Below are 53597 nucleotides of genomic sequence, written 5' to 3'. Positions count from 1 at the left end.
CGGCACGTAGAGTCGATCAGATTCAAGATATTGTATCAGGAAATGAAGAGAACACGCTTGCGTTGCCATTGGATGTGACTAATGATGAACAAATTAGAAGTGCGGTCAAGCAGACCATTGACAAGTTCGGGCACATAGACGTTCTAGTGAACAATGCTGGAATTGGATACTTTAGTTCAGTGGAAGAAAGTCTAGAACAAGAGACACGACGAATGTTCGAAATTAACTTCTGGGGGCTTATGCAAATGACTAATGCTGTTCTCCCGCATATGAGAGCTCAAAAATCCGGTCATATCATTAATTTCTCCTCTATTGGTGGTTTGACTTCATTTCCAACACTCGGTTACTATCACGCAACCAAATATGCAGTTGAAGGCATTTCAGAAAGCCTGGCAAAAGAACTGACGCCTTTTAACATTGCAGTAACTTTAATTGAACCAAGCGGCTTCCGTACGGATTGGGGCGGCAGATCGTCCGTTAAAACGGATACTCAAATCCCTGAATTGAAGGAATCAGTGGTCGGACAGATGTTGCAAGGTGTTCAGCAAAACAGTGGAGAAGAGTCAGGTGATCCAGTTAAAGCAGCAGCAGCTGTAATCAAGGTAGTTGAGACATCCAACCCACCTCTTCGGTTGCTTCTTGGTAAAGCTGCATATCAAGCAGCGACACATAAATTCTCAAGTATGCTATCAGACATAGAAGAATGGAAAGAAATCACGCTCAATGCCGATTTTGAATAATAACCAAAAAACCGTCCCTCACCCAAAAGGGACGGTTTTTCCTTTGAACAGTACTGTTACTTCTTGTGGATATTAATCCAAAGTTCATTTATAAATTATAAAGGAATCAACCAATAATATACTCTTAACTGACATTTTGAGTATTAAGCTAACGGGAAACGTTAGTTCAATGACAACAGCGGCAGTCTAAGACTTTATTTTTCAAGTCTTGGTATGCCGCTGCTTCTTTTAATGGATCTGTCTAAAACTTATTTTCTAATAGCTGACGATTCTTCTCTTTAAAGCCTACGGTAATTCAACGACTCCAGTCTAACACTTTATTTTCACCAAACAAATGATCGGCTGCTAATTTGCTCTCATTGTGGTTTCGTGTCTTTTCGTATCCCTTTTGTTAAACATCGTGCAATTGAACATTATCATTTCCAGCCGAATTCCTGCTTGCGGTACCCGGTGATGTATACCTCTGCATATGTCCAGTTGATGATCTTTTGTCAGGCATTACTACTGCGTCCAATCTCGTATACGCTGTTTTTACGCTTTGCAACAAACCCCTTCCATTCCACGGGCTTCAATCTGCCGAAATAGAGCCTCGCCAGCGCCTTTCACATGTGGCACTATATAGTCGTACCGTTCCGGCTTGAGTTGCATATATAAGACGATGTCCGTCGATCTTAGGTTAAATTCACTGTTGCTAAACCGCCCCGGCGCTGTCTGCAGCAGCATGGGGTTTATAAACATGACTTCACCTCATAATAATTATAATGCTTAGTGACATACGTTAGCTGAGGTAAGTATTGGGACAAGATACACTATATTCTGATTGCTTAAAAATTCCTGATGGGGTTATAATACAAACAAATGTTCCTGTTTTAGAGAGCGATTATCATGAAAACGTGTATCGGCCAGATTATCGAAATCATATACCAAGACAAAGTGGGCGAGATTATGCAGCGGCAGATTGAGATCGTTGGTATCAGTGACGGTTGGATTCGGGCAACATGTCTGACTATCGTAAGGGGGCAGCGATTTGTCTAAGGAGCGGATTGTTTTGCTTTCTGATTGCCAGTCCTTCTACGCAAGTGTCGAGAAGGCGGCTCACCCCGAATATAAAGACAAACCTGTCGCAGTAGGCGATCCAGCACGCATGAATGGTATTGTGTTAGCCGCCTGCCCGATTGCAAAAGCGCATGGAGTGACGACAGCTTCCCGTGTAGGTGAAGCGAAGGCAAAATGTCCAGAACTCGTCGTTATTCGCCCACGAATGGGGACTTATATTAAAGTCTCGTTGCTCATTTCGGAGATATATCGCAACTATACGGATCTTGTGGAACCGTACAGCATTGATGAGCAGTTTTTGGACGTGACGGGATCACTCGCTTATTTCGGCGGCAGTCTTGGGAAGATGATAAATAGCATCCAGCAGCATGTGCTACTTTCTACAGGTGTTTGGACCAGGGTGGGGATAGGGCCGACAAAAATCCTCGCGAAGATGGCTAATAACTTCGCCAAGAAGCAGAAGGGAGGTATCTTCTGTCTTGATCACGGAAACATAGACAGGGAACTCTGGCCGCTGCCCATCCATGAAATGTTCATGGTGGCTAACCGTATGGCGAGTAACTTTTATCGCATGGGAATTACTACAATCGGGGATATCGCACGCATGGATCTGGGTGAATTTAAGCAGAAAATGCGCACGACGATGGGCAGACAAAGCGATATTCAGGCAGAGTATTATTGGCAGACTGCACGTGGCATCGATCCCAGCCCGGTCGTAACCGGCATACGGCATCAAATCAAATCGGTCGGACATGGAAAAGCATTGCGTTGGAATTTATATACACGGTTGACGGAGATTGAAGTGGTGCTGCTGGAGTTGGTGATCGAGGTGTGCCAGCGGGCGCGACGTTACCGGTACATGGGATCGGTGGTATCCATTGCGGTATCGGAGACTGATGGCAACAAATCCAAATCATATACCCGGCAAATGACTTTGCCGGAACCATCGGCCTTGACTCATGAGGTGGCGGCCGCAGCTTTTCGGCTATTCATTGATAATTGGACAGGAATGCCTTTGAGCCGCCTGGCCATATCCATATCACAGTTGACGGATGACAGTGTTATGCAACTGACCCTTTTTGACGATCGGGTCCGAACGTACAACAGAGAGCAGGCCATTGATCAGATCAAGACCCGGTACGGTAACCGGGCACTCATACGCGCGTCCTCGTTATTGGAATCCGGGGTTGCTCTGGAGCGGGCCGAACAGATCGGAGGACATTATAAATGAGCAAATTGAGTGGTAATGAGCGCTGGAAGACCAAAATGTTGCTGTCGGAACATGTAGAGCAGTACGAGCAGCAAGATCAGAAAGAGGAGAATAGTGGAAACATGCTCACCAACGCAGAGCGCCTCATGATCCGGGACCTAATATTGCTACCTTACATAGATACGATGGTAAGCAAAAGTATGGTGGAAATCGAGCGATCGGGTAACTTACTAATGAAGATGTATATTATGGCCGGTAGATATATTCAAAATCGAATCATGCGGGATACATGGGAGCTGCAAAAGGAATTAAAGCAGCGCAATGTCCGATTCGTGGCTGATGAGCAAGACGAGTTTATTTCCTACTACAAAATCTTCTTCAGGGGCTACCAAGAGCAGTTCGGGCTTACACGCGATGTGATGCGTTCGGAGATCAGCCTACGACTGACCCGTTATACAGCAGAGTTGGGAAAACTGTTGAAAGAACATTTAAAATGAGTTAACTCCGCCGGGCTGATCTGGTGGGGAATTGTTCTATATGATCGGTGGATAAGAACATAGTGATGAATATCCATAGCGTGCCCGTCACCCTGCGGCTCTGGGACCCGTTTGCTGATCGAATTGCAAGGGGCTATGTGTTGGACGTAAATCGGCAGCTCCGACGGATCAAACTGCGCTGGTCTGCCCAGCGGCTCTTATATCGTAGTCATTCATCTACCGTTTCATCTACCATCCTACAGCACCTTATAGGGACTTACAGAACCTTATGAGCTTGTTATAGTGCATTTTCCTTCTTGCAGAACCTAATAAATACTTATAAAACCTTACAAAACGCACTCGTAATGCGTAGGCCGGGGGTCAAATCCCTTCACTTAGTGTCCTTAAGAAACCATACACAATGCGAAAAAGAGCCGCTGCAGGATTGACCTGAAGTGGCTCTCTTGTTGTTTTTCGTTACCCACACTTTACCCACAGAATACCTTGTAGATTAATGTTTTTGGGTGTAGGTTGTACTCTGTGAGAAATCACGGAAACCCTGATTCCTTATAGGTTTATCTCGACTCTACTCGCAAGGTGTAGGTGTCGAAATCTATATGTTCTATATTTGATGGCATTAGCTGTCCAGGCTGTACGAAGTGCCCGGTTCGAGATCATCTACGATTTCGAACCGGGTGCTTTTTTGTTATGGTGGGGATTCTTTGGCGGGATGAATGCCTCCTACTACCTATCTGGCATCTGTTGTCGGGGCTTCGGCTACATCGCCGGATGGCGGGTGCAAATGATTTAGCCCTGTCGAGTGCGTAAATCCCACTTTTTCAAATATTGACAGCTCGCATTCGGATCACAAATAATGGAAAGTGAATTGAACTGTATGCGGATGAAATCTCAGAGAATTTCAAAGAATCTCGGGCCAAGGGGTCTTTATGCGATACGAAATGTCTTCAAGTTCCGGCACATCAACCATAAAGGAAAGGCTCTGGGGTCCGTAAGCTTCGATGACCGGGTGTTATTCCCGAAATAAGGACCTGGAGTCCGCAGAATCCATCTAAGAAATGGGTGGCCTATTTGACGCAGATTATTGTCATGCAAGTCCCGGGAGAGATAACTGGCCGGGAATACGATTGCTTAAAGTCCCAGGTGTCAGGCATGAGGCGGGAGCAGGTCGGGCGGTTTGTCCGCAAGGAGGATGCCTACCGTTCCCTGCTTGGCGAGTGTCTGGTCCGCAAGGCGGCGCGAAGCCAGCTTGGTCTTGCCAATAAAGATATCACTTTTGTGAAGAACAAATACGGAAAGCCAAGCCTGCACGGTGTGGATTCCTTCTTCTTCAACGTGTCCCATTCCGGGGACTGGGTAGTTCTCTTTTGGGGGCGGGGAGAGGTTGGGGTAGACGTCGAACAGGTCAAGACTATCGATTTGGGCATTGCGGAGCGTTTTTTTTCGCCGGTTGAATATGCGGATTTGCTTGATAGAAGCGTAGAGGAGCGTTCAGCCTATTTTTTTGACTTATGGACACTGAAGGAAAGCTATATCAAAACGGTCGGAACAGGGCTGTCTACGCCGCTGGATTCTTTTTCGATTCGGGTGCTCCCAGGCGGAGAAATCTCGGTAACACCAAATGAGAAGGGATTCCGGTTCAAACAATACGAGTTATCCCCGTGTTACAAAATGTCGGCCTGCACATGCGGAACTGAATTTCCTGAGACCGTTATTCAATTGGACGTGGCTGATTTATTATAAAACCTTGCGAATGGAGAGGGCTTAAGAATCCGATCATAGCAGACTTCATCCACCTATACGAATTCAAATGATAGATCATATGCTAACTCAGAAACGTACAAGGGAGTGGAAGAGCTATGCACCTGAAGGAGCTGCGAAGAAACTATGATGCTGTGTTCAGCCTGGGTTGTACTTGTGTAACTGCAACTCAGCTTAAACGTGCCGGGCTTCGAAAGGAGAGCGGTCCGTTTGACTGGATGTATAGCTATGGACTATCCCATATCAACAAGGCTTTGCGTAACGAGTTCAACGGTTATATGCAGCATGAGAATCTGGTCACTGAAGGTTTGGATTACCATAGTGTCAACTACCTGGTCCGGGACGATGAATACGGATTAGTGTCAGCGCATGACTTCAGTATTCAGCTTAATACACCAACGAATCTTGTCTCTTATCCTGAATTCAGGGAAAGAACCAACCGGAGGACTGAGCGGCTGCTGGAGCGTATGCAGACAAGCGAATCCATTCTCTTCGTCAGGGTTGGCGGCGAGCCGGAAGAAATTATCGAGCTGGAACAAATACTTCAGGACAAGGTAAAGGGCGATTTCGCCCTGCTTGTTGTCAACTATGCGAAGGAAGCGCGGTTATGGTATGACGATTACAACCTGCCTCATACCTGTGTGGTACAATTTCCGGCAGCCAATGAGGTATGGAAAGGAAATAATTTCTACTGGGACACGGTCTTCTACCAAATGAAGCTTGTGTAATCCGATTTGGTTGGCTATTCAATAACAGCGTCAGAGCAGTTCGCCGGGATCAGCCGGGACAACGGTCGTACAGGCTTTCCTTTCATGTATCCGCCACTGTCCCCATCCTTAGCATACTCACTACTAGTGCCGTGCCCCTGACAACTGGCTTGTCATACGATGTAGCAAAAAGGAAGGTGAGGACGGTGGAAGACAGAACAGCTGAACGTCTGCTGGAAGCCGCGTCCCGGCTGATTACCGATGCGCAGTGGCAGGCAGACTATTTGAAGCTCATTACATCACCTGCGAATTCCGGCGCGTCTGGCGCCGCCCGCACGCTGCTCAATCGTCTGTACGAGCTGCAGAAAAAAGGGCTGCTGACCGGACAGCACGAATATTTGGAGGCTCCGTACACGTACGCGGAGAGTCTCAAGCAGAAGACAGGCATCTATCCATCAGTCAAAGGGGTCGAATTCGGCGGGATTACGGGGCAGACCCCGGAGCAATTGGCGGCCCAGCGGCAAAATGTTGTCAACGCCTGCCTCGACTGGCATAAGAATGGAGGCGTTGTCACCGCGACTTACCATGCGGCTTATCCGGGTGCAGCCCAGACATGGAATATGGTCCAGCGTCCGACAACGGAGGATGAGTTCGTTCAGATTATTACGCCAGGTACAGCGATGAACACAGCTCTGCTGGCCGATATCGACTCGGTGGCCCAGTACCTCAAGCAGCTTCGGGACGCTGATGTGCCGGTGCTGTGGCGGCCGTATCATGAGATGAACGGCGGCTGGTTCTGGTGGGGACAGAAATCGCGCTACGGGGAGCTCTGGGAGATCATGTACAACCGGTACGTGAACGTTCACGGCCTGGATAACCTTCTCTGGGTGTGGAGCCCGAATGCCAACAACCCGGCGTCGGACGCCGCGGCTTATTATGTCGGACATGATCGTGCAGACGTACTCGGCAAAGATATTTACGGCGGCGATTATAAGCTGGATCATTATTTCGAATTGCAGCAAATCGGACAAGGCAAGCTGATGGCCATTACGGAATGCGATGTTTTGCCGGATATGACCCGGATACGGACTCGTCAGCCGCTCTACGCCTGGTTTATGGACTGGGGCAAGCTGCTCGCGCAGAAGAACACCGATGCCGTGATCAAGAAAGTTTATGCCGATCCTTACGCCGTGAGCCGGGGTCAGGATGCCAATCCCGAGGTGGCCCAGTTGAACGCGGCGGACACTTCCACCGGAGACGGTCTTCTCGGCCAATATTATTTGGACCGGAATTTCGGCACGCTGAAGCTGACCAAGGTTGTCCCGAAGGTCGATTACGATTGGAAAAAGAGCACGCCTACCGGAAAATGGGAAATGTCCGTCCGCTGGAGCGGGTATCTCCGTCCGCCGTTTGCCGAAACATATACGTTGTATACGAATGCTTCGGACGGCGTTCGGCTGTGGGTGGACGGCAAGCTGCTGATCGATGATTGGACGGAACACAGTCCGGCGGAGCAGACAGCTGTCGTTTCGCTCGAAGCCGGTAAATACTACTCGCTCCGCCTGGATTACTATAATGAAGGAGATTCCGCCGACGCGACGGTCCGCCTCTCCTGGTCCAGTTCCAGTGTTCCGAAAGATGTTATACCCGTGGCGTATCTGTACTCGAATTGAACCTATTAAAAAAATTGTGAAAAACCAAATTTTTGACGAACAATTATGAAGCAAATATGTTAAAATAACGGAGCGGTTATTCAGCGGCTGCCCGCTTTGCAGCGGCGCCGTACATATCAATAGCGACATGTACAGACCGGGAGACGTCAAAGGGGAATGACGCGCTTGCCGGTCTTCATACTCATACAAGGACAGTGAAGAAGAAATGAAACCGATCTATTTGGACCACGCCGCCTCTACGCCGGTGCATCCGGAGGTGGCCGCGGTCATGTTGAGCATTATGACGGAGCAGTTCGGCAACGCTTCGAGCGTCCATGCGTTCGGGCGGGCCGCCAAGAAGACCGTGAACGGGGCGCGCGATTCCATCGCCGCCTTTTTGGGCTGTGCGTCCGATGAGTGGATTTTTACCGGCGGAGGGACGGAGAGCGACAATCTGGCGCTGTTCGGCGCCATCTCGGGGCGAGAGGGAGGCCACATCATTACGACGGCCATCGAGCATCACGCCGTGCTTCATGCCTGCGAGGAGCTTGAGAAGATGGGCTTCCCGGTTACCTATGTGCCTGTGGACGAGACAGGACGGGTGTCGGCGGAAGACATTGCATCGGCTATACGCGATAATACGGTATTGATCAGCGTAATGATGGCCAATAATGAAGTAGGAGCGATTCAGCCGATCGAGGAAATCGGTGCGATCGCCAGAGAGCGCGGTGTGCTCTTTCACGTGGATGCCGTACAGGCACTTGGCTCGGTTCCGATGAAGCTATCCGAGCTGCCGGTGGACTATATGAGCTTCACCGCGCATAAAATCAACGGACCCCAAGGCATCGGCGGCCTGTACGTCCGCCGCGGCGCACCGCTGCGTCCCCGGCTGTTCGGAGGTCTGCAGGAACGCGGCCGCCGGGCCGGAACGGAGAGCCTGGCCGGAGCAGCCGGCTTCGCCAAAGCCGTGGAGCTTGCGGTTCGCGGTCTGGATGAACGTCAAGCAGCGGGGCTGAAGCTCCGTACAGCTCTGCTGGATGGACTGAATGCAGGAATCGGGAAGGATGCGTATCATCTGAACGGAAATCCCGATCACGGGCTCGCTCATATCGTGAACATCAGCTTTCCGGGAGTGCGGACGGACGTCATGCTGATGAATCTCGATATGGAGGGGATCGCAGCTTCCAGCGGCTCGGCCTGCACCTCCGGATCGCTAGAAATCTCCCATGTACTGAAAGCAATGGCGCTTCCGGATAAATATTTGGATTCCGCGATTCGATTTAGCAGCGGTTTGGGTAATACTACTGAAGAAATGGAACTTGTTTCCCGAAAAATTGAAACCATCATGAAACGGCTGCGTACTAAAGACTAGAGTCTTTTGTCGCCGGGAGCTCACTTGCTCCTTTCATTTACTATAGAAGGTTGCTCCTTTCTGGACTCCATCTTTTAAGGCGAGGAGATTTGACACCATGAGAATCCAGGAGTTTATCGGACTGAATGTGATTGGAGTCGATGAAGGTAAGGATGTAGGCAAAATTGTCGATTGCGTTGTCGATTCAACATGGAAAATTACGGGTATTGAACTGGAAAGCAAATCATTCTTCAGCAGTCATGTGAAAGTTGTGGCATGGGAAGACATCGTCGCTTATGGCGAGGATGCCGTGATGATACAGAACGAGGAATCCATCCGCAAGGTGGATGCAGACAGCATCCCCCATACCTTTCTTGAGGGAAAGAACAGACTGAAGGACCTTGAAGTCGTGACGGAAGCCGGAACGATACTCGGAAAGGTGTCGGATGTTTATTTTGACCAAAAGATGGGAAACACAATAATAGCCTTCGAAATTAGCGACGGGCTGGTGACTGACTTGATGGAAGGCCGAAGATGGCTGCCTTGTGTGCCGGAAATGTCCGCCAGAGCGGATAATCTTCTGGTTCCCGCATTAAGTGAAGAACAACTGGAAAAGAATATTAATATCGTTAACGGATAGGTGGAATGTATATGAAGTGTCCAAATTGCGGTTCCAAGGATATCGGCAAAATCGGTTCCCATCAATTTTACTGCTGGGGCTGCTTTATTGAACTGACGGTAAATGGCGAAAAAATGTCGGTCTATCAAGTTGAAGAAGACGGCACTCTGAGCTCGCTTGACGATTTGTTCTGCGGCGATGATATGGCACAGGAAATGACACATTTGCATGCATCTTCCTAAGGCGGGCATAACGCCTGCTTTAGGACGGTTACATAGAAAGAACCTTCAAACCCGCTGCGGAGTTGAAGGTTCTTTTTCGTTCTGCCATTTTCTTTGATTTTATTTCACTTGTATCGAGAAGACGACCATGGTATCGCCCAGTGAGGTGATCCCGTCCCCCGAGCCCCAAAATGCCGAGACGCTGTAGGCGTACACGCCCGGCTCGTCCGGCGCCAGAAAAGTTCCATCGGACAACGGAATCTCCGCGATTTTCCCGTCTTGATGCTGCACCAGCCTCACAGTCGACGGAGCCGGATCGTAAGGGAACCGGACCTCAACGATGGCACCGGCAGGAATAACGTTCGGCGTCTTCCCTTTTAGCTGATCCTCCGCTCCGACATAATCGGCGCAAACCGTGCCCCAGCAATAGGTGCTCTGATACATCGAAAGATCCGTCTCTCCCGACCGGATGAGCGGAAGCGGCGGTTTCTCTTTATCCAGCGGCCTGATATTCGCTGCTTCTGCTGTTGCGGAAGGGCTGACGGATGGAGCGGCCTCATCTGAAGGAAGTGGCGCGACTCCTTCCGACACAGGCTTGGATGACCCGGGCAGGCCACTCGGGCCTTGGGATACAGTCTCCGATGAGCCGGCACACCCCGCAAGAAGGATCGTCAATACGGATAGGATCAGGAAGGACATCCCTTTTTTACTCAATACCTCCACCTCCATCCTCACAGACGGATAAGAAGAGAGAATGGTTACAGGGCTTGACCGATTATTTTCCCGCGGACAAACATATACTGACATTGCAGGTCTTTTCCAGTTTGACCGCAGGAGGTAACGCTAGTGGAACAATGGTACGGCAACAAAACGTTTCGGTGGATGGTCGGCGTGCTGCTCGGTCTGATTATCCTGTATTTTATTTGGCAGCTTCGTCCGATGCTGATGAGTATTTATACTTTTCTCAAAGCGGTGCTGGCTCCGTTTCTGGCCGCTATGATCATCTCATATGTGCTGAATCCCGTCGTCAGTCTTCTGGCCCGGCGAAAAATGCCGAGGGGCGCAGCCGTGCTGCTCATATATGCGGTCTTTCTCACGGTGCTGGCCGTTATTGCCATCAACCTCATCCCGATGCTGATCGAACAGCTGGAGGAGCTGAACGAGCATCTGCCGGAAATGACGCTTCGCGCTCAGGGGCTCATGCACAGCATGGATACCCGGCTGATTCCGCAGGGGGTGGAAACGGGGATGAACAATTGGTTCTTTCAATGGGAGAACCGTCTGGCAAAGGGGATTTCGAATTTCCTGGATCATATCGGAACGACGATCGGCGTGGTGTTCGACGCCTTTATCATACCGTTCCTGGTGTTCTATATCCTGAAGGATTTTGATGTCTTCGAGCGTCTGGTTATTTCCTGCCTGCCACGCTCCCGCCGGAAATCGATCGTGAAGATGCTGCGAGACATCGATATCGCACTCGGCAATTACATTCGCGGCCAGTTCATCGTCGGCGTCATGATCGGCATTCTCGCCTATATCGGATATGCGTTGATTGGCATCCCTTATGCGCTGCTGTTCGCCTGCTTTGTCGCGATATTCGATATCGTGCCGTATCTCGGCCCTTTTCTCGGAGCCGCTCCGGCTCTCGTCATGGCTTCGACGGTCTCGATCCGCCTCGTTCTCCTCGTGATTGTCGTCAATACGCTCTGCCAGATGCTGGAGAGCAATGTGATATCTCCGCAGGTCGTTGGCCGTACACTGCATTTGCATCCGCTGCTGATTATATTCGCGCTGCTGGTCGGAGGCGAGCTGGCCGGGATCATCGGTCTAATTCTGGCGGTTCCCGTTTTTGCCGCCGGTAAAGTGGTGCTGCAGCATATAGTGGCGTACTATGTCCGGCGGAAGCCTGCTTAAGGGACAGGGACGGATTGACGCCGGAACACTCTTTTGTATATAATGTTGGGGAATATTCAGAATTTCAGAGCATTCAAGGATGAGGAGCAGTAATTTCGGATGCGTCACGCAGAGAGCCGGTGCTTCAGGTGCGAGCCGGTTGACGATAATGAAATGAACTCACCTCGGAGAAACGGCGCTGAACGGACATTTCTGTCCATCTATTAAGCACCGTCGGTCCGCCACCGTTATCCGGCGCTAAAGTGAGCAGGGGAAGAGACCGGCAAGGTCATCCTGCTAATTAGGGTGGTACCACGGGAATTCAGCCTCTCGTCCCTAGCGTTGTACGCTACGGATGGGAGGCTTTTTGGATTGCAGAAGTCCGCTTAGCATTCAAGGAGGAGTAACAATGAGCGACATTAAGGAGAATCAGGCACCGCAGGGCTACCGCGCCCAGACGCTGGAGCCGAAATGGCAGCGGTATTGGGAAGAGAATCATACGTTCAAGACCGGGGAAGAATCGGGGAAACCGAAGTTCTATGCGCTGGATATGTTCCCGTATCCTTCGGGAGCCGGTCTGCATGTCGGACACCCGGAAGGTTATACAGCTACGGATATTGTATCCCGCTACAAACGCATGCGCGGCTACAATGTGCTGCATCCGATGGGCTGGGACGCTTTCGGACTGCCGGCCGAGCAGCACGCGCTCGATACGGGACAGCATCCGCGTGACATTACGGTCAAGAATATCGACAATTTCCGTCGTCAGATCAAATCGCTGGGCTTCTCGTATGACTGGGACCGCGAGATCAGCACGACTGACCCGGGCTATTACAAATGGACACAGTGGATCTTCATCCAGCTGTACAAACGCGGGCTTGCCTATGTAGCCGAGGTTCCGGTGAACTGGTGTCCGGCGCTCGGCACAGTGCTGGCGAATGAAGAAGTCATTGACGGGAAAAGCGAACGCGGCGGCCATCCTGTCATCCGCCGGCCGATGCGCCAGTGGATTCTGCGCATTACCGAGTACGCGGAACGCCTGCTGGAGGATCTGGAGGAACTTGACTGGTCCGAGAGCATCAAGGATATGCAGCGCAACTGGATCGGCAAGTCGAAGGGGGCCGAGGTGGTCTTCGCCATCGACGGACATGACAGCAGCCTGACGGTGTTCACGACCCGTCCGGACACCCTGTTCGGCGCAAGCTACTGCGTACTCGCTCCGGAGCATGAGCTGGTAGCGGCGATTACGACGGACGCCCAGCGCGCCGAAGTTGAAGCATACAAGGAACGGGCTGCGCGCAAGAGCGATCTGGAGCGTACCGACCTGGCCAAGGAGAAGACAGGCGTATTCACAGGCGCCTATGCGGTTAATCCGGTTAATGGAGCGCAGCTGCCGATCTGGATCGCCGATTATGTCCTGGCCGGTTACGGAACGGGCGCAATCATGGCCGTTCCGGGACATGATACCCGTGACTGGGAATTCGCGAAGCAGTTCAGCCTGCCGATCGTCGAGGTTGTCCAGGGCGGCAACGTGGAAGAAGAAGCGTATTCGGGCGACGGTCCTCACGTGAATTCCGACTTCCTGAACGGCCTGGAGAATGCGCCGGCCATCTCGGCGATGATTTCGTGGCTGGAGGAGAAGGGCTTCGGCAAGGGCAAAGTAACCTACCGTCTGCGCGACTGGCTCTTCAGCCGCCAGCGGTATTGGGGCGAGCCGATTCCGATTCTGCATCTGGAAGACGGCACGATGAAGACAGTGCCGGAGGATCAGCTGCCACTGATGCTGCCGGATGTCGACGCCATCAAGCCGTCGGGCACGGGCGAGAGCCCGCTGGCGAACGTGACGGATTGGGTCGAGACGGTCGATCCGGAGACCGGCATGAGGGCGCGGCGCGAGACGAACACGATGCCGCAATGGGCCGGCAGCTGCTGGTACTATCTGCGCTACATCGATCCGCACAACGACAAGGAGCTGTGCTCCCCGGAGAAGCAGAAGGAATGGCTGCCGGTCGATCTCTACATCGGCGGCGCCGAGCATGCGGTGCTCCACCTGCTGTATGCCCGCTTCTGGCATAAGGTGCTCTATGATCTCGGCGTTGTCGATACGAAGGAACCGTTCTACAAGCTGGTCAATCAGGGTATGATTCTCGGAACGAACAACGAGAAGATGAGCAAATCCCGCGGCAATGTCATCAATCCGGATGAAATTGTCTCCGAATTCGGTGCCGATACGCTCCGCGTCTACGAAATGTTCATGGGTCCGCTGGAAGCGACCAAGCCTTGGAGCGCGAACGGCGTGGAAGGGATTCACCGCTTCCTGTCCCGCGTATGGCGTCTCTTCGCCAGCGAGGACGGCTCCCTGAGCGCCAAGATCACGGAGAACGGCGGCACGGAGGAGTTCAAACGCACCTGGCACAAGACGATCAAGAAGGTGACGGACGATTTCGAGAATCTGCGCTTCAATACGGCGATCAGCCAGCTGATGATCTTCATCAACGACGCCTACAAGCAGGAGACGCTGCCTACCGAGGCGATGGAGAACTTCGTGCAGATGCTGTCGCCCCTCGCGCCGCATCTTGCCGAAGAACTGTGGCAGCTGCTCGGCCATGAAGGCACGATATCTTATGTGGCCTGGCCTTCGTACGACGAGGCCATGACGGTGGATGCCGAAGTGGAAATCGTTGTTCAGGTGAACGGCAAAATCATCCAGCGGGCCAAGATCGCACAGGACATGAGCCAGGATGACATGCAGGCGCACGCGATGGGTCTTCCGAGTGTGAGCGCGGCCATCGAGGGCAAAACCGTCCGCAAGGTTATCGCGGTTCCGGGCAAGCTGGTCAATATTGTAGTGGGTTAGCGAAGCACGCAAAAACCCCGTGGCAGGAGAAATCCGCCGCGGGGTTTTTGCGTTATTCAGAAGCCGGGCCATCCTTGCCGAACAGCGCGTCCAGCTTGGCCAGATCTTCGTCGTACTTCCGGTGGGTCGTATCGATGAGCCGCTCGAATACGCCGTCCAGACTGCACCCTAGAAGGCTGAGCGCTTCGGCGGTAATGCCGCCGGGCACCGCCACCCGTTCCTGAAGCTCGCCTGGCGTGAACCCGCCTTCGGTCAGCAGCCGGCCGGTACCGAGCAGCATTTCGGCCGCGAGTACGCCGGCGAGACTTCGGTCGATGCCGGTGGCGGCTGCTGCGGCTTCAATCCAGCGCTCCAGAAACAAGCTTAGAAAAGCCGGGCCGCAGCTTGAGAAATCAGAGGAAATGCGGGTGTGGGATTCGGATATTCCAACCGGATTTCCGATATGGGACATTAACCCAAGCAGCAATTCACGGTCATGATCGTCCAGCCTGCTGCCCAGCACGCAGAGCGAGGTGCCGCTGAAGACGCTATGGGTGATGCTCGGAACGATTTTGGCTATTTTGGATGGGAGAACACGCTCCAGATGATGGATCTGCACCGGGCTCGTAATGGAGACAACAATTTGTTCGCTCCCTAGACAATCGCTAATCTCATCGGTCAGCGCTTTGAATTCCAGCGGCTTGACGCACAGAAATAATATATCGCTGCCGGCGGCCGTCTCACGGTTGTTCCCCGCCAGCGTAATTCCGGGATGAAGCTGCGCGAGCCGGTCCAGCTTCTGGCGGCTGCGGTTGCTCGCGATCACATCGCCCGCCAGAAGCCCCCCGGAGGAAAGGAAGGCGTCGATCAACAGGCCGCCCATGCTGCCCGTTCCGATAAAACCTACTTTCATCCTGTGATTCCCTCCTTTCGCGCTTTACTCTTTGCCAGTAACGTTCTTCGATATATGTATGCGCGGGTGGCTTGACTAATGCCAATGATATGGAAATTGTAAGGGGTAAATAAGAAGATCGGGCGACTGTCCGGATAACGAAGGAGTGACGTGATATGATACGTATGCACAAAATAGGAGCCGCAGTCCTGGCTGTGGCGGGCGGCATTGTGATCTGGGCCGCAGGCGGCGGTGAGGACCGGGACATGGCCGGCTGGCAGCCGCTGGGCAGCGCTATGTCGGAGGCGCTGGGCATCGGCGGCGAGGCAGCAGGGACGGCCGGGGAGGCGGCCGCAGGCAGAATGGGCGGCGGCGGTATCAGCGCCGCTGGAGGCGGAACCGGCGAAGGCACAGCCGGTACCGTCGGAACGGCAGGCCCCGCTGCGGCAGGCAGCGGCGGGGCCATGGCGGAGGCGGCCGCAGGCGTCCCGGCCGCCCCCGCAGGCGCAGCCGCCGGGGGAACCGGCGGCGAAGGCCAGGCGGCTTCCGGCACAGCCGAAGCCGCGTCCGGCGCGGCGGCGGATGCTGCCGCCGCGGGCAGCCAGCCGGCCGCAGCCGCCGGCATGGTGAACGTCAATACGGCGAGTGCCGCCGAATTGACTGCACTGCCCGGGATCGGCGAGAAGAAGGCGCAGGCGATCGTCGATTACCGCAGCCAGCATGGTCCCTTCAAGAGCGCGTCCGATCTGGAGAAGGTCAAGGGGATCGGACCGAAGATGCTGGAGAAGATGAAGCCCTACGTTGTTTATTAAGCAACGGTTCTGGGACGGATGTGCTGCGTGTTCTCATAGGAACGGGTTGACGGGATATGCTACAATAAGTAACAACGATTTTTGAAGAAAATGGGGAAATCAGATGACCATCGCATACCGCAAGGACTGGGATACCTATTTCATGGATATTGCTTTTATGGTTTCGACCCGCTCTCGTTGCCCGCGCCGCCACGTCGGCGCCGTGCTTGTTCAGGGCAAGAAGCTGCTCGGCACCGCGTATAACGGAGCGCCCATGGGCGTGCCGGACTGCTCGGAAGCAGGCTGCATGGTATCCGAGCAGTACGAACTGGAGATCGTCGACGGCAAAGAGACTATGATCAAGAAGCAGCGCTGCATCCGGACCATTCATGCGGAGCAGAATCTGCTGCTGTTCACGGACCGGATTGACCGGGAGGGCAGCACTGTGTACGTGACAGACGAGCCGTGCTGGACCTGCGCCAACATGCTTGCCAACAGCGGGGTGGTCGAAATCGTCTATACCCGCGAATACCCGAAGGACACGGAGAAGGTCAAGCAGATGATGGGCACCAAGGGTATTCTGTTTCGCAGACTGGAAGGCTACGAGCCTCCCCGGGAAACGGTGCTGGGCGTAACGGACTAACGCAGGCGATTAAGATACGCAATTTCATAACGGGCCGCAAGTCGGCAATGAGGAAGGACCTCTGTTCACGCGTGATGCGCGTAACAGGGGTTCTTTTTGTTTCCGGTTGAAAAAATATCGCTCACGGTACAGTCCCTATGACGCTTTCGGAAGAGGGGATTGTAAGGTGCTGCTTACGGGTTAAGAAAATTGCCTGCGATGGAGAACTTTAAGGCATGCAGAGCTATAGCCTCCCGGGCCGGGTAGTTCGGAGTGAATGAAAGGATGAGAAAGATGACAAAGAGGCCATTAGTTTATGCGGCTGTCTGTTGGACCGCTGGAAATGCCGCCGCCTATTTGCTGATCATAAATCGCTTGCTGTGGGTATGGGCCGGTATTACGCTGCTGACGGCGGCGGTAGCTCTGCTGAGACGCGGTCAAGGGGTCAAGCTGCTGATCTTTCTATGGTTCATACTTACCCTTGGAGGAGCTTATTTCGAGTGGAATGACCACCGGAACACAACGGCGCTTCCGGCTGCTCTCGGACAGTCCGCATCGGGGCTGGAAGAGGCGCCGGTACATATGGAAGGGATTGTGTCCTCCACAGTTGAACGCGACGGAGACCGGGTGGATTTTGTTATGGTGATTCATGATGCCGCCTTACTGTCTGTCGAGGGCGCCGTCAACGATGAAGAAGACACCGGTTCTACCGAAGCGGGGAGTGAAGAAGCTGGCGGAGCCGCAGCCGCCGCCCAAGGAGAAAAAATTGCGGTTCAGGTCAAGCTGCAGGCCGAAGAAGAAATTTCGGAAGCGGCGAAGTGGAAACGTGGTGACCGGGTCAGGGTGGACGGGGCGCTGGAGCTTCCGGCCACAGCCCGGAATTTCGACGGGTTTGATTATAGAGAGTACCTGCGAAGCCGCCATATTCATTGGCTGTTGAAGGCGTCCGGAACAGCCAGTGTGACGGTGGAAGCTCCCGCGGGCTTTGGCTTCAGGTCGGTGCTCAGATGGAGCGATTCCGTCCGAAGCGGTATCGGAGGCGAGCTGGAGCGGCTGTTCCCTGCGAGGGACGCAGGCTATTTGAAAGGGCTGATTATCGGGATGCAGGATGAGCTCGACCCGGACACCTATAAGCAGTTCTCACGGCTTGGGCTAACCCATATTCTGGCTATCTCCGGCATGCATGTTGCCGTCTACGCGGGCGTGCTGCTGTATGTGCTGACCCGGATACGGCTGACGAGGGAGACAGCGCTGACGCTGACCATGCTGTTCCTTCCGGTGTACGTACTGCTTGCGGGCGCCGGTCCGTCCGTCATTCGAGCGGGTCTCATGAGCATGATCGCGCTGTACGCCGCCCGTGTAGGAATATTGAAGGACGGACTTCATGTCCTCTGTCTCGCCGGGTGGCTGATGCTGCTCTGGGAGCCGTACTATTTGCTGAACGTCAGCTTTCAGCTGTCTTTTCTGGTGACGGCGGGACTGATCGTCTTCGTTCCGCTGGCGGCTCCGCTTCTGGCTCGTCTCCCCAGGCGGCCTGGAAGCGCGGTGGCTGTCACGCTGACAGCACAGCTGGTATCTTTTCCGCTAACCATCTATTATTTCAATCAGTTCGCGATGCTGTCGTTCGCTGCCAATTTCATTCTCGTTCCGTTCATTACATTCGGCGTGCTGCCTTTAGGAACGGCTTCGCTTCTGCTGTCCAGACTGTGGCCGTATCTGGCGGAGCAGATTGCCTGGCTGGTCAGACTGCTGAATACGGCCACCTTCGCCGTTGTGGACGGCATCGGGCGTTATGCGGGAATGACGATTTGGCGGTCGCCGTCTCTGATCTGGATTGTTGTGTACTATGGACTGCTGTATGCGCTGCTGCTTATGCTGAAGCTCGCGGCCGAGGCCCGGAAGGTTCCCGGTTACATCGCCGGGGAGACCGTTCCGCTGGAAGGGGATGGGCATTGTGATGCACGGGATTCTTCCCCGTCTCCCGCTGGCATAATGGGCACGGCTGCCGTCCGGCGTTACCGAATCACGGCTGTATTAATTACCGCCGGACTGTCGCTGCTGCTCTATTGGGGCTACAAGCCGGAAATGCCGTCCCCGGAGGGTGAAGTCAGCTTTCTTGATGTGGGGCAAGGAGACAGCATTCTGATTTCGGCGCCCGGCGGCGTTCACATTCTGGTGGATGGAGGCGGAACCTTGAGCTTTGGCAGCAAGGAGGAATGGCGGGTACGCCGCAGTCCGTATGAGGTGGGAGCCAAGACGGTGGTGCCGCTGCTCAGAAAAAGGGGCGTCCACCATCTGGATGCCGTTATTTTGACTCATGGCGATCAGGATCATATGGGCGGGCTTCAGGCCGTTCTGGAAGAGATTCCGGTTAACGCCCTCCTGTTCAACGGGACGCTTGCCGAACACGACAATTACACCAAGCTGATGAGCACGGCGGTCCAGAAGGGAATTAGGCTGTACGCCGTTCATCAAGGTATGCAGTGGTCGCCGTCCGGGTCCGAAGGGACGAGGCTGTCCTTTCTGTGGCCGAAGCTCGGGAGCGCGGGGGAGCCGGTTCTTCCAGTTGTAGAGGAGCAGAACAATTCCTCCGTTGTCTTCCGGCTGGAGATGAGCGGGCGCAGCTTCCTGTTCACGGGCGATATTGAAAAAGCCGCCGAAACTGAAGTGATCGCCGCGCAACAATCAGCCTGCATCCCTGCCGGAACGGCTTGCGCCCAGACGGCGGCTGGGCAAGTGGATGTGCTGAAAGCAGCCCATCACGGCAGCAAAACGTCCAGCAGCGAAGCCTGGCTCCAATACTGGAAGCCCTCGACTGCGGTCATTTCTGTGGGAGAGAACAATACCTACGGCCACCCAGGCAAGGAGGTGCTGGAGCGTTATCTTGCAGCCGGAATGGACATCTTCCGTACGGATGAGCAGGGCGAAGTCCAGATCAAGGTTAAGGACGGTTCTTTGTCGGTGAGACATAAGCTGATCTCTGCGGACACAAGTCCCTGACTGAGAAACCCGGAGAGGGGGCTTGAAGTTAGGAATACAGCAGAGCTGGGCTGATTCTGACCAACTGTTCCGATTATCCATTGGACTGTCCCCGAAACATTAGAATGAAACCTTGTTGTCAGATAGGAGAGATAATCTAGGAAGTGCTTTGGCATGGCAACCAAAGGGGGTACCCGGCAGAAATAAAGAGAAAAGCTATAGAAATGAGGTTGGTAGGGGTTGCGCTTAAAGAGGTCATAGAGCAGAGCAACTGAGAATACGGAATTAGGTATTGGCAAAAAAATTGATGAGATGGAATCGAAAAGGTGAAGTGCAGCGTTTGGAACAGTTTGTACCGGATTAAGGGAATATCCTGATTAATCGACGGAATGCAGAGCATGCGAAGGCGTTATTTCGCGTGCTTTTTTGTCTTTTTCCTATAATCTATTGTGAATAGGGAGGTTTTTCCTCCATAATTTAATAGAGTGCACCTAGAACCAGGGGAGGGGGCCGTAGCGTCATAGAGATAGAATCATTTTTTATACCAAAAGACATAGCAATTGGGGGAATATACATTGAAGAAAATACTTAATCTGTGGGTCATCATAGCTCTGGTCTCGCTGACATTCGGCGCTTCCGCTTCTGCGGACCAGTCGGTTAAAGCCAGTGTGACGGAGAGCCGTACATATTTTGACGGGGAAGAAGCCGATCTTACCGGTTTCAACATTCAAGGGAGCAACTATTTCAAACTGCGGGACATTGCGGAGCATTTCTCGGGCACTTCCAGCCAGTTCAATGTTTCCTGGAATATCAAGAGCCAGGCGGTCGAGGTCAGCACCGGACAAGCCTATGTTCCCGATGGGAGCGGGGAAGACCAATATTACAGCGAAAGCAGCACCTATCCGGCCATTCCGCAAAATCTGAAGCTTCTCATAGACGGGACGCTTCAGACGGTCAAGGCTTACAACATCGACGGCAGCAATTATGTTCAACTGCGGGACCTGGCCGCCAGAATTCCCTATGATGTGGAATATGAAGCGACTGCCAACAAGGTCTCGCTATTTTCCAGAACGCCTGATCATGCCTACCGGGTGAAGTCATCCGCCGCCGGAACCAGCAATGCCGAATCGTCCTCTTTTCCAAGATGGAAGAGCCCGGTGGAATCATATCTCGTGAAGAACCAGGACGGAACGGTAACCGCCATTCGGGCTGACGGCCAGGTGGAGATGGAGACTTATGACAGCAGCTTCCAGCTTATGTCCAAAAACAGCCTTGCTTATGAGCTTCCGATATTCGGCGGTTTTTATAGCGGTGAGACTTACAATTATATCGCCTTCGGCCAGAACAACACGGAAGAGAATGACGACAAAGAAGTTATCCGGATTGTCCGGTACGACAAGAACTTCAACCGGATTGACAGCGTATCGGTCAAAGGCGGGCCGAGCTACACAGTCAAGCCTTTTGACGCAGGCTCCGGCCGGATGGCCGAGTCCGGCAGCACGCTTGTCTTCCATACTGCGCGGGAACGCTACACAACACCCGACGGCTTCAATCACCAATCCCAGCTGACTCTGGTCGTTAACACATCCAGCATGACGGTAACAAATGATCTGGGCCGATTCCAGAGCAATCATGTCAGCCACTCCTTCGACCAGTATGTCCGGTTCGACGGGGCTAATCATGTTCTGATCGATCACGGCGACGCTTACCCCCGCTCCATTGTCCTGAACAAAGGCGACGGACGGAAGTATACGGAGGTGGATCTTTTCCAAATTCCGGGGGCGATCGGCGCGAATCAGACGGGTGTATCTCTCGGCGGATTTGAAGTATCCTCCAGCAGCTATATCGTGGCGATGAATACGATCGACCATTCCCAGGTTACCGAATACAACTCTTACGATCTGGTTGGGCTCAAAAGGGATCAGCGCGACATCATCCTCAGCGTGCTGCCCAAGAACAGTCTGGACAAATCAGCCGTTAAGCAAATTACACTGGGCAAATATGTCGGCAGCAGCCGAATCGCGTCCATTCCGAAATTGGTCAAGATAACCGACGACAAGCTGATGGTGCTGTGGCAGGAATTCGATTTTGAAGGTCAACCCGGTGATCTGAAGTATGTCTATATCGACCAGGATGGCAACCCGGCTGGCTCCGTCCATACTCTTGCCTATTTTGGATTGTCGGAATGCGATCCGGTTGTCAGCGGCAATCAAGTGTTCTGGTATACCGACCGCAACGGTTATCGGATCTTCTACTCGATTCCGCTAGAATAAGAGGCTTCAGCTCCGGCGTTCGAATGAAGCCGACTCATTTCAGGAGAAAGTCTACTGCATCAGCATTTTGCATAATTCGATTACACTGCAAAATGCTCACATGGATAATTTACTAAATTTCAGATATACTTTTTTAATAGACAGTTGACACAGTAGAAGCCGTTTCTCTTGTATGAATTCCCGGGGTGACAGGACCCCTAAGCAACCGGAGTGAAAGTTTATGAAAAAGATGACTATTGATGATGTGGCCAAGAAGGCGGGCGTGTCCAAAAGCACAGTCTCGCAGTTTCTGAATAAACGGTATAAATATATGAGCGAAGAGACGCGGAATAAAATCGCGGCTGTGATCGAAGAGCTGAACTATCGGCCAAACGGCCTGGCCCGGGGGCTTAAACAGAACCGGACATACACGGTCGGGGTCATCGTGGCGGACATCAATTATTCCCTGTCCATTCAGTGCATCCGTGCAATCGAGAACGAGCTTCAGCTAAGGGACATTCAGGTCATTATCTGCAATGCCGACGAGAACCCGGACAAGGAGAGCAGATATATCGAGACGCTGCTGGCCCGGCAGGTGGACGGGCTGATTGTGTTCCCGACGGGAGACGACGTCACCCGGTACGTTCCCCTGACGGAGAGCCGGTATCCGCTCGTCTTTATGGACAGGCTGATCGACGGCATCTCGACCCAGAGCCTTCTGCTTGATAATGAACTGGCGATCAAGGCAGCGGTTCGGGAGTTCGCCGAGGCGGGCCATACGCGGGTGGCATTGCTGACCCTGCCGCTCGGACCCTATGCCGTTACTCCCCGGAGGGAGCGGATCGCGGGCTTCCGGAGAGCCGCGGGAGAAGCCGGCCTCCAATGGAACGATGCCTATATCTGCAGCGCAGCCAGAGAAGATATGGGAGCAGCGCTTGATTCGCTGCTCTCCATGGAGGAGCCGCCAACTGCGCTTCTGGCGGCGAATGACATCGCCCTTGGCGAGGCGCTGAAATACGCCAATCGTAAGGGACTTAAGATTCCGGATGATCTGTCGGTGATCGGCATCGATGGGGCCGAGATCGCCGCCGTCTACAATCCGGAAATCACGACCATTCGCCAGCCCGCCTATGAAATGGGCATGCAGGCCGCCAAGATCATTCTGGGCGGCATCGAAGAGGGCGGATCGCCGGTTCCGATCACGTACCGCTTCTCGCCGGCGCTTCAGCCGGGGCATTCCGTTCGGCAGTTAACTTAATAACGTACACTACCCAAGCGTAGCAACAGTAACAAGGACATCTTTTCCGCTGACCCGGAAGAGATGTCCTTGTTTGCTTCGATGGCAATTTATATGAATGAGAGGGTGAATCCTAAGAAGTGAACCGCATGAGGCGATTTCTTACCGGTTCATGAAACGCGCCAGTTCCTCCCTTGTCGGCAGTCCGTCCATATCACCACGCGACATGACGGCCAAAGCGCCGATCGCATTCCCCCGCCTGACCGCTTCCCGTGCCGGAAGCTTCTCCAGCAGCCCGCTGACGACGCCGGTTGCGAAGCCGTCCCCGGCGCCTACCGTGTCGACAACCTTCTCTACTTTGAAACCCTCGACCTTTCCCTCGCTGCCGTCCGCCGATTTGAAATATGCGCCTTCCGGCCCCAGCTTGATGACGACAAGGGAAACGCCAAGCTCCAGATAGCAGGCAGCGATTTCCTCCGGTGTGTCGAGGCCCGTCAGAATGCGGCCTTCGCCGAGGCCCGGCAGGAACCAGTCGCAGCGCGTGGCCAGGCCGTTGATCGTATCAATCATCTTCTGCCGGTCCGGCCACAGAGAAGGGCGAAGATTCGGATCGAGCGATACCGTCTTGCCCTGAGCCCGCATAAAGTCCATGGCATGCTCGGAGAAGCTGAGGCATTCCGGCGACAAGGCGGCGGAGATGCCGGTTACATGCAGATGCCCAGCGGAAGAGAAGTAGGCTTCGTCCAATTCCTCAGGGCTGAGTGTGGAGGCTGCCGAGCCTTTGCGGAAGTATTCTACCTGGGGATCGCCGCTCTCAACCTTCGATTTGACCAGCATCCCGGTCCGGAGCCGCCCTGTAAACGTAATGCGCGAGGTGTCGATCCCCTCGTTGTTCAAGGCTTTCATAATAAAAGTGCCGAAGCTGTCCTGGCCGAGCTTGGTTACATAGCCGACCCGGTGTTCCAGACGCGACAACCCGGCAGCCACATTGCTCTCTGCGCCCGCCAGAGCCTTGGAGAAGGCGGTGACTTCATCAAGCGGTCCGGTTTCATTCGCATAAAACATCGCCATAGGCTCACCAAATGTGACGACGTCCAAATGTTTATCCATTGATTAGTTCCTCCTAAGGAAAAAAGGGGGTTCTTCTGGCAGAAGTGTATTATGAATTGAAAATAGCACATAAATCGGTTTTGTACAAGAAGGAGATCCGGATTTCCTCTGAAGTATCTGAATTCATAAAGAAAGAAAAAATGAAAATTCCTTGATTAATCAATGTTTATTCCCGAATACAATAAGTTTTGACCTGTGAATTGCGCAAAAGGCATTGACTACCGAAACAATTATCATTACTATTTGATTAGCTGGGATATTCATTATATTACTAAACGTTTATAAATAAAATTAGTTTATTTGTTTATCAAAAGTTTATCTGGAGGCGTATGATCCATGAAAAAGCTTAAGGTGCTGCAAAATCTTCTGTCCACCGGTGTCGTCGCCGTCATCCGCGCAGACAATGCCGAGGACGCCTACCGCATGTCCGAAGCCTGTATCGAAGGCGGACTGAACAATATCGAGGTGACTTTCACGACCCCGGGCGCTGATGCCGTCATCAAGAAGCTGGTTGCAGCTTACGGAGACAGGGCGGTCATCGGTGCGGGGACGGTGCTGGACCCCATTACAGCCCGCATTGCGATCCTCGCCGGCGCCGAATTTGTTGTCAGCCCCTCCTTTGAGGAAGAGACGGCCAAAATCTGCAACCTGTACGGTGTTTCCTACATGCCGGGAACGCTGACGCTGGCTGAAATGAAGGAAGCCCTTAAGCTTGGTGCGGACATTCTGAAGCTGTTCCCGGGCAGCGCCTTCGGACCGGACTTCGTCAAGTCGGTCAATGGACCGATGCCGCATGTGAATATTATGCCTACCGGCGGCGTTGACCTTGAGAATATGGAGAAATGGATCAAGGGCGGCTGCGTAGCCGTCGGCATCGGCGGCAATTTGACGGCGCCGGCCAAGGAGGGCCGTTACGACCAGATCACCGAGCTGGCCTCCAAATATGTAGCGAAATTTAAAGAAATCAAGGCAGCCTCCGTCAAGTAACAGCCATTCTCTTCTTATATATAGAAGCCTTTCGAACACCGGGATCTCCGGACTGAAATCTTCAGTCAACCTTCGTCCTTCCTAGCAGGGGGCGGAGGTTTTTTGTTTAATGATAAGAGTAGATCGGATCACGCATCCATTCGGCCTTACTTCCCGGTGGGGGCTAGTGCTTTTTTGGATAAGCTGCTGTTCCCTATGGATTTGGGTAAAAATGGCATATCCCCTGTGCTTGTGAACTTAGCGGAACTAATCCGGCCCGTGGATGCTTGTCAGGTTTTTTTGTCCACGGCAAGGTGTCAATTTTGTAATGGAATTGAGCTGGGAATGAGTTTGATTGGCCCGTTGATTCCTTGTATGCTTAAAAAAGTGCGTCTGTCAGAGCGGCAATCGTCATTTTCATGCGTTTTCAATAATTTGGCACATTGTTCGGGCTTACGGCATGCAACAAAACAGCAGTCTCTCACGTCTGTGAGATTGCATAGAGAGGGGGAACCTTCGTGGTGGAGCAGGGACTCATCAGAGCCGCTCAATCGGGCGATCGCGACGCTCTAATCACCCTATTGCGAGAAATTGAAGGCCATGTGTACAAAACAGCCTTTTACATTTTGCATAATGAACAGGATGCGCTGGACGCCTCGCAGGAAGCGTTGATCCGGATTTATACCAAAATCGGCTCCTACGAGGAAAAGGCTCAGTTCAAGACATGGGTTCAGCGGATCGTGACCAATATATGCATCGATAAATTCAGGAAGACCAAACCGACGGTCTCCATCGATGAGCATGAAATGGTGTTCAAGGATAAGCAGAACGTAGAACGGGAGGTTCTCTCGGGCTATTTGGCGCAGGACATTCGGGAGGCGATCGATCAGCTGCCGGAGCATCACAAGACGGTGATCGTCCTGCGGTACCTTCAGGATTTTTCATACAACGAAATAGCGGACTGCCTGGATTTGCCGCTGAATACGGTGAAATCTTACCTGTTCAGGGCAAGGCAGCAGCTTCAAAACAGACTTCAGGAGTATCAGAAAGGTGGTGTATCGGGATGAACTGCGCGGAGGTGATAGAATGGATGAACCGTTATCTGGATCATGATCTGAGCAGGGACGAGGCGCTTGAAATGTTTCGCCATATCGATGACTGCCCTTCCTGCGCGGAGATGTTCGAACGGCTCAGCGCGCTTTCGAGCGAGCTGGAGAGCCTTCCCGATGTGAGTCCGCCTTTCAGTCTGGTGGATTCCATTCTGCCGAAGCTGGATGAAATCGACCGGACAACGGCAGAAGAAGTTATATCCCCGGCGCAGGAGCCGAAGATTCAGGAGATGAGCCGCCGCGCTTCGCGCAAGCCGAGAAGCTCCTCATTGTCTGCACGCTTCGGGATCGGCGCGGCAGCGGCTGCTCTGCTGCTCGGGATCGCGGTGCTGAACATGCCGAAACAAATGCCCGATGCGCAGGTTGAGGATATGATGAAGGGCGAAGCCTCTTCCGCCCAGAGATATGACTATGACGGCAACGGAATAGCATCAAACAGCGTTGCCGGGAACAGCAATAGCGCTCTGCCGGCCGGATCGGCAGAACTCCAGCAGTCTTTCGGCGAGTCAGTCCAGGAGACGTCACCGGCGGAAGCCTACTCCTTAACCTCTCCCGTCAGCCCTGCCGCGGAAGATTCATCTGATCAAGCTCCGACCCCCAAGGCCCAGCCGTCGGCAAAGGCTGACCGCAAGGGAAGCGGCGACGCGGCGGGCGGAACAAGTGCGGAAGCAAGAAAGAGCGTAGTCTCCAAGAAGACGGCGCCGACTTCTCCGGCGAAGACCCCTGAGGCCTCGCAGGAAGCGGGCACTATGACCAGTGATGCCGCGGAAGATCGTGTCTCAGAGAAGAATGCCGCCGGCGAGCAGCTGCACAGCAGCGAGGAGCCCGGCCTGAGCGCTGATATGGGAATAATGGCGATAGCTCCTTCACAGGTGCAGGATTCGAACGCATGGACTTCTCCAGATGGCCGTTATTCGGCTGTACTGGAGGGGCAGAACCTGATCATCTACAGACTGAATGGCGGGGATGCGGGGAGCAGACAGGCTATCTCGACGATTCCCTTCCAGGGAGCCTGGGTGTCGGGACAATGGTCCGATGACGGCAAGCAATTCGACTTCGTGACGAATACGGACGGCAATGAGAAGCGTTCATCGTATATTTTATCGGAAGAAACACCGGTTCCGACCGGTTCCGGCACGGCTTCACCGGAGCAGACGGCTTCTCCCTCTCCTTCGGCATCAACAAAATAAACAACCGAAGTGTCACATTCGGAAGACGTTCTGAATAGAATAAGGCATAAGGACAGGAATTGCTTCGGGAAGAGCGGCAGTTCCTAGGCAAGGCATCGTATGACCGGCAGCACAGAGGTTTCTAGAGCCTCGCGTGCTGTCGTTTATATAGATGAGCCGCGTAAAGGCGGAGAAGCAACGGCGAGAAGATATGGCCGGGCTTCTCCGCTTTTGCTTCTTCTGTATGGGAGGCGAATTCACGCTATGGCCGCAAGCCCTCCGACTTATGCTACAATAATGAAACGAAGAATGGACGGTGCGCGGCAGCCGCATCAGGGAAGGAGCAGCCTGCGGATGGATGCCAAAACGGCGGCAAAGGAAATCAAACAGGGGAAATTCGCCCCGGTCTATTGTTTATATGGAAGTGAAAAATTCAGAATGAACGAGTTTGTAGCCTTGATTGAAAAGGAACTGATCTCGGAGGAGGAGCGTGATTTTGCGGTTATTCCGTTCGATCTGTCCGAGACGCCCATTCAGGCGGTGGTCGAGGAGGCCGAGACGGTGCCCTTTATGGTGCCACGCAAGCTGCTCATCGTCAAGGACGCCGCGCTGTTCACGGCGGGAAGAGATAATGCGAAGCTCGACCACCGGGTCGAGGCGCTTCAGGATTACCTCACGAGTCCCGCGGACTTCAGCGTGATCGTGTTTCTGGTGAATGGCGACAAGCTCGATGAACGCAAAAAAATCGTCAAGACGCTGAAGACGGCCGGAACTGTGCTGGCCTTTAGTCCCCTTGGAGCGGACGAGCTGCTCAAGTGGGTGGAGAAGGGGATACGGGAGCGGGGCTGCAGCCCCGCTCCGGGAATGCCCGAGGCGCTGATCGCCAGCGCCGGTACAGGTTTGCAGACTTTGACGGGGGAGATGGACAAGCTGTGCCTGTTCGCGGGCAGCGGCGGAACCGTCACTCCGGCGGATGTGGAGAACCTGGTCCCGCGCGGAACGGAGCAGAATGTCTTCACGCTTGTGGAGGATATTGCGAACCTGCGGCTGGACAAGGCGATCGGGACGCTTCATGAGCTGCTGAAGCAGCGGGAGGAGCCTATCAAGATCGCGGCGCTGATCACCCGGCAGTTCCGGATCATCCTGCAGGTCAAGGAGTTGTCCGAACAGAGCTATGCTCAGGGACAGATCGCTTCGCGGATCGGGCTCCATCCGTATGCCGTCAAGCTGGCGGCTGAGCAGGCGCGCAAGTTCAGCGGGGTTCAGCTCAAGGAAATCCTGAGCCGTCTGGCCGATCTCGATTACCAGATGAAGACCGGTGGAATCGACAAGGTGCTCGGGCTGGAGCTGTTCATGCTGCGGCTCGGAGCGGGAAGAACGGCTTAAGGCTTATCTTCCCTGGTTCTCATAGTAAGCCTGTTCGGCGTGCTTCTGGTCGGTTCCCCTCAGATAAGCCAGGACCAGCCGGGGATGTCTGCACAAATACCAGTCTCCCCACGGTCGAATTTCCGGCAGGAGGTAATCATCCAGGCTTTAATCAGCATGCCGTATTTCAGGCCGGAGCGCTTGCCCCAACGTTTGAGCCTTCAGGCAAAATCGGCATCCTCAGCCATCAGCAGCTTCTCGTCGAAGCTGTAGGTGGAGAATTTCCGTGGTTAATACCTTAGTTCAGTCCCCGCAGCACAAAAAAACCTGATCGCTTCGGAGCGGTCAGGTTCTTCACAGTACATTATAGAAGCTCTTAGCCTTGAGCGGACAGAGCGTTCAGTTTCTTCGCCAAGCGGGACTTCTTGCGGGCAGCCGCATTTTTATGAACCAGACCTTTGGTAACGGCCTTGTCCAGCTTCTTGGAAGCAGCAAGGAAAGCAGCTTGAGCGGTTTGTACTTCCGTACCTTCCAGCGCTACGTCAGCAGCCTTAACGGCTGTACGAAGAGCGGATTTCTGAGAAATGTTCAGCGCGCGGCGCTTTTCCGTCGTCTTAACGCGTTTTACCGCGGATTTAATGTTTGGCATTGCATTCACCTCCTGTAAGGCATTCGGAAATCATCAAATGATTCACAACTTAAAATAGTTTAGCACGCACCACCTTAAAATGCAACATTAAAACCTCGTAATTTCGCGTGAATTCCGTGAATTCTTTGTATAATCAGACACCTCCTCCCGCACACTAGGACATAGAAGACAGTCTATGCCATCTAAACCAGACAGGAGGCTTATCAAGAATGGAACTGGATCTGCGGCTGTACTCGGCGCGTACCGATTTGGCGATTGAATCCAAGGAGCTGGCCCAGGGCCTTGGCGGCAACCAGCCGATACCCGGAGTGGACGAGCAAGTGGAGGAATCGGAGGGAATCAAGGTGACCCGGCTTAGCGTGAGCTCAGAGGAAGGGTCACGGAGAATCGGCCGGGCCATCGGGAATTATGTCACGCTGGAGGTTCCCGGCCTGCGCGGCGGGGATTCGGGGCTGCAGGAGAAGGTATCGGAGACTTTCGCTCGGGAGTTCGAGACCTTCATGAACCGGATCGGAATCAGACAGAGCGCCTCCGTCTTGATCGTCGGGCTTGGCAACTGGAATGTGACACCCGACTCGCTGGGTCCCCTTGTCGTGGAGAACGCGCTGATTACCCGTCAGTTCTATGAGCTGATGCCCGACCAGGTATCGCCGGGCTACCGCAATGTGAGTGCCATCGCTCCGGGCGTGCTGGGACTGACCGGGATCGAGTCGAGCGAAATTGTTCAGGGCATTGTGGACCGGACGAAGCCGGAGGCCATTATTGCGATTGACGCCCTGGCTTCCCGGTCGCTGGAGCGGGTCAACACGACCATCCAGATCGCTGATATCGGCATCCACCCCGGATCGGGGATCGGCAACAAGCGCCGCGGGCTGACCAAGGAGGTGCTGGGCGTCCCCTGTATCGCGATCGGCGTACCGACAGTCTGCTATGCCTCCACCATCGTCGGCAATGTGCTGGAGATGATGAAGAGTCACTTTGGAGGTGCGGAAGGCCGATCCAAGCAAATTATGGGGCTGCTGGACAGCATCACCGAGCAGGAAAGGCTGGCCCTCGTCAAGGAAGTGCTGGAGCCTCTCGGGCATGACTTAATTGTGACGCCGAAGGAAATCGACGAATTCATCGAGGACATCGCCAACGTTGTGGCGACCGGTCTGAACGCCGCGCTGCACGAAGCGGTTGACCCCGGGAATGCGGGGGCATATACGCACTGAACGCCGTTGAAACTTCAGGTGAACGTGATCCCGGGCGGCGCTGCCTCCAGATAGTAGACAGTTGATCGATCAGAAATCAGAGCGGGCTTGCAGCCCGTTCTATTTTTTGAACAGACAATTTACAAGCGATCCAGGCCCCTCCTCTATCCCAGATTCCGATTCGCAGCACCTGCCTTGCTTAGTGAGGGCTTTTTGAGATGGATTCCGCAGCATTTTCGAGAAGACTTCGATTGAATTCGATAGAAGTTATTCTGATCTTCTTCCGGTGTTCTAGTTTCTCTCATCGCTTCATAGATTTGAAGTATAAGAGATTACAGAGAGCCTGAGGAGGACATAACGATAATGGACAGAAAATGGTTTCGCCTATGGAACTTCGCCCGGCTGCGCGCCAAAGTGCTGGAAGGGCTGGCGCTCGGCCGGACAATGCTGCTGCTTGCCTGCGGGTCGCTCGTATTCTTTCTGCTGCTGGGCGCCGGAGGAGTTGCGGGACAGAAGCTCGACAACTCTCCGCTCCCTTCTATGAAAGGGCTGGCTGCATCCTTGTCCGCCGGTTTCTTCAAGGAGTTGCTCGGCATGGAGGTTCCCCATCTCCCTGAGACGAAGGAGCCTTCCGCTCTCTCGGGCGAGAAGGTTACGAGCTTCGTCTTCCAGATGCTGACGAGCGTGAATCCCGGCGATCCGAAGAGTCTTCTGTCGCGCGAGCTGCCCGGGATGGCGGCGGATGACGCCGTGCTGCTGCGAAGCGGCTCCGGCGGAACGCCCGGCGCCCCGGCGGACTACCATCCCGGACAGGATGGACTCGCAGGCCAAACGGCTCAGCCGCAGACGACCCCGCAGCCCCAGGCGGGCGGTGGCAGCGAAGGTGACGGCACGGGCGGGGATAACGGCGAAGGCGCAGCAGCAGGCTCTCCCGTGGAGAGCGCAGCGCCCGAGCCCTCATCTTCCGCAGACGCCAGCAATGCAGATCAGCCCAATCAGCAAGATCAGGCAGGACAGGACAAGCGGATTATGATCTACCATTCCCATCCGCGGGAAGCCTATAATCCGCTGCTGGGATTGCAGAGCGACAATCCGAGCTCCGCCGACCCTGACAAGAATGTGATGCTCGTGGGCTCATATGTCGCGCAGCGGCTGGAGAAACGGGGCATTGGCACCCTGCACACCGAAGATGATTATGCCACTGAAGTTGCGGACTACAACTGGAATTATTCCTATAAGTATTCCCGGGCTACGGTGAAGGCGGCGATGAGCGAGCATGCCGGCATGACGGAGCTGATCGACATTCACCGGGACTCTCAGCGCTACGACAAGACGACAACGGTGATTAACGGCAAATCATATGCGCAGGTATATTTCATCCTCGGACGCGCGAATAAGGACTGGAAGGAGAATGAAGCGTTCGCGAACAGCATCCACAAGCTGCTGGAGAAGAAATATCCCGGATTGTCCCGGGGCATCTGGGGTAAATCGTCGGGCAAGGGCAACAATGGTGAATATAATCAAACGCTGTCCCCGACCAGCGTCCTGATCGAGGTTGGCGGCATCGACAACACGGAAGCCGAGCTGAAAGCCACCGCGGAGGTGCTGGGAGACGCCATCGCAGACCTGTACTGGAGCAGCCATCAAGCGGAGAAAGCGAACGCGAAGACGGAAGACGGCGGGGCAGGAAGCGGGACGGCAGGAGCGGAAGGCGGAACGGGCGAGGCGAATTAAGCGAATGGATAAGGCGGATTATCGGTAGCTTGGGACGCAGGGAAAGGGTGAGAGTATGTCGCATTTCGGAAAAAAGCTGGCGGTCTTCGGGATCTGGGCCGGAATCGGAATATTGGTAGGGATGCAGCTTGGCGGGACGGGTGGGAATTCGTCTACTCCCGTTCCCGGATGGAGTGTCATCTCTGGCACCGCCGTGAACAACGCTCCGGCTGCCGGAGCTCAGAGCACTGCCGTTACCGGCTATCAGGTGCAGAGCGACGGCAAGGGTGGATACGTCTATGTGCCGGTCACGCTGGTTCCGTCGGTGTCCGGTTCGGGACAGACGATCTATGTCCAGCAGCCGTCCGGCTCCGGGCAGGCTGCAATCCAGCAGCCGGCACAGGGCAGCAGCTCCATCGGCACAGTCCCGCAGCAGCCTGTGCAGGGAAGCGGCTCGGCCGGCACGGTCCCGCAGCAACCGGTGCAGGGCAGCAGTTCCAACCGCTCGGTGCAGCAGCAGCCGGCACAACGCAGCAGCTCAGCCGACATGCTTCCGCAGCAGCCTGCGGTCAGCCCCAGCACGCTGACGCCCGGACAGATCCTGGTTCCGAATCAGCAGGAGCCCGCGATCGATGAACTGGCGGACAAGACGGCGGGCATGCTTCAGAACGCCTCGCGCAAAGGCATCCGCTGGGTTGTCTCCCTGTTCGATTCGTCCGGTCAGCCCTAGTCCCTGAAACCGGCGCCGAGCCGAAGACATGACGCCAATTAAAAAAACCTCCGCTCCCGCCGGATTGCTGGTGGGAGCTTGTACTGCTATAATAAAGTGATTAACATCAGGCTGTCTGTGGGGGTAAGGAATGACTGACGTTCAGAAACGACAAGAAAACATCCGCAATTTCTCGATAATTGCACATATAGACCATGGCAAGTCAACGCTTGCCGACCGGATTCTGGAATACACCGGGGCGCTGAGTTCCCGTGAGATGCAGGATCAGGTGCTCGATCAGATGGATCTGGAGCGAGAGCGCGGCATTACGATCAAGCTGCAGGCGGTCCGGCTGTCTTACCGGGCGGACGACGGCGAAGAGTATTTGCTGAACCTGATCGATACGCCGGGACACGTCGACTTCACCTATGAGGTGTCGCGCAGCCTTGCGGCCTGCGAAGGCGCACTGCTCGTCGTCGACGCCGCCCAGGGCATCGAGGCCCAGACGCTGGCCAACGTCTATCTGGCGCTGGACAACAATCTGGAGATTCTGCCGGTCATCAACAAGATCGACCTTCCGAGCGCTGATCCCGAGCGGGTGAAGCAGGAGATCGAGGATGTTATCGGACTGGACACCAGCGAGGCGGTGCTGGCCTCCGCGAAGGCGGGCATCGGCATCAAGGAGATTCTGGAGCAGGTGGTCAAGCAGGTTCCGCCGCCGACCGGCGATCCCGATCAGCCGCTCAAGGCGCTGATCTTCGACTCCCACTACGATCCTTATAAAGGCGTTATCGTCTATGTCCGCGTTGTGGACGGCAGCATCCGGGCCGGCTCGAAGATCAAGATGATGGCGACCGACAAAACCTTTGAGGTTATTGAGGTCGGGGCCTTCATGCCGCGCATGAGCATCGTGAACGAGCTTAACGTTGGCGACGTAGGCTTCATCGTGGCTGGGATCAAACATGTCGGGGATACCCGGGTCGGCGATACCGTGACGGATGCGAAACATCCGACCGCCGAGCCGCTGCCCGGCTACCGCAAGATCAATCCGATGGTCTACTGCGGTCTGTATCCGATCGAGACCTCGGATTACAACGATCTGCGTGAAGCGCTGGAGAAGCTGCAGCTGAATGACGCTTCCCTGAGCTTCGAGCCCGAGACGTCGAGCGCACTTGGCTTCGGCTTTCGCTGCGGCTTCCTCGGACTGCTGCATATGGAGATCATTCAGGAGCGGATCGAGCGCGAGTTCAATCTTCCGCTGATCACGACGGCGCCTAGCGTTATCTACCGTATCAAGCTGACGAACGGAGAAATGATTGAGATCGATAACCCGTCTAACTATCCAGAGGTCGGCAAAATCGACTACGTCGAGGAGCCGTACGTCAAAGCGGGCATTATCGTGCCGAACGACTTCGTAGGCACGGTGATGGAGCTGTGCCAGAACAAGCGCGGCGAATTCGTCAACATGGAGTATCTCGATTCGAACCGGGTTACGATTACGTACGAAATTCCGCTGTCCGAAATCGTCTATGACTTCTTCGATCAGCTGAAATCCGGTACGAAGGGCTATGCCTCCTTCGATTACGAGCTGTCGGGCTACCGGCAGTCTAATCTCGTGAAGATGGACATTCTGCTGAACGGCGAGCAGGTTGACGCCCTGTCGTTCATCGTGCACCGCGACCGCGCATACAACCGCGGACGCATCATCTGCGAGAAGCTGCGCGGCATTATCCCGCGCCAGATGTTCGAGGTGCCGATTCAGGCATCCGTCGGCACGAAGGTCGTCGCCCGCGAGACCGTCAAGGCGATGCGCAAGAACGTGCTTGCCAAGTGCTACGGCGGCGACATTTCGCGTAAGCGGAAGCTGCTGGAGAAGCAGAAGGAAGGCAAGAAGCGCATGAAGCAGGTCGGCAGCGTCGAGGTGCCGCAGGAAGCGTTCATGGCGGTGCTCAAGATCGACGAGTAGCATGTAGATTGATGCGGACCCCACATGCAAGCGGGGCCGGCCGCAGTCTGAAGCCGGGTATTCCGGCATGAAGGCTTTAAGCAAGATCCGAAGTTGCCTGCACATGCCGGCGTTAATATCGCAGCTTATTCCAGGGAAGCCGCCAGCGGCTTCCCTTTTCAAAATTATGGACCTGATCTATCTCAAGGAGGACAGCTAGATGACAACTCATACAGACCGCGCGGGCGCTCGTCCGCCTGAAGCGGTATATATTCATATTCCGTTCTGCACGAATAAATGTTTCTACTGCGATTTTAATTCCTATGTGCTGAAGGACCAGCCGGTCATGGATTATCTCCGCGCACTTGACCGTGAGATGGAGCTGACGGTCCTGGAGAATCCGCCTGGCGAGATCAAGACCATTTTTGTCGGAGGCGGAACGCCGACGGTGCTGAAGCCGGATGAGATGGCTTTTTTCCTGAAGTCGGTGAAGAGGCATTTTCTCAATTGGTCTGAGGATATTGAATTCTCGATGGAGGCCAATCCCGGCACAACCGATCCCGAGAAGCTGGCTGTGATGAGAGAAGGCGGCGTCAACCGGGTCAGCTTCGGCGTGCAGGCGTTTCAGAACGAGCTGCTGAGCGGAATCGGCCGGATTCACAATACGGATGATGTGTACCGCAGTCTGGAGAATGCCCGGGCCGCCGGGTTTGACAATCTGTCGATCGACCTCATGTTCGGTCTGCCGAACCAGACGGTCGATATGCTGGCAGGCAGCGTAAAGGCTGCACTCGCTCTCGGACTTCCTCATTATTCGATCTACAGCTTGAAGGTGGAAGAAAATACGCTGTTCCATACGCTGTACAATCGCAATCAGCTGCCGCTCCCAAACGAGGAGGACGAACTGGCGATGTACCTGCTGCTGATGGACTCCATGAGTGAAGCGGGATATGAGCAGTATGAAATCAGCAACTTCGCCAAGCCGGGGATGGGCAGCCGGCACAATATAACCTACTGGCGGAACGAGGATTATTACGGGCTCGGAGCGGGAGCTCACGGGTATGTCCAGCGGATGCGGCATATGAATGTAAAAGGCGTTAACGCCTACGTCGACGCGATCAAGAACGGACTGCCCCGCCTGCATACGACCCCGGTAACCCGGGAAGAAGCGATGGAGGATTTCATGATGGTGGGCCTCCGGGTGCTGGAGGGCGTGCAGACCGGGGCTTTCCGGGACCAATTCGGCGTGGCGATGGAGGATATTTTCGGACAGCAGCTGCATAAGATGACGAGTGCCGGACTCCTTGAGAAGGAAGGAGCCGTATATCGGCTCAGCCGCCAGGGTATTTTGTTCGGGAACGACGTGTTTGGGGAATTTGTAGGCGTGTTAACGGAAGTTTGATTTACAATGCTAATTTTTTAAATAAACGCTTGAATCCTCATTCACGATGATGTATATTTATTCATAGTTATTTGATGGAGGAGTGAAGACAGTGATAACCAAGTCGCAACCCAAACCCGTAGAGACCGAGTCCGCCACGGCCATCGTGTGCAGAAAGGCTATTCTGGAGGACGTTGAACCGCTGGCCCAGATGATCGAGGAGTATGCTGAGCGCGGGATTATGCTGCCCCGTTCACGCAAGGTGCTGGAACGGCAGATCGATCAGTTCGTTGTTGCGGAGATCGACGGTAGGGTAGTTGGCTGCGGGTCGCTGTGCCGTCTGGGCACCGATCTGGTTGAAATTCGCTCTCTCGGCCTCCGGGATGAATGCAAGCGCATGGGCATCGGCTCCATGATTGTGGAGGAGCTGATCAAGGAAGCGCAGCATCAACAGATTCCGAAGATTATGGCGCTGACGTATGCAGTGAACTTTTTCGTGAAGAACGGCTTCTCCGTGGTTGATAAGGAAGTGTTCCCTGAGAAGGTGTGGACGGACTGCGTGAGCTGCTCCAAGCAGAATGCATGCGACGAAATCGCCGTATTGAAAATGATCTAAATGAATGGATGAATACAGCCGCTTGTCCGTTAGTGAATGCTGACGGCGCAAGCGGTTTTTTGCATTTAGCTTTTTCACAGGATCGTGGATCTTTTCATTTGGCCTGATGCTCTCCGATGGGTAATAACATGTAGAAAGGACACCCTATGCTTCAAGAGGGGAAGAGATAGCGAATGGAGGAGGATGGAATGGACTTTTACCGAAGGAGCACAGTGGAAGTGCTTGAACAGGTGGAGAGCGGCGGCGGCGGACTGCCTGATGGGGAAGCCCGCGCCAGACTGGAGAGGGATGGCTATAATGAGCTGAAGGGAAGGGAGCGCGTCCCGGTCTGGAAGCTGTTTCTGGATAATTTCAAGGACCCGCTCGTAATCGTGCTGCTGGTGGCCGCCGCCGTACAGGCTGTGCTCGGACATCTGGTTGAAACCTTGATTATCGTCTTCGTCCTGGTGCTGAACGCGGTGATCAGCGTCGTGCAGACCCAGAAGGCGGAGAGCTCGCTGGATGCCTTGAAGCAGCTGGCGGCCCCTGAGGCCAAAGCCGTCCGCGACGGTGAAACCGTGCGGATTCCGGCGCGTGAGCTGGTGAAGGGCGATGTGGTTATTCTGGAGGCCGGTGACTATGTGCCTGCGGACGGACGTGTGCTCACAAGCGAAAGCCTCAAGGCGGAGGAAGGCATGCTCACCGGGGAGTCGGAGGCCGCAGAGAAGCAGTCCGGCGTTATTAAGGAGGAGGTTCCTCTCGGAGACCGGAGCAATATGGTGTTCAGCGGCTCGCTTATCGTCTATGGGCGTGGGAGCTTTGTGGTGACCGGAACCGGAGGAAATACCGAGATCGGGAAGATCGCCGGTCTGATCGAAACTGCGGAAGCGAAGGCTACCCCTCTACAGCGCAAGCTGGAGAGCTTCGGAAAAAGACTCGGCCTCGTCATCCTGGTGCTGTGCATCCTGATCTTCGGCATCGAAGCGCTGCGGGCATGGTTGTCGAGAGGCGAAGCCGATATGACAGCCGGTATACTGGACGCATTGATGTTCGCCGTGGCGGTCGCCGTCGCCGCTATTCCGGAAGCCTTGTCCTCGATCGTAACGATCGTTCTGTCGGTCGGCACGAACCAGATGGCGAAGCAGCATGCGATCATCCGCAGACTGCCTGCCGTGGAGTCGCTCGGTTCCGCCAGCGTCATCTGTACCGATAAGACCGGCACCTTGACCCAGAATAAAATGACGGTGGTGGATTATTATCTGCCCCGTGCCGAAAGAGAACTGTTTCCCGAGAATCACAAGGAATGGTCAACCGGCGAGCGGCGACTGCTGCATATCGCTGTTCTCTGCAACGACTCTCATATTAATGAAGAGGGAAAAGCGCTCGGCGATCCGACAGAGGTCGCGCTGATCGCTTTCAGCAGCAGCAAGAACAAGGATTACCGGGAAATCCGCGACAGCTTCCCGCGGGAAGCGGAGATCCCGTTTGACTCCGACCGGAAGCTGATGTCAACCGTACACACCTTCGACGGTCAACGGGCTTTGTTGACCAAAGGCGGACCTGATGTCCTGTTCGGACGATGCGACTACGTGCTGCTGAACGGAGATACCGTACCGCTGACCGAGGAGCTGCGGGCGGAGTTCATGCAGGCCAATGAGGAGTTCTCGGAGCATGCCCTGCGTGTACTGGCCTATGCCTACAAGCCAATCGAAGACAAGACCGTTGGAACCGGAGATGAACAGCATCTCATCCTGGTCGGCTTGACAGCGATGATCGATCCTCCGCGCGAGGAGGTATACGATTCGATTGCGGATGCTAATAAAGCCGGCATCCGGACGATCATGATTACCGGCGACCACAAGACCACCGCGCAAGCCATCGGGCGGGATATCGGCCTCATGTCGGAGCATGATGTTGCGGTTACCGGCAGGGAACTGGACGGAATGTCCGATCAGGAGCTTGAGCGCAGGCTTGATTCGATCGGCGTCTACGCCCGGGTATCTCCCGAGAACAAGATCCGCATTGTCCGGGCCTGGCAGAATCGAGGCGCCATAACGGCGATGACGGGAGACGGCGTGAACGACGCTCCGGCTCTCAAGCAGGCCGATATCGGTGTAGCTATGGGCAGCGGAACGGATGTTGCCAAGGATTCGGCGGCGATGATCTTAACCGATGACAACTTCGTATCGATAGTCAAAGCGGTTGGTGTCGGGCGTACCGTTTTTGACAACATCAAGAAGGCCATTGCCTATCTGTTCGCCGGGAACCTGGGGGCGATTATCGCCATTCTGGTCGCGCTTGTCCTGAATTGGATCAATCCCTTTACGGCAATTCAGCTTCTCTTCATTAATCTCGTCAACGATTCGCTGCCCGCCATCGCTCTGGGGATGGAGAAAGCTGAGCCGGATGTGATGCGGCGCAAGCCGCGCGATATTAAAGAAGGCATCTTCGCCGGAGGGACGCTCCGGGTTGTCATCGTGCGCGGACTGCTGATCGGCGGAGCGGTGATCGTCTCCCAGTATATCGGCATGCGCCATTCCGAGGAAATGAGCGTCGCTATGGCGTTCTCCACGCTCATTCTGGCCCGGACGCTTCAGACTTTCGCAGCCCGCTCCAACTCGCAGACGGCGTTTCAGGCAGGCTTCTTCACCAACCGGTATGTAGCCTGGGCGGTTATACTGTGCCTATGTCTGTACGGGTTCACCGTTCTGCCGGGCGTGCGCCGCTTCTTCTCCATACCGGACCAGTTCGGGCTTGAGCATGGTCTCACAGCTGCGGGTCTCGCTCTGGCGGCTGTTATTCTGATGGAGCTGATCAAGTTCGCGGGAAATGCCGCGCGGCGCGCCAAGGCCATGACATCCTGAAGATTCCGGTACGGTTATGTTCCCGTTTCGAGCTAATCATACGTCCGGCGTCCGCGGAGGGCGCCGACGTTTCTTTCATGAGGCCTGCAAAATCATCCCGGATTGCCTGCCCGCTCACTTGACAATGCTCCCGCGCTTTTGGTATTTTTGTAATAGTGGTTAGCACTCAACTGAGACGAGTGCTAACGAACATCTTTGCAGCGGTTAGGAGGGGACATTATGTTAAGCGAACGCCAGAGAATGATACTGAATGCCATCGTGGACGATTATATTCGTTCGGCCGAGCCGGTTGGGTCGCGCAGCATTTCCAAGCGCGGCGATGTCAAGTACAGTCCCGCGACCATTCGCAACGAAATGGCCGATCTGGAGGAGCTAGGCTTCCTGGAACAACCGCATACTTCGGCAGGGCGTATACCTTCGCATAAAGGCTACCGCTATTATGTGGACCACCTGGTTCCGTGGAATAACCTGGACCTCGGCGAGACGAAGACGATCCGCGCCTTTTTCGCCGAGAAGCTGAACGCCATGGAGCAGCTGATCCAGCATGCGGCCCTGATTCTATCCAATATGACGAATTACACTTCCATCCTTCTGGGACCGGAGGTTTTTCATACTTCCCTGCGGCATTTTCAACTGCTGCCGCTGGACGACCGCACCGCGGTCGCGATTATTGTCACCAGCACCGGCCAGGTTGAGAACCGGAAAGTAAACATTCCTCCGGAAATTTCCGTCTCCGAAATGGAGAAGGTGGTCAACCTGCTCAACAGCAAACTGATCGGCGTGCCGCTCTACAAGCTGAAGAGCCGTCTATATTCGGAGCTGGGGCAGGAGATGCAGCGTCATATCTCGCACTATGAGGAACTGATGCAGATGCTGGATATGGCATTCGATAGCGATTCGGAGCCGCGCGTCTATCTCAGCGGTGCGACCAATATGCTGATCCAGCCGGAATTCAAGGACGTCGAGAAGGTTAAGGATATTCTTGATCTGCTGGAGGAGACGCCGACTCTGCTCAAGATGCTCGATCCCGCCGCCTACGGCAGCGGCATCCAGGTGCGTATCGGCACCGAGAACAAGCATGAAGCTTTTGCGGACTGTAGCCTGATCACCGCGACGTATTCCATTGACGGCGAAGCGGTCGGCAGCATAGGGATTCTGGGCCCAACCCGGATGGAGTACGCGAGAGTCATGAGAATTCTGGGCGTTTTGTCCCGAGATTTGACAGAGCTGCTGGGACATTGGTATAAGTGAGATTAGTGCATACCGATTGCCGTCAGCATTTTAAGGAGGTGAACAGACTTGAAAGAGGAACAGGTTCAAGATTCGGGCGTGAACGAAGAAGTAAACGAAGAAACCGCCATTAATGAGGAGAGCGCGGCCGATCAGGCCGAAGCTGCCGTTAATAACGATAACGAGACCGCCGGAGCCGATGAGATCAAGCGGCTGCAGGAGCTTGCCGACGAATATCAGGCGCGCGTCCTGCGTGTACAGGCCGACTACGACAACTTCCGGCGGCGCACCCAGAAAGAGAAGGAAGATCTGGCGCAGTACGCTACCTCCAAGCTGGTGACGGAGCTGCTGCCGGTGCTGGACAACTTCGAACGGGCGCTGGCTACGGCTCCGGCCGGAGAGGAAGGCGACGCGTTCACGAAAGGCGTGAATATGATCTTCCGCCAGCTTGAAGGGGCGTTGAAATCCGAAGGGCTTACTCCCATGGAGACGGTTGGACAACCGTTCAATCCGGAATTCCACCAGGCGATCATGCAGGTGGAGAGCGATGAGCATGAGGAAGGCATCGTGACGGAAGAAGTGCAGAAGGGCTACATGCTCAAGAGCAAAGTGCTTCGCCCAGCCATGGTCAAAGTCAGCATGTAAGACTGCTTACCTGCAAACAATCAGATCGCCGGAGCTATCCGGCGATATTGATGTGTGAAAGCGAAGGCTTTCGAAGCTGTTTTTTGCTGAAGCCATTGCCAAGCAGTATCTCATAAATAAAAACTTGGTCCATGCTTTCGGAGCGAGTTCTGCTGAAGCTATTGCCAAGCAGTATCCCACCACCAAACTTTTAGGAGGTTTACCAAAGTGAGCAAAGTTATCGGTATCGACCTTGGAACCACGAACTCTTGCGTGGCCGTAATGGAAGGCGGCGAAGCCGTCGTTATCCCTAACCCCGAGGGAGCACGCACAACCCCATCGGTTGTAGGCTTCAAGAAGGACGGCGAGCGCATCGTCGGCGAAACGGCAAAGCGCCAGGCCATCACGAACCCGGATCGCACAATCATCTCAATCAAGCGTCATATGGGCACCAATCATAAAGAAAATATCGACGGCAAAGAGTACTCCCCGCAGGAAATTTCGGCGATGATTCTGCAGAAGCTGAAATCCGACGCGGAAGCTTATCTCGGCCAGCCGGTTACCCAGGCGGTTATTACGGTTCCGGCATATTTTAACGACAGCCAGCGCCAGGCAACCAAGGACGCAGGCAAAATCGCCGGTCTCGACGTTCTCCGTATCGTCAACGAGCCTACGGCTGCCGCGCTTGCCTATGGTCTGGAGAAATCCGAAGACCAGACGATTCTGGTCTATGACCTTGGCGGCGGTACATTCGACGTATCCATCCTGGAATTGGGCGACGGCTTCTTCGAAGTTAAGGCAACCAGCGGTGACAACCGTCTGGGCGGCGATGACTTCGACCAGAAGGTCATCGACTTCCTCGTTGCCGAGTTCAAGAAAGAACAGGGCATCGATCTCAGCAAGGACAAGGCGGCTGTACAGCGTCTGAAGGACGCAGCCGAGAAAGCGAAGAAAGAGCTGTCCGGCGTACTGACGACAACCGTCTCCCTGCCATTCATCACCGTTGTTGACGGCGTGCCGCAGCACTTGGAAGTTAACCTTACCCGCGCGAAGTTCGAAGAACTGACTGCCGATCTCGTAGAGCGCACGCTGGGACCGACTCGCCAGGCGCTGAGCGACGCGGGCATGACGCCTGCCGATCTCGACAAGATCGTACTGGTCGGCGGTTCGACCCGTATTCCTGCTGTACAGGAAGCGATCAAGAAGCTGACCGGCAAAGAGCCTCACAAAGGCGTTAACCCGGACGAAGTCGTAGCGCTGGGCGCCGCCGTTCAGGCTGGCGTACTGACAGGCGACGTCAAGGACGTCGTGCTGCTTGACGTAACTCCGCTGTCCCTCGGTATCGAGACGGCAGGCGGCGTATTCACAAAGATGATCGACCGCAACACGACGATCCCGACAAGCAAATCGCAGGTGTTCTCCACGTTCGCGGACAACCAGCCGAGCGTTGAGATTCACGTCCTGCAGGGCGAACGCCAGATGGCCAACGGCAACAAGACGCTGGGACGCTTCATGCTGAGCGACATTCCGCCGGCTCCGCGCGGCGTACCGCAGATTGAAGTTAGCTTCGACATCGATGCCAACGGTATCGTTAACGTATCCGCCACCGACAAGGGCACTGGCAAGAGCCAGAAGATCACAATCACTTCCTCCGGGGGCTTAAGTGATTCCGATATCGAGCAGATGATGAAGGACGCCGAGCTGCATGCGGAAGAAGACCGCAAGCGCAAGGACCTGGTCGAAGCGAAGAACAACGCCGACCAGCTCGTATACTCCACCGACAAGGTTATCAAGGATTTGGGCGACAAGGTTGACGCTTCCGAGATCGAGAAGGCGAACCAGGCCAAGGACAAAGTCAAGGCCGCGCTGGAAACCGACAATCTCGACGAGATCAACGCGGCTACAGCCGAGCTGACCGAAATCTTACAGCAGCTGTCTGTGAAGCTGTATGAACAGGCTGCCCAGGCTCAACAGGGAGCCGAAGGCGCGGCTGACGCCGGCGCAGGCGCCGCTAAGGACAATGTAGTCGATGCGGATTACGAAGTGGTTGACGACGAGAAGAATCAAGGATAAAGTTAAACGACAAGGCAGTGCTTAGGGAAGGTCAAAACCGGGTCATCCCGCGTTTTGGCTTTCCTTTTAATATGTATAAGGGAAATGGATATTTCGTTCCCGTACGGAGGTGAAGGCAGTGGCAGACAAGCGCGATTATTACGAGGTGCTCGGCGTTGGCAAGGACGCGTCGGACGATGAGGTCAAGAAGGCGTACCGAAAGCTCGCCCGGCAGTATCATCCCGACGTGAACAAGGCCAGCGACGCCGAGGCCAAGTTTAAGGAAGTGAAGGAAGCCTATGACGTGCTGAGTGATCCGCAGGCACGGGCAAGATATGACCAGTACGGACATATCGACCCGAACCAGGGAATGGGCGGCGGCTTCGGCGGCGGCGGAGATTTCGGCGGTCTTGGCGATATTTTCGACATGTTCTTCGGCGGCGGCGGACGGCGCGATCCCAACGCTCCGCAGCGCGGCAATGATTTGCAGTATACGATGACCATTGAATTTAAGGAAGCGGTGTTCGGAAAAGAGAGCGACATCACGATTCCGCGCACCGAGACTTGCGACACCTGCTTCGGTTCCGGGGCGAAGCCCGGAACGAAGCCGACCGTCTGCTCTGTCTGTCATGGTAGCGGCCAGCAGGAAGTCGTGCAGAATACGCCGCTTGGCCGGATGGTGAACCGCAGACCGTGCTCCAACTGTAACGGCACTGGTAAAATCATCAAAGAGAAGTGCTCGACCTGCTCCGGTCAGGGCCGGGTCAAGAAGCAGCGGAAGATCCATGTCCGCATTCCGGCGGGCGTAGACGACGGCGCGCAGCTGCGCATGAACGGGGAAGGCGAAGGCGGCCTGCGCGGCGGTCCTTCCGGCGACCTGTACATCGTGATCCGCGTCAAGCCGCATGATTTCTTCATCCGGGAGAACGACGACATTCTGTGCGAGGTTCCGCTGACCTTCGCCCAGGCGGCGCTCGGGGACGAAATCGAAATTCCAACCTTGACCGAGAAGGTCAAGCTGAAGATTCCTTCCGGCACCCAGACCGGCACGTTCTTCCGTCTGAAGGGCAAAGGCGTTCCGCATCTTCGCGGCCCTGGCACAGGCGATCAGCATGTCCGGGTGATCGTCGTAACGCCGAGCAAGCTGAGCGAGGAACAGAAGGATCTGCTGCGCCAGTTCGCGTCCTTTGACGGCGAGAACACGCATGAGCAGGGACAGTCTTTCTTCGACCGGATGAAGCGGGCGTTCCGCGGGGATTGAAGAACGGGATCAAGGCAATATGCAAGCATATGAGGACCAGAAAGCGTATGAGGCGCTGGATGGTTCTCTTTTTTTGACTACTTGTGTTATATATATGTTAGATATGTGCTGAAAAAAGGGGGATTCTGTCGATTTATTGTGCATGTTGCTGAAAACATGGCAGAATTATTGACGTGATTCAGGGTTCAACTTATTATGGGTGTAAGCAATGAATGATGATTAAGCAAATATGCTGATTCGTGAAATGGAGTGTTGTCGATGACCAAACGAAAGGAGATGGAGATTTACAGAGACATCAAGCTGGCCATAACCCAGCATAAATTGCTGCCCAATATGCAGTTGGTGGAAGAAGCCCTGGCAGATGCGTTTCAAGTCAGCCGCACACCGATCCGGAATGTGCTGAGACGGCTGGCAATGGAGAAGCTTGTGACGGTCATTCCTTACCGGGGAGCCTTCGTATCTTGTCCAAGCGTGGAAGAAGCCAGGGAAGTTTTTGAGATGAGAAGGGTCATTGAAGCGGCAATGGTGCGCAAGCTGTGCGAGATCGTCCAGCCTGAACAGATGGCGCCGCTGAAAATGCTGCTGAAGGAAGAACATCAGGCCAGCCAGGCCGGCGATGTTATGGGTGCATTGGATGTCACTGTGGATTTTCATTTGAAGCTGGCAGAACTGGCGGATAACTATTACTACTATCATTTTCTAGAGGAACTGATTTCACTTACATCGGTCATAATCGCCCTGTACGGCACAGACCAGAGCTTCTGTCATGATCATGAAGAACTTATTGAAGTGGTGATCAGCAAAGACGGCGAGCGGGCTGCGCAGGTAATGACCGAACATTTGAAGCAGATTGAGTACTCGCTGGATTTTACGGAGAACACCTCCAATGTATTAAATTTGAAGGATATTTTTCAGCATCATTAACCTTTTTTTATGCCTAATATTGTATCCAATCTGGGATTCAAAAATGATTTTTTTAACAATATACAAAGAGGAGTGGGATAATGAAGGCTTGGTCATCCGTGTTAGGTCTATTGGCTCTTTCGTCGCTGGCTATGAGCGGTTGTGGGAATTCTGCCGAGGGCAATGAGGCCACCGGCAGCGGTAACGGCGGGGAAGATAAAATCACCATTACGTTGATGCACCGGTATCAGGAATCCAATATTGGCAAAAGTCCCGAGGATACGGCGGTACTGGACGGCTTGAAACGTTTCAAGGAAGACTATCCGAATGTCCAGGTGGTTGAAGAGCAATTGCAGAATGATGATTATTCGATCAAGGCTCAATCGCTTGCCGCAGCGGACGATATGCCGGATGTGTTCATTGTCCCGGGCTCATGGATGACCAATTTCGTCGATAATGGCATCGTGCTTCCGCTTAACGACGAACTGGACAAGCATCCGGAATGGAGAGACGGGTATAGACCGGGAACGCTGGATGCGGGCACGAGAGACGGAAAGATTTACGGTATTCCAATCGCGGCGGGGCCGACGCATTTGATCTATTACAATGCCGATATATTTTCCAAAGTGGGGTATGATCATTTCCCCAAGACCTGGGATGAGCTGATGGATGCCGGGCAGAAGCTGAAGGATAAGGGAATCAATCTGTTCTCCTACGGTGACAAGTCCAAGGGATATGCACTGTCCAGCTGGATCAGCGCTCTGAGTGACCGGGTGAACGGACCCAAATGGACGGAGTCGATTCTGAGCGGAGGCGGGGCGAAGTTCACCGATCCCGGCTTCGTCAAGGCGATCTCCATCATGTCCGAGTTGGCTAAGGGCGGCTATATGAACAAGGATTTGAATTCCGTCGATACCGACACGATGATCAACTATTATTTTGAGGGCCGTTCGGCGGCGTTCATCAGCGGTATCTGGTCGGCTATGAATGTCGTAAACAACGCTCCCGAAGCGGTTGCTTCTGCCACTCATGTCGCTGTTTTCCCGGGAGTGGATGGGGGACTTGGCAATCCGTTAAGCTCCTCCGGCGGAGCGGGCGTCTACTACAGCGTGAACGCAAACATTCAGCAGGGAGAGAAGCTGGAGGCCATCGACAAGATGCTTGAATATATGACCGGTTCAAAAAGCGCCAAGCTCATGGCTGAAGTCGGCGGCTTTCCGGCATATAACCCCGGCGATTTCGACACCGCCAAGCTGGCTCCGGTAGCGCTTGAAGCCTATAAGGCCAGTGCGGCGGCGGACGCTACCAAAATATTTGATTTATGGTTTGACGCCTCCATCGTCGAGGTGATCAACACGGATATTCAAGGGGTCATGGCCGGGTCCATGACGCCGGAGCAGATGGCTGAGGATACCCAGCGGGCATATGAAACCTTTTTATCGAAATCATAGATTGCAGGCAAGCGGGAAGGCCGCCGAACCGGCGGCTCTTCCTAAAGGATACAGGAGGTGAAAGCATGGGCAAGGCGCTTCGTCCGTCAAGATGGCTTCTGCTGGCATATCTGATTCCCGGGCTGGCGATCTACTCTTTCGTGGTCCTGGTTCCCATAACCTCCGCTTTTCGGTACAGCTTCTACTCATGGACAGGCGGACCGAAAATGCGGTATATCGGCTGGGATAATTACCTGGAAATTCTGAACGACGGCGTGTTCTGGAAATCTTTTGTGAACAATGTGCTTATGACGGTATACGGCCTGATCGGCCAGGTGGGGCTTGCATTCATATTCGCTCTGCTGCTGATGTCCAAGCTGGTCAAGATGAAGAAGCTGCACCGGACGGTGAGTTTTTTTCCTTCCACGCTGGCGCCGGTCATTATCGCCTTTCTCTGGATGTTGATTTACAACTACAACTACGGATTGCTGAACAGCATGCTGAAGGGGCTTGGTCTGGAGCGTTTGGTGCAATCTTGGCTCGATTTGTCGGGGCCAATCGTACTGCTGGTGTCCATTCCCCTTGCCTGGCAAAATATCGGCTTCTTCACTCTGCTGATGCTGGCGGGGCTGTCCTCCATCAACAAGGAGGTGCTTGAGGTCGCCGAGCTTGACGGAGCAACCGGTATCCGCAAAGCGCGCTATGTCATTATTCCGCTTGCCAAGCCGACGCTGCTCGTCGCTTCGCTGCTCTGCATCGCCAACAATATGCGCGGCTTCGAGCATGTGTATGCGCTGACCGGCGGCGGGCCGGGGAACTCCTCGACAGTTATGGCCTTGTATGCGTATCAGACCTCCTTCCTGCGGTTCCGCTACGGTTACGGCTCCGCGCTGGCGATCTCCATTATGGCGCTGACGCTGCTGATTATTCTGCTGTGCATGCTGACGATGCAGCGAAGAGCAAGTCGTACGGGAGGCGAGTCGTGATGGAATTGAAAATGGAATTGGAGCTTGAACGCAGCAGACGGAGGATTGCGGTCAACAAGACCCAAGTGGCGGTCAACGCGGTGATGTTTCTGTTCACGATCAGCTGCATTTTTCCGCTGCTGTGGCTGATCTATTCATCCTTAAAGACGCAGCCGGAATTTGCCAACAGCATTATGGCGCTGCCGCGGACTCTGCATTTTGAAAATTATGCGGAAGCCATCAAGCTGACCCATATGTTCCAGCTGGCGTGGAACAGCGCGCGGGTAACGGTCATTTCCGTGATCGGCATCGTGTTCATCTCGTTCGTCACAGGCTATATTACAGCCCGGCTTGATTTCAAGGGGAAGAGGCTGATGGTCGTCTATTATTTGTTCGGCCTGCTCGTTCCGATCCACGCCCTGCTGGTTCCGGTCTATCTGCTGTTCAAAAATACGGGCCTGGCGGATCAATGGTACACGCTGATTATCCCCTATATCGCGTTCAATTTGTCGGTGCCGATCATGCTGGTCAACGGTTATATCACGGCGATTCCCAGAGAGATTGAAGAGGCGTCGGCAATTGACGGACTTGGCTTCAGCGGCACCATGTTCAAAATCATTATGCCGATCGCCGTGCCGGTGCTGACGACCGTCGCCATCCTGCAATTTTTCGCCTGCTGGAATGAATTCTCGTTCGCGCTCGTGCTCCTGAAGGACGAATCGCTCCGAACGGTTCCGCTGGGCATGTCGTACTTCAAATCACAGTACAGCACCAATTATCCGCAGCTGATGGCGGGGATGGTCCTGTCGATGCTGCCTGTTACCCTATTGTATTTCACGTTCAGTTCCCGCATTATCTCCAGCGTCATGGCCGGCTCCGTAAAGGGATAAGCGCCGGCGCCGCCGGAGGCTTCAAGAGTAACGCCAGCCGGACTTTACGCGGACGGCTGCGGCTTGCGTAATTCGCTGCATACCAAATACACGAATGATTGGAAGGGGAAATAACCAATGATCAATCAGGAACAACCGATAGAGAGAGTGCCGGACCGCTCCAAGTGGAAGGAATCGTTCTACCGCCGGTCCATGGAGCTGCCGGATGAACTGCTGATCGGAGCGATCGACAGCCATGTTCATGCGGGTCCCGTATTGAACTCCAATCCGGGTCATCTGGACCCGATTCAGGTTGCCCAGGAAGCGGCGGCTGCCGGCATGAAGAGCATTGTCTATTACGATGTGTTCGGATGGGCTTCGGGAATGGCCTGGGTTGTGAACCGGCATGTTCCGGGAATCCATACGTATGGCGGCTATTTAATGAATTCCTGTCATGGCGGAATGAACCCGCGTTCTGTCAAAACCGCGCTGCATATGGAAGAAGGCTGCCGGTTCATCAGCTTCGGCTCGCATTGCACCCGGTATTCGGCTGAGCGCGAATCCACACTGATCGACGGGAAGCTTGTGCCGTTCAAGGACGTCTACCCCAAATTTGCCGAGAAGGAGCTGCCTGTGGCTACATCGATTCCGCTGGAGGGACCGGTATCGGAGGAACTGGACGAAATCCTGTCCCTGGTCGCGGAGCATCCGGAGGTCTATCTGAACACAGGCCATGTCTCGGTAGCGGAGGCATTGCGTCTTCTGGATTTGGCCCAGCAGTACGGGATTGCCAAGGTGCTGATCGCGCATCCCGTGCGGGCGAGAATGACCGTCGAACAGCAGAAGGATGCAGCGGCCAGGGGAGCGTTCCTGGAGGCGTGCCTCGTGGATTGGCTGTATCCCGATGTTCCCCGGACGCACTATTATGTGGAAAAAGAATACATGGACATGGGAGCCGAGCTGGGAAGAACCACCAACGCAACCGCCTGGATGAGAACGATCCGTGAAGTCGGCATTGACCGGTTCGTGCTGGGGACCGATTATGGCATCCGCGCGGCTTCCACGCCCGTCCAGGCGATGCGGACGATGGTGGCGACCATGCTGGATTACCAGTTCAGCCCGGATGATATTTACCATATGATTGCTGTCAACCCGGCGAAGCTGATCGGTATCGAGGATTAGAAGAGACAGGCGGCAATTCGGAGCCGCTGCCGGAAGGGAGAGGAACATGAAGGATGGAATGGCGTTTGATCTTGTCGTAATCGGCGGTCAGGTTGTTATGGAGGATCGGGTGGAACGAAAGGATATCGGCATCCGTGATGGGAAAATAGTTGAGATTTCCGGCAGCGTCGAGCGTCTCGGGGCACAGATCATCGACGCCGACGGCTTGACGGTCATGCCGGGCATGATCGATGCCCATGTTCACTTCAATGAACCGGGACTAGGGCATTGGGAAGGCTTCCGAACCGGCTCCGCCGCGCTGGCCGCCGGCGGGGGAACCATGTATTTTGATATGCCGCTGAACGGAATTCCCCCGACGGTCACACTCGAAGCCCTGCGGCAGAAGCGGCACTGCGCCGAAGGCGCCTCTTATACGGACTATGCCTTTTGGGGAGGGCTGATGCCGGGTTATCTGAATGAACTGCCGCTGCTCGCGGAAGCGGGAGTTATCGGCTTCAAGGCATTCATGTCCAGTCCGGGAGACGAGCATAAGGATGCCTTTCGGCGCACGGACGACGATACCCTGCTGGAAGGAATGAAGCGAATCGCCGAGCTCGGCAAGGTGCTGGCGCTTCATGCCGAGCATGAGCCTATGGTTGCGGCTCTGACGGCGCAGGCGATGGCCGCGGGCAAGAGCGGAGCGGACGATTACACCGCCTCCCGCCCGGCGGAAGCCGAAGTCGAAGCGGTGGAGACCGCGCTGCGCTTCGGGGAGCTGAGCGGCTGCAAGCTCCATTTTGTTCACATCAGCAGCGAAGAGGCAGCGGCCCGCATCATGCAGGCCAGACGGCAGGGGCTGGATGTGACATTTGAGACCTGTGCCCATTACCTTGCGCTGACCGACCGGGACCTGGAGAGACTGGGGGCGGTTGCCAAATGCGCGCCGCCTCTGCGGAGCGGGGAAGAGCAGGCGCTGCTGTGGAAATGCCTGGAGCGCGGGTGGATCGACTTCGTAACCTCGGATCATTCCCCCTGTCCGCCGGAGCTTAAGAACCATAGCAATATGTTCCGGGCATGGGGAGGCATCTCCGGTGTTCAGAACACGATGGAGCTGCTCGTGGACGAAGGACATCTGAAGCGCGGAATACCGCTGCCCCAGATTGGCCGCCTGTTGGCCGAGGCTCCGGCCCGGCGGTTCGGGCTGTATCCCGATAAAGGAAGCATCCGGATTGGAGCGGATGCCGATTTGGCGCTGCTGGATTTGAACAGGTCTTATACACTTGCTGCCGGCGATCTGCTGCAGCGTCACAAACATTCTCCATACCTGAACCGCACAATAGGCTGCAAGGTCAAGCGCACGCTGCTGCGGGGCAGGGTCATCTATTCGGAGGCTGCCGGAATCGTGGGAGACAGCGCCGGAGAGGAATACAGCGGGAGTATTTTCACAGAGGCGGATCATTCATTATAAGCTGCGGCGTAAGAAGATGGCATAGATCAGAGGCAGTTCTTGGGACAGGTTGTACGTGATTTAACCTAATCTAGCCTGATCTTAGCCCCGAATATTGACCATCGGTGTTAGGAAACGCTTCCGCCTTGCAAATCAACGAATGAGGAGGTGCTTGTTACATGAATGCTCAATCAGGTCATCCTCCGGATATTGATATGGATTTATTGTTTATTTGCGGCGAGGTTCCGGTCGATCGTATGGAATGCTACGTCGAGGGCTGCCTGGGAAGCCTGCTGTCCGGGCAATCGCCGGATGCGGAAATTCTGCTGCATACTCTGGAGACCTACGTGGCCTGTGAAGGCCGGCTTAATGAAATGTCCAGAAGGCTGTACATCCACCGCAATACGGCGGCATACCGGATCGAAAAGCTGGAAAAATTGCTCGGGATGCCGCTGAAGCCAATGGAAAGCCTGCTGCGACTGAAGCTCGCTTTTCTGTTCCGGCAAATGCTGTCGGAGCGGGAGCAAAGGCTGCGGATAAGCGCGCGTCCTAGTCCTACGGTCAGCGCCAGACAGCAAAAACCGCTTGATACGAAGGTTATATAGGTTTACAAAAGTAATTCCCTTCCCGTTGGTGCTTCCCTGGAAGGGGATTACTTTGGATGCTTCAGAGGATATGGGATTGCCGGTATGGGATGGATAGATTGGCGGTACAGTGAGCATTCTAGGAGTTAGTAGTCGGAAGGCATGGAAACCGACCGCCAGTCATTCATAAAAGGAGACGAAGGCATATGGCTGAAAAAAGCATACTCGCCTATTTCAAAAGTCCCGAGGAGGCGGAAAGCGTCTCCCGCAAGCTTCTGTCGCTCCGGGTCTCCGATATGTCCATTGATACCTTCAGCCGCTATGGGGGAGGAACGATGAGCGCCAATTCTCCGGCGAATGGATTGATATCGTCGCTCGGGATGGCCGCAACGGGGCATCCCGACTCAGGCGTCATGGCCGCTGCCGATCCGAGCGCGAGCGGTCTAAGCCACGGCGGAGCCGGCGGTCCGACAGGACGGAATGTGCTCCTGACCGTCGTGATCGACGAGTCGACCTTTCATCAGGCGCTGTCGATCATCGAGGAAGCCGGCGGCATGATCTAACTGCCTAATCAATTAAAGACAGCGAAAAGGGGTCCGGATATCATGGTCAGAAACTCTAAAGTATTGTCCAAAAATGAGAAGATGAAGAAGCTGCTTGGCGCGAAGAATGAGGATGTCGAATTCTCCGGGGCGGAAGCCGACGCCGACGATATGGAAGCCGTTGCGCGCTCCCAGGCGGCAGACCGCAGACAGCTGCATGAGATCATCGAGGAAGAAGAATAAATTTACTGCGCATGCCGCCATCCAGCTCTTCGAGACCTGTCCCTGGAAAGGAACGGGTCTTTTTTATATTCAATAGCTTTACAAATAGAAAAAAAATGATATCATCGTTTATGAATGAACCATTCATTCATAAACGGAGGGTTGAGTATGGAAAATAATAAGATGCAGAGAAGGTACGATTTAGATTGGATTCGTGCAATTGTTG

General features: G+C 54.5%; 44 protein-coding genes, 1 pseudogene and 1 other annotated feature. Of the genes and pseudogenes, 40 read left to right on the top strand and 5 right to left on the bottom strand.

From position 1 onward, the window contains the following. The 9 genes from KIH86_RS15395 to KIH86_RS15355 form a co-directional block, all read left to right on the top strand. The coding region (locus KIH86_RS15395; protein WP_223110541.1) for an oxidoreductase at window positions 1-740 on the top strand (740 nt) is incomplete at its 5' end. 1027 nt (window positions 741-1767) lie between these two features. Beyond that, window positions 1768-3027, top strand: a complete 1260-nt coding sequence (locus tag KIH86_RS15390) for a DNA polymerase IV (RefSeq protein ID WP_223083896.1) — start codon at window positions 1768-1770, stop codon at window positions 3025-3027. Next, a complete protein-coding gene (locus KIH86_RS15385) occupies window positions 3024-3503 on the top strand; it encodes a hypothetical protein (RefSeq protein WP_223083895.1) in 480 nt (159 codons plus the stop codon). The genes KIH86_RS15390 and KIH86_RS15385 overlap by 4 nt, the downstream gene beginning before the upstream one ends. 1086 nt (window positions 3504-4589) lie before the next feature. After that, on the top strand, window positions 4590-5243 hold the full coding sequence (locus tag KIH86_RS15380) for a 4'-phosphopantetheinyl transferase family protein (protein ID WP_407672285.1): 654 nt from the start codon (window positions 4590-4592) through the stop codon (window positions 5241-5243). Window positions 5244-5359: 116 nt separating this feature from the next. Beyond that, a complete protein-coding gene (locus tag KIH86_RS15375) occupies window positions 5360-5989 on the top strand; it encodes a DUF1796 family putative cysteine peptidase (RefSeq protein WP_223083893.1) in 630 nt (209 codons plus the stop codon). Between the two features lie 185 nt (window positions 5990-6174). After that, window positions 6175-7641, top strand: a complete 1467-nt coding sequence (locus KIH86_RS15370) for a glycosyl hydrolase (protein WP_223083892.1) — start codon at window positions 6175-6177, stop codon at window positions 7639-7641. A gap of 205 nt (window positions 7642-7846) precedes the next feature. After that, complete coding sequence (locus KIH86_RS15365) at window positions 7847-8992, top strand: cysteine desulfurase family protein (protein ID WP_223083891.1); 1146 nt, start codon at window positions 7847-7849, stop codon at window positions 8990-8992. A gap of 97 nt (window positions 8993-9089) precedes the next feature. Beyond that, the gene (locus KIH86_RS15360; protein WP_223083890.1) at window positions 9090-9611 is read left to right on the top strand and encodes a PRC-barrel domain-containing protein; all 522 of its coding nucleotides are present in this window, start codon (window positions 9090-9092) and stop codon (window positions 9609-9611) included. Window positions 9612-9622: 11 nt separating this feature from the next. Further along, window positions 9623-9832, top strand: a complete 210-nt coding sequence (locus tag KIH86_RS15355) for a hypothetical protein (RefSeq protein ID WP_223083889.1) — start codon at window positions 9623-9625, stop codon at window positions 9830-9832. 99 nt (window positions 9833-9931) lie between these two features. Here KIH86_RS15355 and KIH86_RS15350 read toward each other — a convergent pair whose 3' ends face one another. Continuing rightward, the gene (locus KIH86_RS15350; protein ID WP_223083888.1) at window positions 9932-10525 is read right to left on the bottom strand and encodes a hypothetical protein; all 594 of its coding nucleotides are present in this window, start codon (window positions 10523-10525) and stop codon (window positions 9932-9934) included. Window positions 10526-10657: 132 nt separating this feature from the next. Between KIH86_RS15350 and KIH86_RS15345 the strand changes: the two genes are divergently transcribed. Together KIH86_RS15345 and leuS are read left to right on the top strand one after the other, a co-directional pair. Next, a complete protein-coding gene (locus KIH86_RS15345) occupies window positions 10658-11725 on the top strand; it encodes an AI-2E family transporter (RefSeq protein ID WP_223083887.1) in 1068 nt (355 codons plus the stop codon). 67 nt (window positions 11726-11792) lie between these two features. Next, window positions 11793-12045 (top strand) — a binding site (T-box leader). Between the two features lie 68 nt (window positions 12046-12113). Further along, complete coding sequence (leuS, locus tag KIH86_RS15340) at window positions 12114-14561, top strand: leucine--tRNA ligase (protein WP_223083886.1); 2448 nt, start codon at window positions 12114-12116, stop codon at window positions 14559-14561. A 52-nt stretch (window positions 14562-14613) separates the two neighbouring features. Here the strand turns inward: leuS and comER are convergent, their stop codons facing one another. Beyond that, window positions 14614-15453 (bottom strand): late competence protein ComER, encoded by an 840-nt coding sequence (gene comER / locus KIH86_RS15335; protein WP_223083885.1) that lies wholly within the window; start codon window positions 15451-15453, stop codon window positions 14614-14616. Window positions 15454-15608: 155 nt separating this feature from the next. Here comER and KIH86_RS15330 point away from each other — a divergent pair, with 155 nt between their 5' ends. The 5 genes from KIH86_RS15330 (at window position 15609) to KIH86_RS15310 (ending at window position 23334) form a co-directional block, all read left to right on the top strand. Then, window positions 15609-16244: a ComEA family DNA-binding protein gene (locus tag KIH86_RS15330; RefSeq protein ID WP_235775435.1), complete on the top strand. Its 636-nt coding sequence runs from the start codon at window positions 15609-15611 to the stop codon at window positions 16242-16244. A 103-nt stretch (window positions 16245-16347) separates the two neighbouring features. Beyond that, window positions 16348-16866 carry a deoxycytidylate deaminase gene (locus KIH86_RS15325; RefSeq protein WP_223083884.1) on the top strand — a complete coding sequence of 173 codons (519 nt, stop codon included), beginning with the start codon at window positions 16348-16350 and terminating at the stop codon, window positions 16864-16866. Window positions 16867-17202: 336 nt separating this feature from the next. Further along, on the top strand, window positions 17203-19845 hold the full coding sequence (locus KIH86_RS15320; RefSeq protein ID WP_235775434.1) for a ComEC/Rec2 family competence protein: 2643 nt from the start codon (window positions 17203-17205) through the stop codon (window positions 19843-19845). Window positions 19846-20399: 554 nt separating this feature from the next. Further along, the gene (locus KIH86_RS15315) at window positions 20400-22097 is read left to right on the top strand and encodes a hypothetical protein (RefSeq protein ID WP_223083882.1); all 1698 of its coding nucleotides are present in this window, start codon (window positions 20400-20402) and stop codon (window positions 22095-22097) included. A gap of 220 nt (window positions 22098-22317) precedes the next feature. Next, window positions 22318-23334, top strand: a complete 1017-nt coding sequence (locus tag KIH86_RS15310; RefSeq protein ID WP_223083881.1) for a LacI family DNA-binding transcriptional regulator — start codon at window positions 22318-22320, stop codon at window positions 23332-23334. Window positions 23335-23475: 141 nt separating this feature from the next. On the opposite strand, the gene KIH86_RS15305 is transcribed toward KIH86_RS15310, so the two are convergent. Next, window positions 23476-24423, bottom strand: a complete 948-nt coding sequence (locus KIH86_RS15305) for a sugar kinase (protein WP_223083880.1) — start codon at window positions 24421-24423, stop codon at window positions 23476-23478. Between the two features lie 336 nt (window positions 24424-24759). Here KIH86_RS15305 and KIH86_RS15300 point away from each other — a divergent pair, with 336 nt between their 5' ends. The 4 genes from KIH86_RS15300 (at window position 24760) to holA (ending at window position 29053) form a co-directional block, all read left to right on the top strand. After that, a complete protein-coding gene (locus KIH86_RS15300; RefSeq protein ID WP_223083879.1) occupies window positions 24760-25410 on the top strand; it encodes a bifunctional 2-keto-4-hydroxyglutarate aldolase/2-keto-3-deoxy-6-phosphogluconate aldolase in 651 nt (216 codons plus the stop codon). A 497-nt stretch (window positions 25411-25907) separates the two neighbouring features. Continuing rightward, window positions 25908-26456, top strand: a complete 549-nt coding sequence (locus KIH86_RS15295) for an RNA polymerase sigma factor (protein WP_038697860.1) — start codon at window positions 25908-25910, stop codon at window positions 26454-26456. Further along, window positions 26453-27688: a zf-HC2 domain-containing protein gene (locus KIH86_RS15290; protein WP_223083878.1), complete on the top strand. Its 1236-nt coding sequence runs from the start codon at window positions 26453-26455 to the stop codon at window positions 27686-27688. The genes KIH86_RS15295 and KIH86_RS15290 overlap by 4 nt, the downstream gene beginning before the upstream one ends. 333 nt (window positions 27689-28021) lie before the next feature. Beyond that, the gene (gene holA, locus KIH86_RS15285; protein ID WP_223083877.1) at window positions 28022-29053 is read left to right on the top strand and encodes a DNA polymerase III subunit delta; all 1032 of its coding nucleotides are present in this window, start codon (window positions 28022-28024) and stop codon (window positions 29051-29053) included. Between the two features lie 3 nt (window positions 29054-29056). Here the strand turns inward: holA and KIH86_RS29575 are convergent. After that, window positions 29057-29298, bottom strand: a pseudogene (locus KIH86_RS29575) (glycosyl transferase family 2); the annotation flags it as partial. Window positions 29299-29408: 110 nt separating this feature from the next. Beyond that, window positions 29409-29681 (bottom strand): 30S ribosomal protein S20, encoded by a 273-nt coding sequence (rpsT, locus tag KIH86_RS15280; protein ID WP_223083876.1) that lies wholly within the window; start codon window positions 29679-29681, stop codon window positions 29409-29411. Window positions 29682-29890: 209 nt separating this feature from the next. Here rpsT and gpr point away from each other — a divergent pair, with 209 nt between their 5' ends. From gpr to KIH86_RS15180, 20 genes are all read left to right on the top strand, one after another. Further along, the gene (gpr, locus tag KIH86_RS15275) at window positions 29891-30895 is read left to right on the top strand and encodes a GPR endopeptidase (protein ID WP_223083875.1); all 1005 of its coding nucleotides are present in this window, start codon (window positions 29891-29893) and stop codon (window positions 30893-30895) included. Window positions 30896-31237: 342 nt separating this feature from the next. After that, window positions 31238-32608: a stage II sporulation protein P gene (locus tag KIH86_RS15270; RefSeq protein ID WP_223083874.1), complete on the top strand. Its 1371-nt coding sequence runs from the start codon at window positions 31238-31240 to the stop codon at window positions 32606-32608. A 55-nt stretch (window positions 32609-32663) separates the two neighbouring features. Next, complete coding sequence (locus KIH86_RS15265) at window positions 32664-33317, top strand: hypothetical protein (RefSeq protein WP_223083873.1); 654 nt, start codon at window positions 32664-32666, stop codon at window positions 33315-33317. A 130-nt stretch (window positions 33318-33447) separates the two neighbouring features. After that, window positions 33448-35262, top strand: a complete 1815-nt coding sequence (gene lepA / locus KIH86_RS15260; protein ID WP_223083872.1) for a translation elongation factor 4 — start codon at window positions 33448-33450, stop codon at window positions 35260-35262. A 199-nt stretch (window positions 35263-35461) separates the two neighbouring features. Next, window positions 35462-36643 carry a radical SAM family heme chaperone HemW gene (hemW, locus tag KIH86_RS15255; RefSeq protein WP_223083871.1) on the top strand — a complete coding sequence of 394 codons (1182 nt, stop codon included), beginning with the start codon at window positions 35462-35464 and terminating at the stop codon, window positions 36641-36643. Between the two features lie 91 nt (window positions 36644-36734). Further along, entirely contained in the window at window positions 36735-37238 is a 504-nt protein-coding gene (locus KIH86_RS15250; protein ID WP_268964170.1) for an N-acetyltransferase, read from the top strand. 188 nt (window positions 37239-37426) lie between these two features. After that, window positions 37427-40081, top strand: a complete 2655-nt coding sequence (locus tag KIH86_RS15245; protein ID WP_223083870.1) for a cation-translocating P-type ATPase — start codon at window positions 37427-37429, stop codon at window positions 40079-40081. A gap of 219 nt (window positions 40082-40300) precedes the next feature. Next, window positions 40301-41332, top strand: coding sequence for a heat-inducible transcriptional repressor HrcA (gene hrcA, locus KIH86_RS15240; RefSeq protein WP_223083869.1), 1032 nt, complete (start codon window positions 40301-40303; stop codon window positions 41330-41332). 48 nt (window positions 41333-41380) lie between these two features. Next, window positions 41381-41956 carry a nucleotide exchange factor GrpE gene (gene grpE, locus KIH86_RS15235; RefSeq protein WP_223083868.1) on the top strand — a complete coding sequence of 192 codons (576 nt, stop codon included), beginning with the start codon at window positions 41381-41383 and terminating at the stop codon, window positions 41954-41956. Between the two features lie 207 nt (window positions 41957-42163). After that, window positions 42164-44008: a molecular chaperone DnaK gene (gene dnaK / locus KIH86_RS15230; RefSeq protein WP_223083867.1), complete on the top strand. Its 1845-nt coding sequence runs from the start codon at window positions 42164-42166 to the stop codon at window positions 44006-44008. A 118-nt stretch (window positions 44009-44126) separates the two neighbouring features. Further along, entirely contained in the window at window positions 44127-45248 is a 1122-nt protein-coding gene (dnaJ, locus tag KIH86_RS15225) for a molecular chaperone DnaJ (protein ID WP_223083866.1), read from the top strand. 258 nt (window positions 45249-45506) lie between these two features. Next, on the top strand, window positions 45507-46172 hold the full coding sequence (locus tag KIH86_RS15220; RefSeq protein WP_223083865.1) for a GntR family transcriptional regulator: 666 nt from the start codon (window positions 45507-45509) through the stop codon (window positions 46170-46172). A gap of 80 nt (window positions 46173-46252) precedes the next feature. Next, on the top strand, window positions 46253-47602 hold the full coding sequence (locus KIH86_RS15215; RefSeq protein ID WP_223083864.1) for an extracellular solute-binding protein: 1350 nt from the start codon (window positions 46253-46255) through the stop codon (window positions 47600-47602). 65 nt (window positions 47603-47667) lie between these two features. Beyond that, window positions 47668-48567, top strand: a complete 900-nt coding sequence (locus tag KIH86_RS15210; RefSeq protein ID WP_223083863.1) for a carbohydrate ABC transporter permease — start codon at window positions 47668-47670, stop codon at window positions 48565-48567. Next, a complete protein-coding gene (locus tag KIH86_RS15205) occupies window positions 48567-49436 on the top strand; it encodes a carbohydrate ABC transporter permease (RefSeq protein WP_223083862.1) in 870 nt (289 codons plus the stop codon). The genes KIH86_RS15210 and KIH86_RS15205 overlap by 1 nt, the downstream gene beginning before the upstream one ends. Window positions 49437-49553: 117 nt before the next feature. Further along, window positions 49554-50597 (top strand): DUF6282 family protein, encoded by a 1044-nt coding sequence (locus KIH86_RS15200; RefSeq protein WP_223083861.1) that lies wholly within the window; start codon window positions 49554-49556, stop codon window positions 50595-50597. A 46-nt stretch (window positions 50598-50643) separates the two neighbouring features. Further along, entirely contained in the window at window positions 50644-52044 is a 1401-nt protein-coding gene (allB, locus tag KIH86_RS15195; protein ID WP_223083860.1) for an allantoinase AllB, read from the top strand. Between the two features lie 158 nt (window positions 52045-52202). Beyond that, the gene (locus tag KIH86_RS15190; protein WP_223083859.1) at window positions 52203-52628 is read left to right on the top strand and encodes a PucR family transcriptional regulator; all 426 of its coding nucleotides are present in this window, start codon (window positions 52203-52205) and stop codon (window positions 52626-52628) included. 185 nt (window positions 52629-52813) lie between these two features. Continuing rightward, window positions 52814-53170: a hypothetical protein gene (locus KIH86_RS15185; RefSeq protein ID WP_223083858.1), complete on the top strand. Its 357-nt coding sequence runs from the start codon at window positions 52814-52816 to the stop codon at window positions 53168-53170. A gap of 42 nt (window positions 53171-53212) precedes the next feature. Next, window positions 53213-53392 carry a YfhD family protein gene (locus tag KIH86_RS15180; protein WP_223083857.1) on the top strand — a complete coding sequence of 60 codons (180 nt, stop codon included), beginning with the start codon at window positions 53213-53215 and terminating at the stop codon, window positions 53390-53392. Window positions 53393-53597: the final 205 nt, after the last annotated feature.

It is taken from the genome of Paenibacillus sinensis (assembly GCF_019904155.1).
Classification (GTDB): domain Bacteria; phylum Bacillota; class Bacilli; order Paenibacillales; family Paenibacillaceae; genus Paenibacillus_AQ; species Paenibacillus_AQ sinensis.
This window is presented reverse-complemented; position numbering and strand designations above follow the sequence as displayed.

What these genes read in the sequence shown, in the direction of transcription:
- KIH86_RS15210 (WP_223083863.1), top strand. Translation starts at nt 47,668, where the DNA reads ATGGGCAAGGCGCTTCGTCCGTCAAGATGGCTTCTGCTGGCATATCTG.
- KIH86_RS15365 (WP_223083891.1), top strand. Translation starts at nt 7,847, where the DNA reads ATGAAACCGATCTATTTGGACCACGCCGCCTCTACGCCGGTGCATCCG.
- KIH86_RS15200 (WP_223083861.1), top strand. Translation starts at nt 49,554, where the DNA reads ATGATCAATCAGGAACAACCGATAGAGAGAGTGCCGGACCGCTCCAAG.
- KIH86_RS15215 (WP_223083864.1), top strand. Translation starts at nt 46,253, where the DNA reads ATGAAGGCTTGGTCATCCGTGTTAGGTCTATTGGCTCTTTCGTCGCTG.
- comER (WP_223083885.1), bottom strand. Translation starts at nt 15,453, where the DNA reads ATGAAAGTAGGTTTTATCGGAACGGGCAGCATGGGCGGCCTGTTGATC.
- holA (WP_223083877.1), top strand. Translation starts at nt 28,022, where the DNA reads ATGGATGCCAAAACGGCGGCAAAGGAAATCAAACAGGGGAAATTCGCC.
- KIH86_RS15305 (WP_223083880.1), bottom strand. Translation starts at nt 24,423, where the DNA reads ATGGATAAACATTTGGACGTCGTCACATTTGGTGAGCCTATGGCGATG.
- KIH86_RS15190 (WP_223083859.1), top strand. Translation starts at nt 52,203, where the DNA reads ATGAATGCTCAATCAGGTCATCCTCCGGATATTGATATGGATTTATTG.
- gpr (WP_223083875.1), top strand. Translation starts at nt 29,891, where the DNA reads ATGGAACTGGATCTGCGGCTGTACTCGGCGCGTACCGATTTGGCGATT.
- KIH86_RS15185 (WP_223083858.1), top strand. Translation starts at nt 52,814, where the DNA reads ATGGCTGAAAAAAGCATACTCGCCTATTTCAAAAGTCCCGAGGAGGCG.
- KIH86_RS15290 (WP_223083878.1), top strand. Translation starts at nt 26,453, where the DNA reads ATGAACTGCGCGGAGGTGATAGAATGGATGAACCGTTATCTGGATCAT.
- KIH86_RS15180 (WP_223083857.1), top strand. Translation starts at nt 53,213, where the DNA reads ATGGTCAGAAACTCTAAAGTATTGTCCAAAAATGAGAAGATGAAGAAG.
- lepA (WP_223083872.1), top strand. Translation starts at nt 33,448, where the DNA reads ATGACTGACGTTCAGAAACGACAAGAAAACATCCGCAATTTCTCGATA.
- hemW (WP_223083871.1), top strand. Translation starts at nt 35,462, where the DNA reads ATGACAACTCATACAGACCGCGCGGGCGCTCGTCCGCCTGAAGCGGTA.
- KIH86_RS15205 (WP_223083862.1), top strand. Translation starts at nt 48,567, where the DNA reads ATGGAATTGAAAATGGAATTGGAGCTTGAACGCAGCAGACGGAGGATT.
- leuS (WP_223083886.1), top strand. Translation starts at nt 12,114, where the DNA reads ATGAGCGACATTAAGGAGAATCAGGCACCGCAGGGCTACCGCGCCCAG.
- KIH86_RS15220 (WP_223083865.1), top strand. Translation starts at nt 45,507, where the DNA reads ATGACCAAACGAAAGGAGATGGAGATTTACAGAGACATCAAGCTGGCC.
- KIH86_RS15245 (WP_223083870.1), top strand. Translation starts at nt 37,427, where the DNA reads ATGGACTTTTACCGAAGGAGCACAGTGGAAGTGCTTGAACAGGTGGAG.
- KIH86_RS15265 (WP_223083873.1), top strand. Translation starts at nt 32,664, where the DNA reads ATGTCGCATTTCGGAAAAAAGCTGGCGGTCTTCGGGATCTGGGCCGGA.
- hrcA (WP_223083869.1), top strand. Translation starts at nt 40,301, where the DNA reads ATGTTAAGCGAACGCCAGAGAATGATACTGAATGCCATCGTGGACGAT.
- KIH86_RS15360 (WP_223083890.1), top strand. Translation starts at nt 9,090, where the DNA reads ATGAGAATCCAGGAGTTTATCGGACTGAATGTGATTGGAGTCGATGAA.
- KIH86_RS15355 (WP_223083889.1), top strand. Translation starts at nt 9,623, where the DNA reads ATGAAGTGTCCAAATTGCGGTTCCAAGGATATCGGCAAAATCGGTTCC.
- allB (WP_223083860.1), top strand. Translation starts at nt 50,644, where the DNA reads ATGAAGGATGGAATGGCGTTTGATCTTGTCGTAATCGGCGGTCAGGTT.
- KIH86_RS15380 (WP_407672285.1), top strand. Translation starts at nt 4,590, where the DNA reads ATGCAAGTCCCGGGAGAGATAACTGGCCGGGAATACGATTGCTTAAAG.
- KIH86_RS15330 (WP_235775435.1), top strand. Translation starts at nt 15,609, where the DNA reads ATGATACGTATGCACAAAATAGGAGCCGCAGTCCTGGCTGTGGCGGGC.
- KIH86_RS15375 (WP_223083893.1), top strand. Translation starts at nt 5,360, where the DNA reads ATGCACCTGAAGGAGCTGCGAAGAAACTATGATGCTGTGTTCAGCCTG.
- KIH86_RS15385 (WP_223083895.1), top strand. Translation starts at nt 3,024, where the DNA reads ATGAGCAAATTGAGTGGTAATGAGCGCTGGAAGACCAAAATGTTGCTG.
- rpsT (WP_223083876.1), bottom strand. Translation starts at nt 29,681, where the DNA reads ATGCCAAACATTAAATCCGCGGTAAAACGCGTTAAGACGACGGAAAAG.
- KIH86_RS15325 (WP_223083884.1), top strand. Translation starts at nt 16,348, where the DNA reads ATGACCATCGCATACCGCAAGGACTGGGATACCTATTTCATGGATATT.
- KIH86_RS15270 (WP_223083874.1), top strand. Translation starts at nt 31,238, where the DNA reads ATGGACAGAAAATGGTTTCGCCTATGGAACTTCGCCCGGCTGCGCGCC.
- KIH86_RS15310 (WP_223083881.1), top strand. Translation starts at nt 22,318, where the DNA reads ATGAAAAAGATGACTATTGATGATGTGGCCAAGAAGGCGGGCGTGTCC.
- KIH86_RS15300 (WP_223083879.1), top strand. Translation starts at nt 24,760, where the DNA reads ATGAAAAAGCTTAAGGTGCTGCAAAATCTTCTGTCCACCGGTGTCGTC.